Source organism: Streptomyces sp. NPDC002773 (assembly GCF_040295605.1).
GTDB lineage: Bacteria > Actinomycetota > Actinomycetes > Streptomycetales > Streptomycetaceae > Streptomyces.
Genome location: NZ_JBEOVO010000018.1, coordinates 1 through 56,709 on the forward strand (window position 1 = coordinate 1; position 56,709 = coordinate 56,709).

Here is a 56,709-nt window from a genome sequence, read left to right on the forward strand (position 1 = left end):
CGTCCGCGACCTGCGCCGCCTCCAGAAGGAGGCCCAGGAGGTCTCCGGCGTACGCGCCTCCACCCCCACCCCCGCTCGCTCCCCGCCCCCTCCCGTCCGTCCCCGTCCGACTCTCGCTTACGTCCGGCTCACGGTTACGTCCGACTCTCGCTTACGTCCGACTCTCGCTTACGGCCGACTCACGGTTACGTCGCGCCGCCGAAGACACGGCCCGAGGCGTCGATCTGGGCCAAGCGCCGCAACGCCGAGAAGATCGCGTCGCCGAGTACCGTGCCGATGACGACGCTCTCCACGAGTTCCTCGCGCGCCACGCGGTGCGCCACGTACTCCAGGTCGGCCACCGCCACCCGCTCCGCCGCGTCCGCGTACGTGTCCAGGACCTCGGTGAACGTGCCGTGGCCGACCTCTTCGAGGGCCACCAGGGCCACCGCGAGGGCTTCCGACGCCTGGCTGTCCGGGTAGACGCGCCAGCCCCGCGCGGCGATCAGCTCCGCGACCTGCTCGCGCGCCTCCTCGATCCCGGCGCCGGGCTCGCGCTCATAGCGCGGCACCATCCGATCCGCAGCCGCTCCAAGCACCTTGTGCACCGGCCGCTCCGGGTCGTCGACCGCGACGATCACCTCGCGGATGCCCGCGACCGACAGGCCGCCCACGTCGAGAAGCGCCCGGATCAGACGGAGGCGCTGGACGTGCGTCTCCCCGTACGAGGCCTGGTTCGGGCTCGTCAACTCTCCGGCCGGCAGCAGCCCTTCCCGTACATAGAACTTGATCGTCGGCACGGACACCCCGGTCCTGCGACTCAACTCTCCGATGCGCACCGCGTGTTCACCTTCCTGGCCTTGCTCCGGCCTTGCCGACCGGCACCCCCATCATAGATAGTGGCGCTATCAGATAGCGGCAAGTGCCACTATCCATACTTTCCCACGGGGGGATCCGTATGTCCTTACTGCCCGCGACCCCACTCACCCGGCTCCACCGGCCCCTGGTCTGGTTCGCCGTGTCCATGGGCGCCCTCGCCCTGGTCTCCGCCGTCGGCATGGCCGTCGACGACCGCATCCTGGTCGGGGTGCCGATCTGGACGAAGCCCTTCAAGTTCTCCGTCTCGTTCGTCGCGTACGCGCTGTCGCTCGCCTGGATGCTCTCGCTGCTGCCCCGCCGCCGGGTCGGCTGGTGGGCGGGAACGGTGGTCGCCGTCGCCAGCGCCGGCGAGATGGTGCTCATCACCCTCCAGGTGATCCGCGGCACGCAGAGCCACTTCAACCAGGCGACACCCTTCGACGCCGCCGTCTTCCAGGTCATGGGCGGCACCGTGGTCGTGCTCTGGCTCGGCGCCCTGGCCATCGCCGTCCTCCTGCTGCGCGCCCGGATCCTGGACCGGGCCATGGCCTGGGCCGTCCGGCTGTCCTCGCTGATCGCCCTGGCGGGCGCCGCCGTGGGCTTCCTGATGGTGCGTCCGACTCCGGAGCAGCTGGCGGTCGACAACTCGCCGATCGTGGGCGCGCACTCCGTGGGGGTACCGGACGGCGGTCCCTCGATGCCGCTGACCGGCTGGGCCGACACCGGCGGCGACCTGCGTGTGGCGCACTTCTTCGGGATGCACGCGCTCCAGCTGCTTCCGCTGCTGCTGCTCGTCCTCGCCGCGCTCGCACCGCGCTTCGCGCGCCTCGCGGACGAGCGGGTCCGGCTCCGGTTCACCCTGACGGCCTCGGCCGCCTACGCGGCGACGTTCGTCCTGCTGACCTGGCAGGCACTGCGGGGCCAGGCACTGTTCGCCCCGGACGGCGCGACGCTGGCCGGTGCGGGGGCGATCGTCCTGCTCGGCGGCGCGGCCACCGCCCTGTCCCTCAGGGGGCCCTCCCCCTCCCCCTCCCCTCCCTCCCCCTCCGCCCCCTCCGCCCCCGCCCGGCCCGAAGAGGTCGCGTCATGACGGGTTTCCTCTTCGAGCTGACGTTCTTCCTGGCGGCGCCGGTCTGGCTGCTGATGATCTGCGCACCGGCCTGGCGCCACACCGAGCGCCTCGCGGCCTCGCCCCTGACCGTCCTGCCGATCCTGGCCGTCTGGGCGGTCCTGGCAGCCCCCGTCCTGCCCGAACTGTGGACGGCGGTCAGCAGCCCCGACCTCGACACCTTCCGAGAGCTTGCGGCGCTCGCGAACGGGGCCGGGGCGGTCTGGGCGCAGATCATCGCCTGGGACCTGCTGCTCGGCCAGTGGATGTACCGAGAGGGCCGGCGCCTCTCCGTCCCACCCCTCCTGATGGCCCCGCTCCTCCTCCTGACGATCCTCCTCTCCCCCATCGGCCTGCCCCTGTTCCTGGCGGTCCGGGCGGGGTGGGCCCGACGGGCGAACGGGCCGGTAAGGAAACCGGCGCCGGCCGCGTAGACGGCGGGAGGGCCCGCCCGCCGCACGCGAGCGCGGTCTTCTTGTCCGCCGATGCGTCCCCCGATGTGTCCGCCGATCCGGTGGTGGTGCGTATCGGCACGGGGGACGAGGGAGGCACCTTCCCGGCACGGCGGGGTTGCCGGCCGGGCTGCGTCACACGGAGGTCTGGGCGTCGTTGGGGTTCCGCGCGTGGACCGTCGCCAGGACGTCGCGGTCCGGTTGGAGGGTGAGGCTCGGGACCGGGTGGATGTCGTCGGTGGTGAGGTCCAGGTGGTAGCGGCGGGCGAGGACCGCGAGGACGAGGACGGCTTCGACGAGGGCGAAGCGGGTGCCGAGGCAGACGCGCGGGCCGCCGCCGAAGGGGAACCAGGCGTATTCGGGTATCTCCTCGGCGGGTTCGCCGTCTTCGGTGGTGAGCCAGCGCTCGGGGCGGAAGGCTTCCGCGTCGCCGTACCAGCGGGGGTCGCGATGGGTGGCCCACTGGCTGGACCAGACGCGGGTGCCGGCGGGGACGTCCCTGCCGCCCAGGGTCGCGCCTTCCTTGGCCAGGCCGGTGATGAGCCAGATCGTCGGGTAGAGGCGCAGGGTTTCCTTGATGACGGCCTGGGTGTAGGTGAGGGACGCGTAGTCGTCGTAGCCGGGTTCGTGGTCGGGGAGGACCCGGTCGAGTTCCTCGGCGAGGGCGTCGCGGACCCGGGGGTTCCGGGAGAGCAGGTACCAGGCCCAGACGAGGGTGGAGCTGGTGGTCTCGTGGCCGCCGATGTAGAGGGTGACGGTCTCGTCGCGGATCTCCTGGTCGGAGAGGGGTGCGCCGGTCTCGTCCCTGGCGGCGAGGAGTCGGCTGAGGAGGTCGGGGCGCTCGGTCTCGCCGTCCCGGTGGCGGGAGACGACGCGGGAGACCTCCGCGTCGATGACGGCGGTGGCGCGCTTGATGCGGGCGCGTCCTGGCGTGGGGACCCAGTCGGGCAGTACGGCACCGATGCCGCTGAACTCGGCGCCTATCTCCTTCTGGGCGATGTCCATGGCCTGGCCGATGGCTTCGGCGTCGGCGGCGGTGTCGACGCCGAAGATGGTGCGGACGGCGACGAGTTGGGTGAGGGCGGCCATGTCCTTCTTGATGTCGACCTGCTGTCCGTCGGCCCACCGGTCGGCGAGGGCGACGGCGCATTCGGTCATGGTCGCCGCGTAGGAGCGGACCTGCTTGGGGCGCACGGAGGGCTGTACCAGGGAGCGTTTGCGTCGCCAGTCGGCTCCCTTGGAGACGATGACGCCGTTGCCGAGGAGGGTGCGGAAGGCGATGCCGAGGTCGGGCTGGTCGAAGCTTCGCTCGACTTCGGTGAGGAGTTCACCGACGGTGTCGGGGTGGGCGATGAAGAGGCAGGGCTTGCGCCCGAAGCGCCAGCGGACGAAGTCGCCGCGGTCCCTGAGCTGTTCGAAGAAGCCGAGGGGGTCCTTGCCGAACGCGGGCAGGTTCCCGAGGAGGGGTACTCCTCGGGGGCCTTCCGCGATGTCCGGTGACGGCGGTGGCGTGTCGCCGCGTGTCCCGGCGTGCGGATGACCGGCTTGCGTGGTCATGTGTGTCCCTCCCCAACTGGCCTGCCCTGCTTGTGAGTCCATGCAAGCGGAAGGCTCCTGGCCGCGCCACCCCTGTGGACAACGACCTGTGGACAACTGCACCGCAGGAACGCCGAGTGCCCGTGGCGCAGTCGCCACGGGCACTCGCCCCGGAGGGAGGGGAGGGCTGGGGGGCCGTGCCGTCAGCCCACCGAGCTGTAGGCGACGACGCCGCGCAGCAGCGCGTCGACGGCCTTGCGGGCGTTCTTGGCGACGGTGCTGTTCTCCTTGGGCGCCGCTGCCGCGATCTGTCCGAGGACGTCGATGACCTGCTTGCACCAGCGGACGAAGTCTCCGGCGGGCATCTCGGCCTCGCGCAGTACCTCGTCGAGGCTCTTGTCGGAGGCCCACTGGTAGGCGGCCCAGGCGAATCCGAGGTCGGGTTCGCGCTGGCCGACCCCCTCCGCCTGGTTGATCTTGAACTCCTCTTCGAGGGCGTCGAGGCGGCCCCAGATCCTGACCATCTCGCCGAGGGCGGCCTTGGCGTTGCCGCTGGGCAGCTTGGGTGCGACGGCGTCGTCGGACTGGCGCGCCTCGAACACCAACGCGGAGGCGCAGGCGGCCAGTTCGGCCGGGGTGAGGCCCTCCCAGACGCGGTCGCGGAGGCATTCGCTGGCGAGCAGGTCGAGTTCGCCGTAGAGCCGGGCGAGCCGCTTTCCGTTGTCGGTGACCTCGTTGGCCCGGAGGTAGTCGAGTTCGGTGAGGAGCGCGACGATCCGGTCGAAGGTGCGGGCGATGGTGTTGGTGCGGCCTTCGATGCGCCGCTCCAGCTGCTGGGTGTCGCGCTGGAGGCGGTGGTAGCGCTCGGCCCAGCGGGCGTGGTCCTCGCGCTCGTCGCAGCCGTGGCAGGGATGGGCGCGGATCTCGGTGCGCAGCCGGGCGAGTTCGCGGTCGTCGGCGGCGGCGGAGCGCTGTTTGTGGTGGCGCTCCGGGTTGATGTGTCCGGCCTTGCTGCGCAGCGCGGAGGCGAGGTCGCGGCGGGACTGGGGGGAGCGCGGGTTGAAGGACTTGGGGATCCTCATGCGCTCCAGTGCCTCGACCGGCACGGGGAAGTCGATGGAGGCGAGTCTCTTGACCTGTCGTTCCGCGGTGAGGACGAGGGGGCGTGGTCCGTCGTGGTGCTCGAAGCCGCGGTGGCCGTTGGTGCGGCCCGCCGGGATGCCGGGGTCGAGGACGAGGGCGAGTCCGGCGAACTTGCCCGTGGGGACGTGGATGACGTCGCCGGGCTTGAGCTTCTCCAGGGATCCTGCGGCCTGGGCGCGGCGCTGGGCGGCGCCCTGCTTGGCCAGTTCGGTCTCGCGGTCCTTGAGGTCGCGGCGGAGCCGCGCGTACTCCTCGAAGTCCCCGAGGTGGCAGGTCATGCCCTGGCGGTAGCCGTCGAGTCCTTCCTCGTTCCGCTGGACCTGTCGGGAGATGCCGACGACGGAGCGGTCTGCCTGGAACTGGGCGAAGGAGGTTTCGAGGAGTTCGCGGGAGCGGTGCCGGCCGAACTGGTCGACGAGGTTGACCGCCATGTTGTACGAGGGTCTGAAGCTGGAGCGCAGGGGGTAGGTGCGGGTGCCGGCGAGTCCGGCGAGGTGCTCGGGGTCGAGGCCGCGCTGCCAGAGGACGACGGCGTGGCCTTCGACGTCGATGCCTCGGCGGCCGGCGCGGCCGGTGAGCTGGGTGTACTCGCCGGGGGTGATGTCGGCGTGCTGTTCGCCGTTCCACTTGACGAGCTTTTCGAGGATGACGGTCCGCGCGGGCATGTTGATGCCGAGGGCGAGGGTCTCGGTGGCGAAGACGGCCTTCACGAGGCCGCGGACGAAGAGCTCCTCGACGACCTCCTTGAAGGTCGGGAGCATGCCGGCGTGGTGGGCGGCGATGCCGCGCTCGAGGGCTTCGAGCCACTCGTAGTAGCCGAGGACGTGGAGGTCCTCGCTGGGGATGGCGGCGGTGCGTTCCTCTACGATCTCGCGGACGCGGCGGCGTCCGTCGTCGTCGTTGAGGCGGAGTCCGGCGTAGAGGCACTGCTGGACGGCGGCCTCGCAGGCGGCGCGGCTGAAGATGAAGGTGATGGCGGGCAGGAGCCCTTCGGCGTCGAGGCGCTCGATGACCTCGGGGCGGCCGGGGGTCCAGATGCGGGAGCGCTGGCGGCGCTCGCGCTCGCGGTCGGCCTCGCGGACCATTTTGCCGCGTCGCCGGTCGCGCGGGTTGTACGTGCGCGTGTTCTCGGTGCGGGCGAGGCGGAGGAGGTCGGGGTTGACCTCGCGCCGGGAGGCGCCGCGGCCGCCGTGGTCGGTCTCCTCCTCGAAGAGGTCGTACATCCGGCGTCCGGCGAGGACGTGCTGCCAGAGGGGGACGGGGCGGCTCTCGGAGACGATGACCTCGGTGTCGCCGCGGACGGTGTCGAGCCAGTCGCCGAACTCCTCGGCGTTCGACACGGTCGCGGAGAGGGAGACGAGGGTGACGGATTCGGGGAGGTGGATGATCACTTCCTCCCAGACGGCGCCGCGGAAGCGGTCGGAGAGGTAGTGGACCTCGTCCATGACCACGTATCCGAGGCCGGAGAGGGCCTGGGATCCCGCGTACAGCATGTTGCGGAGGACCTCGGTGGTCATGACCACGATCGGCGCGCCGCCGTTGACGCTGTTGTCGCCGGTGAGGAGGCCGACCTTGTCGGCACCGTACCGTCTGACGAGGTCGGCGTACTTCTGGTTCGACAGTGCCTTGATGGGTGTCGTGTAGAAGCACTTGCGGCCCTGGGCGAGGGCGAGGTGGACGGCGAACTCGCCGACGATGGTCTTGCCGGAGCCCGTGGGCGCGGCGACGAGCACGCCCTTCCCCGCTTCGAGGGCCTTGCAGGCCTCGATCTGGAAGGGGTCCAGACCGAACTCGTACATCTCGCGGAAGGGGGCCAGTGCGGTGGCCTGCTCGGCGTTGCGGGCGAGGGCAGCCGCGTACGCCTGGGCGGGTGTGAGGTCTTCTGTCATCTTGTCTTCGAGCCTACCCGGCCCCTGTGACAGTGACGCGATCTTTATCGGAGGGATGTGGCGGGGCCCTGGCGGGGGGCGAGGACGCGTAGTGCGCCGGGGGCGCATTCGACGGTGAGGGGCAGCGGGCCGAGGGGCTCGCCGTCGGCGTAGCCGGTGGTGTCGGGGGCGTCCAGGGTGAGGGAGCGGACGCGGTAGGTGGTGACCTTGGGGTGGTCGAGGTGTGTGCCCTTGTAGACGCGGGGGAGGACCTTGATCAGGGTGCGGCGGTCGCAGTCGCCGACGACGGTGACGTCGAGGAGTCCGTCGTCGGTGCGGGCGTCGGCGCAGATGCGCATGCCGCCGCCGTAGGAGCTGCCGTTGCCGACGGCGACGAGGGTGGCGTCGGTCTCGACGACGTGTCCGTCGTCGAGGGTGAGGCGGTACGGGACGGGCCGGAAGCCGGCGAGTTCGGCGAGGATCGCGAGGTCGTACTTGAAGCGTCCGGCGGGGATGCGCATGCGGTTGCCCCGGTCGTTGACGCGGGAGTCGAACCCGGAGGCGAGGACGGTGCCGTACCAGCGGGTGCGGGTGCCGCTGGTGACGCGGCCGAGGTCGATGGCGCGGGGGCCCGTCTCCTTGATGATCTCGGCGGTGACGCGCGCCGCGGCGGCCGGGTCGCGGACGGGCAGGCCGAGGGTGCGGGCGAAGTCGTTGCCGGTGCCCGCGGCGATGACCCCGAGGGGGGTGCGGGTGCCGGCGAGGGCCTGGAGCGCGAGGGAGATCATGCCGTCGCCGCCGACGGCGACGAGGGCGCCGGTGCCTTCGGCGACGGCGTCGCGGGCGCGTCGCAGGGCGTCGGCGGCGTCGTGTCCGAGGACGGTACGGACGGCGAAGCCCGCGTCCCTGAGGGCGCGGGCGGCGGGCTGGGCCGCGTGGGCGCCGCGGCCGCGGCCCGCGGTGGGGTTGACGAAGAGGGTGATGTCGCTGGTCATGGGCGGTCCCCCTGGACGGAGTCTGGGGGGACCTTACAAGATCAGGTGATGTCGTCGTAACCGTTGACGCGGTGCGCGCTGGTTCCGCCGTGTTCTCCGGTGGCCTGCTCGGGCAGGGCGCGGGAGGCGGCGACCGGTTCGACGGCGGCGACGGGCGCGGGCCTGAGGTCGAGCGCGGACGCCTCGTCGTCGTCGAGTTCGGCGTCGGGGTTGTTGCGCCTGCGTCGCCGGTCGTTGAGGAGGGAGAAGCCGACGGCGCCGAAGTAGAGGACGGTGATGGGGCCGGCGAGGGCGATCATGCCGACGGGGTCGGTGGTCGGGGTGATGACGGCGCCGAAGACGAAGACGCCCATGATCACGCCGCGCCACCAGCCGGCCATGCGGCGGCCGGTGAGGACACCGGTGAGGTTGAGCATCACGAGGACGAGCGGCAGCTCGAAGGCGAGGCCGAAGACGAGCACCATGCGCAGGGTGAAGTCGAGGACGTCACCGAGCGAGAGGATGTTCGCGGAGCCGCTGGGCGTGAGGCTGATGAGGACCTTCACGCTGATGGGGAGGATGAGGTAGGCGAGGTAGGCGCCTGCGGAGAAGAGGGGCACGGCCGCGCCGACGAAGGCGTACGTGTACTTCTTCTCGCTCTTGTGCAGTCCGGGCGCGACGAAGGCCCAGAGCTGGTAGAGCCAGACGGGGCTCGCGACGACGAGGCCCGCGGTCAGCGACAGCTGGATCGTCGTGCTGAACGGGGCCATGAGCGTGTTGAAGGAGACGATCGCGCAGTTGCCGCCGTCACTGGTGACGCCTTGTGCGCAGGTGGGCACCGATTGCGTCAGGAACTGCATGAGCTCCTCGCTGTACACGAGGGCCACGATCGTCACCGCTGCGACGGCGAGGAGACCTTTCGCCAGTCGGTTGCGGAGTTCACGCAGGTGCTCCACGAGGGGCATCCGGCCCTCGGGATCCTTCTCCTGCTTGCGGGCAGACTTGGGCAACCCACGTCCTCATCTCGTGCGGCAGGCCGCCGCCCGGTGCGGCGGCCGCGGCGGACCGGGTCAGCGCTTGGTGGTGTCCGACGGCTCGGTCACGGGGCGTGCGCTGGTCACGTCTCCGGGAGCGGCCTGGATGGTACGCGGGGCGGGCTGGTCCTGGGCGGTGGTCGCCGTGCCGGTGTGCGGCGGGTCGGCGGGGGCGCTCTGCTGGTCGTCCGACTTCATCGCCTTGGCCTCGCTCTTGAGGATGCGGGCGGACTTGCCGAGCGAGCGAGCCATGTCCGGGAGCTTCTTGGCACCGAACAGCAGGATGATGACGACGAGGATCAGAATGATCTCGGTGGGGCCGAGCCTACCCATAGCTGTGTACCTTCTTCACCGAGGCGACATGGAGTGCGTGCCCGGCGGGTCGGACAGGTGTCCGGCCACCGCGCTGCCTGCGATCGTAACCCGCAGGAGTAAACACAGGGCAATGCCCGTGCATACTCCCGATTGCGTCCCGCGCGCCCTGCCGAGGGCCGCTTCATGCAGCGTACGGCACGGACTCAGCGCAGGGCCTCGCCGGTTCTGGCCAGGCCGACGGCGGCGGTTTCGAGCTCTTCGGCGGCCTGGTTGATCCGCTGTGTGGTACGGGCCACTTGACGACCGAGGCGCTGGACCTCGAGGAAGACCTTGACGGCGAGGACGCCGAGGACGGCGAGGCCGAGGAAGCCGAGGGCGATGGCGAGCATGGGCCAGAACATGTGCTGAGCCTAGACCTTGGGCGGGCGGCGTTCGAAGGTGCGGCGGGTCGGCGGGTGGGGCGGGGCCGGCGGGTGGGGCGGGGCCGGCGGGTGGGGCGGGGCCGGCGGGTGGGGCGGGGCCGGGGCGCTCAGACCGTGGTGTGGAGGCGCAGGGTCCGGACGCCGCCGCCGGTGAGGAGTTCGACGATGCGCTCACCTGCGGGCTTGCGGACCGAGCTGCCGCACTCGGGGCAGGTGAAGGAGTAGAAGGTGGTGCGGCGGCTGGCACCGATGGCGAGGCGCAGGGCGCTCGCGGAGAGTTCGAAGCGGGAGCGGCAGTCGGGGCAGGCGGCCTTGAAGAGGACCGGGGCCATCGTCGCCGTAAAACCGTGCGTCACGGACATTTCCCTCATCTCTCGTCTCCCGCGCTGACTGACCGCATGCGACCTCGGCCGCCTCCGCGCCGCACCGCACCGCGCCATACCGCATACGCATCAGCGGCCACGTCCGTTACAGCGTCCCCCGGGCGGGGAACGTCACTCGCCGTCGTACGCGGCGAGTGCGGCGGCGGCCGCCGTCCTCGCGTTGTCGGCGAGCTCCTGCGGCGCGACGATCCGGCCGTCGCTGCCGAGCCGCAGCGCGAGCCGGCGCAGCGAGGCCGGGTCCGGCGTACGGAGGGTGACCCGCAGTCCGCCGTCGGGCAGCTCGTCGGCCCGGTCGTGCGGGTAGTACTCGGCGACCCAGCGCCCGCCGGGGCCGACCTCGACGACCACCTCGGGGTCGTCGGCGGACGGCTGGACGAGTCCCTCGGAGAGGTCGCGCAGCTCCAGCTCCGGCGGCGCCGCGTGCTCGTCGAGGATGCGGATCTCGACGACCCGGTCGAGCCGGAAGGTGCGGCGCGCCTCGGAGAGCCGGCACCACGCCTCCATGTACGTGTGGCCGACGGCGAACAGGCGGATCGGGTCGACCTCGCGTTCGGTGAGCTCGTCGCGCGCCGGCGAGTAGTAGCGCACCCACAGGCGTCGGCGCTCCGAGATCGCGCGGTCGACCTCGGCGAAGACGCCGCCCTCGGACTCGAAGGTCACGGAGAGCCGGGAGCTGGCCCCGGCGGCCTCGCCGGCCGCTGCCTCCAGCTTGGCGGTGGCGCGGAGGAGCGCCTCCCGGTCGCTCTCGCGGAGCCCGGGCAGGGTGGCGACGGCGCGGGCGGCGACCAGGAGGGCGGTCGCCTCGTCGGCGGCGAGCCGCAGCGGGGCCGCGACGTCGTCCGGGTTGTGCCACCAGATCCGGTCGCCGTCGGTGTCGATGTCGAGGAGGTCGCCGCCGCGGAAGCTGGTGCCGCACATGGGCAGCACGTCCAGGTCGGAGATCAGCTCGTCCTCGGTGATCCCGAAGGCGCGCGCGACGTCGGCGACGTGGGCGCCGGGGCGCTCCCGGAGGTAGGTGACGAGCGAGAGCATCCGCCTCGTCTGGTCGATCGCGTTGGCAGCCATGCGGTTCGTCTTCCCCTCAGCCCTTGGCCACGGCGCGGAGCCGGTCGACCACATCGGCGCGCAGATCGGCCGGTTCCAGTACGACGACGTCGGGTCCGAACTCGACGAGCCAGGCGTCGAGCCCGTGCCCGTACGGGATCTCGAGTTCGTCCCAGCCGTCGGTGCCCTCGTGTACGGACTGGGCGCGGGCCCGCAGCGGGTAGCCGCAGCCGGTGCGCAGCCGGATCCGGGCCGAGCGGGTGGCGGTCTCGCCCGCCCAGCTCTCCACGGTCTCGCGGACGGTGACGACATCGGGTACGGGCGCGGTGAAGGCGCCGGCCCGGGAGCGGACCTTGCCGGTGATCCGGGAGAGGCGGAAGACGCGCTCGGCGCCCCGGTCGCGGTCCCAGCCGGCCAGGTACCAGTGGCCGCGCCAGCATTCGAGGGTCCAGGGTTCGACCTGGCGGGTCTCGGGGCGGGCGGCGTTGGCCTTGCGGTAGTCGAAGACGACGAGCCGGCGGTCGCGGCAGGCCAGCATCAGCGGTTCGAAGGCGGCCTCGTGGACGGGGATGCGGGGTTCGAGGGCGCTGGGCTGGATGTCGTACGAGTCCTCCGCCTCCGGCATGCCCGCGGCGCGGAGTTTCTGGAGGGCGCCGCTGGCGGCGCCGGCGAGGCGGGCCTGCTGCCAGACCTTCGCGGCGAGGCCGAGCGCGGCGGCCTCCTCGGCGTCGAGGGTGATGGGCGGCAGCCGGTTGGAGTCGCGGCGGGCGAGGTAGCCGGTCTCGCCCTCCAGGTTCTCGACGGTCTCGATGACGAGGCCGAGCTCGCGCAGGTCGTCCTTGTCGCGTTCGAACATGCGGTTGAAGGCGTCGTCGGCACCGGCTTCGAGGTAGGCCTCGATGGAGCCGCGGAGTTCCCGCTTGCTCAGCGGGCGGCGTGTCCCGAGGAGGCACAGCGCGAGATTCATCAGCCGCTCGGACTTGGCAATCGCCATCGACGCCCCGCACCTCTTTTACCGGATCCACTTGTCGGACGTCCGACCGTACCGCCCCGGGGTGTCGGGGCCAAAGCCGAGGGCTCGCCGCGGACGGTCGCGGACTGCCGCGGACGAAGCCGAGGGCCCCCGCCACGGATGGCGGGGGCCCTCGGAGGACCGTCACCGGCCGGACACGACCGGCCGGGCACGACCGGTCAGACGGCGACCAGGTCGCAGACGAAGATCAGCGTCTCGCCCGGGGCGATCTTGGCGCCGGCGCCGCGGTCGCCGTAGGCGAGGTGGGCGGGGATGATCAGCTCGCGACGGCCGCCGACCTTCATGCCCTGGACGCCCTGGTCCCAGCCGGAGATGACCTGGCCGACGCCGAGCCGGAACTGGAGCGGCTCGCCGCGGTTCCAGGAGGAGTCGAACTCCTCGCCGGTGGAGAAGGCGACGCCCACGTAGTGGACGCGGACGTTGGCGCCGGCCTTGGCCTCGGCGCCGTCGCCCTCCCAGATGTCCCTGATCTTCAGGTCCGTCGGCGGCTCGCCACCCGGGAAGTCGACCTCGGGCTTCTCGATGCTCACTGAACTGCTCCTCATACTGATGAACTGCGTGATCGGGACAGTCTTACATCTTCGTCAGGATGTCCACGGCGAACACCAGCGTGGAGTTCTTCGGGATTCCCTGCTTCTCCTCGTTGCCGAACGCCTCCGACGGCGGGGCGACGATCAGGACGCGGCTGCCGACCTTCTTGCCGACGAGACCGTCCTTGAGGCCCTTCAGCGTGAGGTTCGCCAGCGGGAAGTTCGTGGGCTTGCCGGTGGTGTACGTCGAGTCGAAGACCTTGCCGTCCTTCCAGAGGGCGGCGACGTAGTTGACGACGACCGTGTCGGTCGGCTTCACGGCCTCGCCCGTGGACTCGATCACGTAGTTCGAGACGAGCTTGGTCGGCGGGTCGGACTTCGGCACCGTCAGCGTGGGCGCCTTGCCGTCGGTGTTCGTGCCGACCTTCGGCAGGTCCTTGTTCTCCTGGGCGACCGGGGTGCCGGTGGCGGACTTCGGGATCGTGACGGACTTCAGGATGTCCACGACGAACACGAGGGTGGCGTTGGGCTTGATGTCGCCCTGGCCCTGCGCGCCGTAACCGAGCTCCGGCGGGATGCCGATCTCGATGCGGCTGCCGACCTTCTGCCCTTCGAGGCCCTGGTCCCAGCCCTTGATGACGCTGCCGGCGCCGAGGGTCAGGTCGAACGGCTGGCCGCGGTCGAAGCTGTTGTCGAAGGGGGTGGCGGAGTCCCAGGCCTGACCCAGGTAGTTCACCTGGATCGCGTCGCCCTTCTTCGTCACCGCGCCTTTGCCCTCGCTGATGACGTTGACCTTGAGTTCCTTGGGCGGGGCGCCCTCGCCCTTGGCGAGGGTCGGCTTCTCGCCGAACTTGGCCCCCGCGGTGATGGCGGGCAGCCCGTTCGTCATCGAAGCGGAATCGGAGCCCTTGTCGTCGCTGCCGCACGCCGCTGTCGAGAGCAGCAGCAGCGGGACGACGAGAAGGCCGGCAAGTCGGCGCACGTGTTCCTCAGATCTCAGACGGCACAAGTAGTTGTGCCGACACTCTAGGGGACCCTCCTGTCACGTCGAGGGCCCCGCACGCCAAACGTGCGGGGCCCTGCCGGTCGGTACGATCTGCCTACATTCCGGCGATCAGCTTTTCCACCCGGTCGTCGACGGAGCGGAACGGGTCCTTGCACAACACCGTGCGCTGCGCCTGGTCGTTCAGCTTGAGATGGACCCAGTCGACGGTGAAGTCCCGGCGCTGCTCCTGGGCGCGGCGGATGAAGTCGCCGCGCAGTCGCGCCCGAGTGGTCTGCGGGGGCACCGACTTGCCCTCGAAGATCTTCAGGTCGTTGCAGATCCGCGCCGCCTGCCCGTTCTTCTGGAGCAGGTAGTAGAGCCCGCGGCGACGGTGGATGTCGTGGTACGCGAGGTCTATCTGCGCGACCCGCGGGTTCGACATGGTCATGTTGTGCTTGGCCCGGTAGCGCTCGATGAGCCGGTGCTTCATGACCCAGTCGATCTCGGTCTCGATGCGGTCGAGCCGCTCGCTCTCGATCGCGTCGAGCGTACGTCCCCACAGCTCCAGGACCTGGGCGACGGTGCCGGACCGGATCCCGCGCCGGTCGACGAAGTCGACGGCCTTCTCGTAGTACTCGCGCTGGACCTCCAGGGCGGAGGCCTCGCGGCCGCTGGCGAGCCGGACCTTGCGCTGGCCGGTGATGTCGTGGCTGACCTCGCGGATGGCCCGGATGGGGTTCTCCAGGGTCAGGTCACGCATCACCGTGCCGGCCTCGATCATGCGGAGCACCAGGTCGGTGGCGCCGACCTTGAGCAGCATGGTCGTCTCGGACATGTTCGAGTCGCCGACGATGACGTGCAGCCGGCGGTAGCGCTCGGCGTCGGCGTGCGGCTCGTCCCTGGTGTTGATGATGGGCCGCGAGCGGGTGGTCGCGGAGCTGACGCCCTCCCAGATGTGCTCGGCGCGCTGGGAGACGCAGAACACCGCGCCCCGCGGGGTCTGGAGGACCTTCCCCGCGCCGCAGATGAGCTGCCGGGTGACGAGGAACGGAATGAGGATGTCCGCGAGCCGGGAGAACTCTCCGTGGCGGGCGACGAGATAGTTCTCGTGGCAGCCGTAGGAGTTTCCGGCCGAGTCGGTGTTGTTCTTGAAGAGGTAGACGTCGCCCGCGATTCCCTCCTCGTGCAGGCGGCGTTCGGCGTCGACGAGCAGGCCCTCGAGAATGCGCTCACCGGCCTTGTCGTGGGTGACCAGTTCGGTCACGTTGTCGCATTCCGGTGTGGCGTATTCCGGATGCGAACCCACGTCCAGGTACAGGCGGGCGCCGTTCCGCAGGAAGACATTGCTGCTGCGGCCCCATGACACGACACGGCGGAAGAGGTAGCGCGCCACTTCGTCAGGAGACAGTCGGCGCTGTCCCCTGAACGTGCACGTGACGCCGTACTCGTTCTCCAGCCCGAAAATGCGGCGGTCCATGTCTGAACATTACGCCTGACGGCCTGTGCTGAAACCGGGTTGGACGTTCCCGTTTCGATCATTTTCCGATCAGTGCGTGTTCTTTTCGCTGTGTACGGGGGTGGGGGCGCCCGCGCCGACGGCGTGTCGCGCGTCGCCGGCGGGGGCGCCGGGGGCCACGGGGGCGCCGAGGACGCGGCCGGTGGCCAGGAGGACGAGGAAGGCGATCAGGCCGCCCGCCCCGGCGACGGCGAATCCGGTGACGGTCCCCGCGAGTTCGACGGCGGGGCCCGCCACGGCGGAGCCGAGGGCCGAACCGACGCCGAAGGTGGTGACGAGCCAGGAGAAGGCCTCGGTCACGGTGCCGCGCGGCGCGTGCCGGTCCACGACGACGAAGGCGCAGGCGAGCGCGGGCGCCAGGAACACGCCGGAGAGGACCGCGAGACCGGTCATGGCGACGGGGCCCGGTGTGAGGGCGAGCGGCAGGTAGCAGACGGCGAGGAGCAGGACGAGCACGCGCAGGCGCCGCTCGGGGCTCCCGGTCCATGGGCGGGCGCCGTAGGCGACGCCGCCGAGGAGCGCGCCGAGGCCGAGGGCGGCCATCAGCCAGCCGTAGACGGACGGGGTGCCCCGGTCGTCGGCGTAGGCGACGGCGGCGACGGTGATGGAGCCGAGGGCGAGGCCGACGAAGAAGAAGGAGCCGAGGAGGGCGAGCAGCCCCGGTGAGCGCAGGGCGCCCAGCCAGTGGGCCTCCCGGGGCGCGGAGCGCCAGGCGCGGGAGGGCGCGGAGAGGACGACGGCGAGGGCGCCGAGGACGCCGAGGAGGTTGATGACGAGGAGGGCGGCGGCGGGCGACCAGAGGGAGACGAGGAGGGTCAGCAGGAGCGGGCCCGCCGTGAACATGACCTCCTGCGCGACCGCGTCGAGCGCGTACGCCCGGTGGACCCGGTCCTCGCGGCCCAGGACGCTCGGCCAGAGGGCCCGCAGCCCGCCCTCCAGGGGCGGTGTGAAGAGGCCGGCAAGGACGACGGCCGCGTACGCGAGCGGGAGGTGGCCGATGCCGGTGAGGGCGAGGACGGCCATGCCGAGGGCGGAGAGGACCGCGGCGGGCAGTTGGATCCGGGGCTGGCCCTTGAGGTCGACGGCGCGGCCGAGGAGGGGCTGTCCGACGGCGGTGGCGACGCCGTAGGCGGCGATGAGGCCGCCGGCGAGGGTGTAGCTGCCGCCCTGGTCGCGGACGAAGAGGGTGAGGGCGATGGGGCCGGTGCCGTGGGGCAGGCGTCCGATCAGGGTGCCGGCGAGCAGCCGGGCGGCGTGCGGTGCCCGGAGGATGTCGAGATAGCCGCCGCGTGCTGGGGCCTCGGTGGCCATGTGGTCTCCCCTCGCCTCGGACCAGGCCGAGGTTTTACGTATAACTTCCGTCGTCATACGTACCATGTCGACTGTATGCGGGTCCAGCCCCGCGCGCTCTTGAAACGTTCCTGGAACCATTCCTCGAACCGTCCCTTGACCGTCCCTGAACGTCCTGAACCGACCGTTCGACGCGGAGGCCCCAGTGCAGACCCCGGAGCCGCTCGGCGGCGCCCGCCCCACCAGCCGGGACGTCGCCCGGGCCGCGGGCGTCTCCCAGGCCACCGTCTCCCTCGTGCTCGGCGACAAGTGGCGCGGCCGGGTGTCGGAGCGCACGGCGGAGGCCGTCCGCGAGGCCGCCAGGAGCCTCGGCTACCGGCCCAACCTCGCCGCCCGCAACCTCCGTCTCGGCCGTACCCGGACCGCCCTCCTCGTGGTCCCGGCGCTCACCAACGAGTTCTTCGCCCACGTCTACACGGGCGCCGCGGCGGCGGCGGCCCGGCACGGCTTCGGTGTCGTCCTCTACCCCTCCCCCGACGGCCTGGGCCCCGCCCGTGACCCCTTCGCCTCGGCGTCGGCCGCCCTCGACGGCGTCATCGCCTCCTCGATGGCCACCGACGCCCTGGCGGCCTTCCGGGGCACCGACCTGCCGCTCGTCATGCTCGACAGCGACCCGGCGGACGCCGGCGCCGCCGCCCATGTGAACCTCGACGTCGCCGACGGCATGCGCCGGGTGACCGACCATCTCCTCGGCCTCGGCCACCGTGCCTTTCTGCACCTCGCGTCCGCGGCCCCGTCCTGGACGTTCGACGTGCGGGCCGCCGCGCTCGCCGACGCCCTGCGCGGGACGGAGGTGCGCACCGTACGGTCGGCGCTGAACGTCGCGGACGCGTGGGAGGCCGCGGGGGCGGCCCTCGCCGCGCCCGGACCCCGGCCCACGGCGGTGATCTGCGACGACGACATCCTCGCGGCCGGCGTCTGCAAGGCCGCGCGGCGGCTCGGGCTGCGGGTCCCCGAGGACCTGTCGGTCACCGGCTTCGACGACATGGCGCTCGCGACCGTGGTCGAGCCCGAGCTGACGACGGTCCGGCTGCCCGCCGAGGATTTCGGCCGGCGGGGCATGGAGGCGCTGCTCGCCGTCCTGGCGGGCGAACGGCCCGAGCCGGTCTCCCTGCCCGTCGCCCTCGTCCCCCGCGGCTCCACGGGCCCCGCACCGGCCCCCTGAGGCGGGCCCGGAGGGCGGGAGGGCGCGGGTACGCCGAAGGGGGCCCGGTCCCCATGGACCGAGCCCCCTTTCCGAGCGTGCGGGACTACTCCTCGGGAGCCTCGTCCGAGGGCTCGTCCGTCTTCGCCACCGCCGCGTTGTCCGCCTGGAGGAGGCGCGACAGCTGACGGCCGACGATCCGCTTGAACTTGCGCTGCTGCGGACGCGTACGGTCCAGGACCGCCACCTCGAGTCGCTCCGCGGGGATCTCCCGCTCGCTGCCGTTGGTGTCCCGCGACAGGGCCTGCACGGCCAGCTTCAGGGCCTCGGCCAGGGACATGCCGTCCCGGTGCCGCTGGTCCAGGAAGGAGCCGATCTGCTCCGCGTTCCCGCCGACCGCGACCGAGCCGTGCTCGTCCACGATCGAGCCGTCGTGCGGCAGCCGGTAGATCTGGTCGCCCGACGGTTCCTCCCCGACCTCGGCGACGACCAGCTCGACCTCGTACGGCTTCTCCCCCGCGCTGGAGAAGATCGTGCCCAGCGTCTGGGCGTAGACGTTGGCCAGGCCGCGCGCGGTGACGTCGTCCCGGTCGTAGGTGTAGCCCCGCAGGTCGGCGTAGCGCACACCGCCGATGCGGAGGTTCTCGTACTCGTTGTACTTGCCGGCGGCGGCGAAGCCGATCCGGTCGTAGATCTCGCTGAACTTGTGCAGCGCGCGGGACGGGTTCTCGCCGACGAAGACGATGCCGTCGGTGTACTGGAGGACGACCAGGCTGCGGCCTCGGGCGATGCCCTTGCGGGCGTACTCCGCCCGGTCGGCCATGGCCTGCTGGGGTGAGACGTAGAACGGAGTGGACACCGGCGGTCCGTCCCTTTCTTCTGGGCTTCTGCAGAGCGACGAGTGGTCAGAGCAGGGCGGCGCGCGGCCCGTCGGGCTGCTCCAGGCGCCGTGCGGTGACCGATCGGGCCAGCTCGGAGGACTCGGTCTCGGTGAGCCTGCGGTAGCCCTCGTCCGTGATGACCGTGACGATCGGGTAGATCCGGCGCGCCAGATCCGGGCCGCCGGTCGCCGAGTCGTCGTCCGCCGCGTCGTAGAGCGCCTGGACGACCAGGGTGGTGGCCTCCTGCTCGGTGAGGTCGGCGCGGTACAGCTTCTTCATCGAGCCGCGCGCGAAGATCGAGCCGGAGCCGGTGGCGGCGAACCCGTGCTCCTCGGAGCGGCCGCCGGTCACGTCGTACGAGAAGATCCGGCCCTTCTCCTTGGCCTCGTCCCAGCCCGCGAAGAGCGGCACCACGGCGAGTCCCTGCATGGCCATGCCGAGGTTGCCGCGGATCATGGTGGAGAGGCGGTTCGCCTTGCCCTCGAGGGAGAGCGTGACGCCCTCCACCTTCTCGAAGTGCTCCAGCTCCAGCTGGAACAGCTTGACCATCTCGACGGCGAGACCCGCGGTGCCGGCGATGCCGACGGCGGAGTACTCGTCGGCCGGGAAGACCTTCTCGATGTCCCGCTGCGCGATCATGTTGCCCATGGTGGCCCGCCGGTCACCGGCGAGTACGACGCCGTCGGCGAACGTGGCCGCCACGATGGTCGTCCCGTGCGGTGCCTCGACGACGCCCTCCGGCAGCCTCCGGTTGCCGGGGAGCTGCTCCGGCGAGTGGCTGGCCAGGAAGTCGAAGAACGAGGACGACCCCGGCGTGAGGAAGGCCGCCGGCAGACGCCCGGTGCTACGAGGGTTGGCTTCCACGCGATTCCTTCCGGGTGGGAGAGTCGGCCCGCCGTGGGACACGCGAGCCGATCTTGGTTGCTGTGCACGGACCTTACCCGTGCCACCGCTTGTCATCCGTCCCCGGACCCACGGCTTTCTCCGGGGCTCCGGGGACGGAGGACGACAGGTGCGTGGAGCGGCTACTCGCCGCCCTTCTGCACGAAGGACCGCACGAAGTCTTCGGCGTTCTCCTCGAGGACGTCGTCGATCTCGTCCAGGACGGAGTCCACGTCCTCGCTCAGCTTCTCCTGGCGCTCCTGGAGGTCGGAGCTCGCCTCCGTGGTGGTCTCCTCGACCTCCTCCGTGGAACGCGTCGCCTTCTGCTGTCCGCCGCCGGTGTCCTTGGTCGCCATAAACCTCACCCCGCTCGAATCGGCCCGCTCGGTTGAGTCCGTACAAGATCAGACCCTATACGTGGGGTCCGACATCGGCCCCGTGGTTTCCACAACGCCCGGGCACTGTTTCCATGATTCCCAGCGCCGGGGCATTTCAGGCCCGTGGAGGGCCTCCGATCAGCCGCCGGAAAGTACTCGGACCAGTTCCTCGGCCGTCCGGCAGCGGTCGAGGAGCGACTTCACATGGGCTTTGGTGCCGCGCAGCGGCTCCAGGGTCGGGACGCGCTGGAGCGAGTCCCGGCCGGGAAGGTCGAAGATCACCGAGTCCCAGGAGGCCGCGGCGACGTCGTCGGCATACTGCTCCAGGCACCGGCCCCGGAAATAGGCCCGGGTGTCCTCGGGAGGCGCCGTCTCGGCGCGTTCCACCCCGGACTCGTCCAGGAGCCGCTTGATGCGCCCGCGGGCCACCAGGCGGTTGTAGAGGCCCTTGTCGGGGCGTACGTCCGCGTACTGGAGGTCCACCAGGTGCAGGCGGGCGGCGTCCCAGTCCAGGCCGTCCCGGCGCCGGTAGCCCTCCATGAGCTCCCGCTTGGCGATCCAGTCGAGCTCGCCGGCCAGGCTCATCGGGTCGTTCTCGAGCCGGTTGAGGGTGTCCTCCCAGCGGATCAGGACGTCCTTGGTCTGCTCGTCGGCGTCCGCGCCGTACCGCTCCTCCACGTACTTCCTGGCCAGCTCGAAGTACTCCATCTGGAGCTGGACCGCGGTGAGTGTCCGGCCGCTGCGGAGCGTGACCAGGTACTGGAGCGTCGGGTCGTGCGAGACGTGGTGGAGGGTCCGTACGGGCTGGTCGACGGCGAGGTCGACGGTGATGAACCCGTCCTCGATCATCGACAGGACCAGTGCGGTGGTGCCCAGCTTGAGGTAGGTCGAGATCTCGGAGAGGTTCGCGTCGCCGATGATCACATGCAGCCGGCGGTAGCGCTCGGCGTCGGCGTGCGGCTCGTCCCTGGTGTTGATGATGGGGCGCTTGAGGGTGGTCTCCAGGCCCACCTCGACCTCGAAGTAGTCGGCGCGCTGGCTGATCTGGAAGCCGTGCTCACGGCCGTCCTGACCGATGCCGACCCGGCCCGCGCCGGTCACGACCTGGCGGGAGACGAAGAAGGGGGTGAGGTGGCGCACGATGTCCGAGAAGGGGGTCTCCCGCTTCATCAGGTAGTTCTCGTGCGTGCCGTAGGAGGCGCCCTTGTTGTCGGTGTTGTTCTTGTAGAGGTGGATCGGCTGGGCTCCGGGGAGCTGGGCGGCGCGCTCGGCGGCCTCCGCCATGATCCGCTCGCCGGCCTTGTCCCAGAGGACGGCGTCGAGCGGGTTGGTGACCTCGGGCGAGCTGTACTCCGGGTGGGCGTGGTCCACGTAGAGCCGTGCTCCGTTGGTGAGGATCACGTTGGCCAGGCCGATGTCCTCGTCGGTGAGCTGGCTGGAGTCGGCCACCTCGCGGGCGAGGTCGAAGCCGCGGGCGTCCCGCAGCGGGTTCTCCTCCTCGAAGTCCCAGCGGGCGCGGCGCGCCCGGTGCATCGCCGCCGCGTAGGCGTTGACGATCTGGGACGAGGTGAGCATGGCATTGGCGTTCGGGTGTCCCGGGACGGAGATCCCGTACTCCGTCTCGATGCCCATTACTCGCCGTACGGTCATGCGGCCCTCCTTGCCCGGCGGCGCTCACTGTGCGCGACTCGGCGGTACCGATGAGCCTAGAGCGGCTCCGCGCTGGTGGGGAGATCGTTTGCGTATTTCCCTGTGATGCCGGGGGAAATGCTGGATGGAATGCGTCGGCTGCGGATGCCCGGTTTCCGGACATCCGCAGCCGGTGGGCGTTTTACAGGTACTGACCGGTATTGGCCACCGTGTCGATGGAGCGTCCGGTGTCCGCGCCCTGCTTTCCGGTGACGAGGGTGCGGATGAACACGATCCGCTCGCCCTTCTTTCCGGAGATCCGGGCCCAGTCGTCGGGGTTGGTGGTGTTGGGCAGGTCCTCGTTCTCCTTGAACTCGTCCACGCAGGCCTGGAGGAGGTGGGAGACGCGGATGCCCTTCTGGTTGTGGTCGAGGAAGGCCTTGATGGCCATCTTCTTGGCCCGGTCGACGATGTTCTGGATCATCGCGCCGGAGTTGAAGTCCTTGAAGTAGAGGACTTCCTTGTCGCCGTTGGCGTACGTGACTTCGAGGAAGCGGTTCTCCTCGGTTTCGGCGTACATCTGCTCGACGACGGACTGGATCATTCCGTGGGCGGCGGCGGCCTTGGAGCCGCTGTGCTCGGAAAGGTCGTCGGCGTGCAGCGGCAGGGTGGCCGTGAGGTACTTCGCGAAGATGTCCCTCGCGGCCTCCGCGTCCGGACGCTCGATCTTGATCTTGACGTCGAGCCGGCCGGGCCGCAGGATCGCGGGGTCGATCATGTCCTCGCGGTTGGAGGCGCCGATGACGATGACGTTCTCCAAACCCTCCACACCGTCGATCTCGGCGAGCAGCTGGGGGACGATGGTGTTCTCCACGTCCGAGCTGACACCGGAGCCGCGGGTGCGGAAGAGGGATTCCATCTCGTCGAAGAAGACGATGACGGGGGTGCCCTCGCTCGCCTTCTCCCGGGCACGCTGGAAGACGAGGCGGATGTGCCGCTCGGTCTCACCGACGTACTTGTTGAGGAGCTCGGGGCCCTTGATGTTGAGGAAGTAGGACTTCCCCGCGGGCTGACCGGTCACCTCGGCGACCTTCTTGGCCAGGGAGTTGGCCACGGCCTTCGCGATCAGCGTCTTGCCGCAGCCGGGCGGCCCGTAGAGCAGGATGCCCTTGGGCGGCCGCAGTTCGTGCTCCTTGAAGAGGTCCGGGTAGAGGTAGGGGAGCTCGACCGCGTCGCGGATCATCTCGATCTGGCCACCCAGACCGCCGATCTTCTCGTAGTCGACGTCCGGGACCTCTTCCAGAACGAGCTCTTCGACCTCGCTCTTGGGGACCACCTCGTAGACGTAGCCCGACCTGGAGTCGAGCAGCAGGGCGTCACCGGCGCGGATGGTGACGTCCAGCAGAGGCTCGGCGAGCCTCACCACCCGTTCCTCGTCGGTGTGCCCGACCACCAGGGCGCGCTCGCCGTCCTCGAGGATCTCCTTGAGGGTGACGATGTCCCCGGCGCGCTCGTACTCCATGGCCTCGACCACGTTGAGCGCTTCGTTGAGCATGACTTCCTGGCCGCGCTTGAGCTCGTCGAGCTCGATGCTCGGGCTGACGTTCACCCGGAGCTTGCGGCCCCCGGTGAAGATGTCGCATGTGCCGTCCTCGTTGGCCTGCAGGAAGACACCGAAGCCGGCCGGCGGCTGTGCGAGCCGGTCGACCTCCTCCTTGAGGGCCACGATCTGGTCGCGGGCCTCACGGAGCGTGTTCGCGAGTCGTTCGTTCTGCGCGGACACGCCGGCCAGGTTGGTCTGCAGCTCGACGATCCGCTCTTCGAGAATCCTCGTGTGTCGCGGAGAGTCGGCGAGCTTGCGGCGCAGGACGGCGATTTCCTGCTCGAGATAGGCAACCTGACCGGCGGGGTCTTCAGACCCTCGCCCCGGCCGGATGCCGCGGTTGATGTCGTCGTCGTGGGCTGCCACGGTCCTCACCTCCTCCAAGGGGAGCTGGACGCTTCCTGACCCTACCTGCGTGGGTGGTGATTGAAACCCCTAGATCAAAAAGACTCCGAGGTGTGTCCGATCTTCACCCTTGCGCTTCCCCTCTCGCCAGGAGGAATACCCACCCTTCACGGCTTGAAAGCGGGCGGTTGTATCGTCGTCATGGGCCAACACCCGTCGGAGGGGGCCCGACTTACCCGCGAGAAGCGATTCGAGTAGCAGGGACGGCAGGAGATATGACCGTGCAGCACGAGGCCCTTTCCACGGGCGCCGACGAGGCGCTGGAGGTCTGGATCGACCAGGACCTGTGCACCGGGGACGGGATCTGCGTGCAGTACGCTCCCGAGGTCTTCGAGCTGGACATCGACGGGCTCGCATATGTGAAGAGCGCCGACGACGAGCTCCTTCAGGACGCGGGTGCCACGACGCCGGTTCCGCTGACGCTGCTCCAGGACGTGGTGGACTCCGCGAAGGAGTGCCCGGGCGACTGCATCCATGTGCGCCGGGCCGCGGACAAGGTCGAGGTGTACGGCCCCGACGCGGAGTGACGGGTCAGGCGCTCCGCGCGCCGGCCCGGGCGTCGCGTACGAAGGCGCCGCCCTCCCAACGCCAGCCGACCTGCTCCTTCTCGTCGGGGCAGCACCTGGGGACGTCCGGGGACGAGTAGCCGAGCAGGGTGGCGAGGACCACTCCGCCGCGTACGTCGAGCTCGGTGACGCTCTTGTGCAGCTCGGGTGCGACGAGGGTGGCCACCACGCGCGCGCGGGGGCCGGTGTCCTTGCCGCGGGTGAGGACGTAGACGCCGCTCGGCGGGGTGCCGGAGCCGGCTTCGCAGTGCACGACCGCAACGGTCTCGGGGTTTCCGTCGCCGTCGAGGTCCCCCGACGCCTGGTGCGCGATCTTGTGGGGGCCTCCCCTGCAGTCCAGGGGGTAGTCGGCTCCGGCGGCCTCGGGGGCGGGTGCGGGGCCCGGGGCGGCGGCGGGGGTCGTGGTGGCTCCGGCGGGGTCGGGCTGGAGCAGGCCGGCGAGGGCGACGACCGCGGCGGTCGCGGTGGCGATGGCGAGCCAGTGGGCCGGCCGGGCCCGGGTGTGGGCGAGGTCCGCGAGGTCCGGGGCGGCGGAGGGCTGCACGCGAGACGTCTCCTGGGGTGGCGCGGTGGTTTCCGGGCATCGTGCCATACGTCACAGGGGGACGGAACAGGTGGGTCGGCGGCGCGGGGGTACGGGCGTCCGCCGGACGGGGATGCGGGTGTCCGCCGAACATGGGGGCGCCGCCGTCGACTTCCCTCCCGTGGGCGGGGAACTCGACGGCGGCGCTCCGTGGTTGTCGGGGCGTCAGCCCTTGTTCGGGCCTTCGTAGTCCTCGCCGTAGGCGCCCTTGGCGGGGCGGCGGCGGCGCATCGGGGGCTCGACGCCGTCCGCGAGGCGGCGGGCGGTGACGAGGAAGCCGGTGTGGCCGATCATGCGGTGATCGGGGCGGACGGCGAGGCCCTCGACGTGCCAGTTGCGGATCATGGATTCCCAGGGCTGCGGCTCGGCGTAGCAGCCGAACTCGCGGATGGACTCCACGGTGCGGGCGAGCTGGGTGGTGGTGGCCACGTAGCAGCAGAGGATGCCGCCGGGGACGAGGGCCTTGGAGACGGCCTCCAGGCACTCCCAGGGGGCGAGCATGTCCAGGATGACGCGGTCGACGTCGGTGTCGGACAGGTTGTCCTGGAGGTCGCCCACGGTGAGCTGCCACGCGGGGTGGGGGCCGCCGAAGTAGCGTTCGACGTTGCCCTTCGCGATCTCGGCGAAGTCTTCGCGGCGCTCGTAGGAGTGCAGCATGCCGCTGTCGCCGATGGCGCGCAGGAGGAAGCTGCTGAGCGATCCCGAGCCCACCCCGGCTTCCACGACGCGTGCGCCGGGGAAGATGTCGGCGAAGGCCAGGATCTGCCCCGCGTCCTTGGGGTAGACCACGGCGGCGCCGCGGGGCATGGACAGGACGTAGTCGGGGAGCAGGGGGCGCAGCGCGAGGTAGGCGACGTTTCCGGTGGTGCGGACAACGCTGCCCTCGGGGGCGCCGATCAGTTCGTCGTGCGGGAAGGAACCCTTGTGGGTGTGGAAGTTCTTTCCCTCTTCGAGCGTGAACGTGTAGTGACGGCCCTTGGGGTCGGTCAGCTGAACCTGGTCCCCGACCTTGAAGGGCCCGCGTCGGCGGGCGGCACCGGTCGGTTCGGACATACGACCAGAGTACCGGGGTTACGAACCGGGTCGTGCCATGGCCTTGACGAAGGCGCGTTCCACGTCGGTGGTGGCGAGGACGCCGTAGATCTCGCCGGTGGCCTCGACGACGAGGTACTCGGTGGCGGGGCTGGCGCGGAGGTGGTCGAGGAGGGGCTGGCCGGTGAGTTCGGCGGGGACGCGCATGCCGTCGGTGAGGTCCTGGGCGAGGGTGCTGACGGCGACCCAGGGGCGGCGGTGCTGGGGGACGGCGGCGATGGCGGCCTCGCGGACGATGCCGGTGGGGTCGCCGTGGCCGTCGACGACGACGAGGGCGCGGGCGCCGGCGTCGTTGGCGCGGCGGAGGGCCTCGGAGAGGGGGGTGGCGGGTTCGGCGGGGATGGCGCGGCGGGTGAGGCTGCGGGCGGTGAGTTCGGGGAGGTGCTCGCGCAGGCGGGCCACGCGGAGGCTGTTGCCGGCGCCGGTCCAGATGATGGCGGCGAGGATGGCGGCGAGCAGGGCGTCGGTGACGGTGTCGAGGCCGCTGATGTCGTCGGTGGAGTTGCCGAGGGCGCCGGTGCGGGTGAGCAGGGGGAGGCCGATGAGGACGAGGACGGCGAGGGCGCGGCCGACCCAGGCGGCGGCGACGGTGCCGCTCATGGGCTTGCCGGTGATCTTCCAGATGACGGCGCGGAGCATGCGGCCGCCGTCCAGGGGGAGGCCGGGGAGCAGGTTGAAGGCGGCGACGATCAGGTTGGAGATCATCAGGCCGGCGAGGAGGACGCCGGGGACGGTGCCGGGCTCGACGGCGTACAGGGAGAGATAGAACACGCCGGCGAGGACGAGGGAGAGGAGGGGGCCGACGAACGCGAGGACGAATTCGCGGCCGGGGGTCTCGGTCTCCTTCTCGATCTCGGAGACGCCGCCGAAGAACTGGAGCTGGATGCGGCGCACCGGGAGTTTGAAGCGGAGCGCGGCGATGGTGTGGGCCAGTTCGTGGACGAGCACGGAGGCGTAGAAGGCGATGGCGAAGAAGAGGGAGACGAGGTAGCGGGCGGCGCCGAGTTCGGGCAGGACGCGTTCGATCTGGTCGCCGAAGACCCAGGTGATGAGGGCGGCGACGAGGAACCAGCTGGGGGCGACGTAGACGGGCACGCCGAAGGGCCGGCCCATGAGGATCCCGCCGCCGGGTTCCTCGGTGCGCTGCGGCTTGGGCTCGTCCTGGTTCACGGGTTCCTTTCGTCGCGGGGGTGTGACCCACGTCGGTGTGTCACGGTTCGATCATGCAGTGCGACGGGGCCTCGGGTCGATGGTATGCCGCTCGTTGTCGGTGGCGGGTCGTAGGGTCTTTGTCATGAGTACGAGCGAGCAGGTGCCGGCGGAGCCCCGGGCGCCCATGTCGTTGTCGCCGTCGCGGGCGAGCGATTTCATGCAGTGTCCGCTGCTGTACCGGTTCCGGGTGATCGACCGGCTGCCGGAGCGGCCGAGCGCGGCGGCGACGCGGGGCACGCTGGTGCATGCGGTGCTCGAGCGGCTCTTCGACGATCCGGCGGTGGAGCGTACGGCTCCGCGGGCGCGGGCGATGGTGCCGGGGCAGTGGGACCGGCTGCTCGAGTCGAAGCCGGAGCTGGGTGAGCTGTTCGCGGGGGATCCGGACGGCGAGCGGCTCGCGGAGTGGCTGGGTGAGGCGGAGCGGCTGGTCGAGCGGTGGTTCACGCTGGAGGATCCGACGCGTCTGGAGCCGGCCGAGCGTGAGCTGTTCGTGGAGACGGAGCTGGATTCGGGGCTGCGGCTGCGCGGGGTGATCGACCGGATCGACGTGGCGCCCTCGGGTGAGGTGCGGATCGTCGACTACAAGACGGGGAAGGCGCCGCGGCCGCAGTACCGGGACGGCGCGCTGTTCCAGATGACGTTCTACGCGCTGGTGGTGTGGCGGCTGCGGCAGGTGATCCCGCGGCGGCTGCAGCTGGTCTACCTGGGCAGCGGGGAGGTGCTGACGTACGACCCGGTGGAGGCGGATCTGCTGCGGGTGGAGCGGAAGCTGCTCGCGCTGTGGGAGGCGATCCGGCTGGCGACGGAGTCGGGTGACTGGCGGCCGCGGCCGACGAAGCTGTGCGGTTGGTGTGATCATCAGGCGGTGTGTCCCGAGTTCGGGGGGACTCCCCCGGTCTATCCGCTGAAGATCGTTTCCGCACGCCCGCCGGAGTCGGGCGAATCGGATCAGGGCAGAATGGGCCTGGCCCCGCCGGCGCCGTAGCGTCGGCGTACCTCGTGAGCTCAGGTCCCGTGAAGGAGCCCTTGTGACGATCCGCGTCCTCTTGGTCGACGATCAGCCGCTGTTGCGCACCGGCTTCCGGATGATTCTGGAGGCGGAGCAGGACATCGCGGTGGTGGGTGAGGCCGGGGACGGTCTCCAGGCGCAGGACCAGGTGCGGGCGTTGCAGCCGGACGTGGTGCTGATGGACATCCGGATGCCGCGGATGGACGGGGTGGAGGCGACCCGGCAGATCACGGGTCCGGGGCGGGACGGCCCGGCGAAGGTGCTGGTGCTGACGACCTTCGATCTGGACGAGTACGTGGTGGAGGCGCTGCGGGCGGGTGCGAGCGGTTTCCTCCTGAAGGACGCTCCGGCGACCGAGCTGGTGCAGGCGATCCGGGTGGTGGCGGCCGGTGAGGCGATGCTGGCCCCGTCGATCACGCGTCGGCTGCTCGACAAGTACTCGGCGCATCTGCCGACGGGCGAGGAGCAGATGCCGGACACGCTGAACACCTTGACGGACCGTGAGGTGGAGGTGTTGAAGCTGGTGGCGCGTGGTCTGTCGAACGCGGAGATCGCTGCGGACCTGTTCGTCAGCGAGACGACGGTGAAGACGCATGTGGGTCATGTGCTGACGAAGCTGGGGCTGCGGGACCGGGTGCAGGCCGCGGTGTACGCGTACGAGAGCGGTCTGGTGCGGCCGGGCGCGGGCGGGCAGTAGCGGCAACGGCGGAGGGGCCCGGTGCGCGTGCGCGCGCCGGGCCCCTCCGCCGTGTGCGGGTCAGCCCTTGCGGATCTCCCAGAAGCGGAAGACGGTCGAGGAGTCGAGGGTCCATTCGAGGCCGGTGACGTCGTCGCGGGCGACGGCGTACTGCTTGCCCTGCCAGAGCGGGAGCAGCGGGAGTTCGTCGGCGACGAGGTCCTGGAGCTTGCCGTACTCGTCGGCGGTGGCGGCGCGGTCCGGGACGGCGGCCGTCTTCGGGAGGAGGCTGCCGGTGATGGTGGTGTTCTCGTAGTGGTTGCCGAGGACGTTGCCCTTGCCGAAGAAGGGGGCGGTGAAGTTGTCGGCATCGGGGTAGTCGGGCACCCAGCCCTTGACGTAGACGCCGTACTTGCCGTCGGCGATGTCCTTCTCGTACTGGTCGTAGGCGACGGACTTGACGTCGGCGTCGAAGAGGCCGCTCGCGTTGAGCTGGCCGGCGATGGCCTTGAGTTCCTGGTCGGTGGCCGGGCCGTAGCGGCTGGGCGTGGACCAGAGGGTGAGCTTCACCTTGTCGGTGATGCCGGCCGCGCGCAGGGCCTTCTTGGCCTTGGCCTTGTCGGGGCTGCCGTAGGTGTCGTAGAAGGCGGTGTTGTGTCCGGCGATGCCGGCCGGGACGATCGAGTAGAGCGGCGTGGCCGTCGACTTGTAGACGCCTTCGACGAGGGCCTCGCGGTCGACGAGGTGGGCGATGGCCTGGCGGACGCCGAGCTTGCCGAGGACCGGGTCCTTCATGTTGAAGACGAGGTGCTGGACCTCGGCGCTGCTGCCGGGGATGACCTCGATGCCCTTGTCGTCGGTGGTCTCGGAGGTTTCGAGGGTGGCGATGTCCTCGGCGGAGAGGCCTCGGTAGGCGACGTCTATCTCTCCGGCGGTGAGGGCCTTGGAGAGGGCGGAGCGGTCGCCGCGGTAGAGCTTGAGGGTGACGGCGTCGTTCTTGAGCCGTGCGGTGCCCTTGTAGCCGGGGTTGGCGGAGAAGGTGGCCTCGGAGTCGCTGAGGGAGTCCAGCTTGTACGGGCCGGAGCCGGTGGCCTTGCCGTCGGTGCGGAGGGCGTCGGCCGGGTACTCACGGTGGTCGATGATGGAGCCCGCGCCGGAGGCGATCTTGCTGGGGAAGGTGGCGTCCGGGACCTTGAGGCGGAAGACGACGGTCCGCTCGTCGGGGGTCTCGATGGTCTTGATGGTGGAGAGCAGCGGCGCGGGGCCGGAGGGGTCGGCGATCTTGAGGGCCCGCTCGAAGGAGTACTTGACGTCCTTGGAGGTGAGCTTGTTGCCGTTGGAGAAGGTGAGGCCGTCGCGCAGGGTGCAGGTGTAGACGGTGCTGCCCGTGCCGAAGCCGCACTTGTCGGCGGCCTCGGGCTCGGGCTGGGAGCCGCCCTTGGGGAAGGCGAGCAGGGACTGGAAGACGTTGTTGAACAGCAGCCAGGAGCCGGGGTCGTAGCCGGCCGCCGGGTCGGGGCTGAGGATCTCGTCGGACATGCCGACGCGTACGGCGTTGCCGGAGTCTCCGGCGCCACCCTGTTCGGTGCCGCAGCCGCTGAGGAGGGCGGCGGACAGTCCGGCGGCGAGGGGGGCCGTCAGCCACTTGTTGTGCGTCTTCACAGAACGTGCCTCGTGATCTCTTGTCAGGCCGGCCGCGCGCGGGTGCGCGGCCGGTGTAACCGATCCTGTCGACGGGGTTATGCGGTGCCGCGGCCCAGTTCCCAGAGCAGGAGGTCGGAGGACGTGTTGAGGGCGTTCTCGACTCCGTTGAGGTCGTCGCGGGCGGCGACGTACTGCTTGCCCTGCCACAGGGGCAGGACGGGTACGTCCTCGGCGACGATCTTCTGGATCTGGTTGAAGACGGGGCCTGCGGCGGTGCGGTCGGCCTGGCGGCGCGAGCGCGGGATGAGCTGGTCGCGGACGACCTTGTTCACGTACGGGGTGTTGAGGAAGTTGTCGCTGTCCAGGAAGGGCGCGATGTAGTTGTCCGGGTCCGGGTAGTCCGGGAACCAGCCGAGGCCGTAGACGGCGTAGTCGCCGCGCTTCTGGGCGGTGCGGAACTTCGACCATTCGGTGCCCTGGACGGTGGCGTCGAAGAGTTCGGTGGCGACGAGCTGCTTCTTGAGCGCCTCGAACTCCTTGGCGGTCTCGGCGCCGTAGTGGTCGGTGGTGTAGTTCAGCGTCACCTTGACCGGGGTCTTGACGCCCGCGTCCTTGAGGAGCTTGGCGGCGCGGGCGCGGTCGGGCTCGCCGTACGCGTCGAAGAAGGGGGTGGTGTGGCCGGTGATGCTGGAGGGGATCAGCGAGTACAGGGGTTCGGCGGTGGGGCCGTAGACCGCGTTGACGAGGGCACCGCGGTCGACGACGGCGGCCATGGCCTGGCGTACGGCCTTCTCCTGGACGGCGGGGGCCTTGGTGTTGAAGCCGAGGTAGCGGATCTCGAGGCCGGGGACCTCGATGATCTCGATGCCTTCCTTGGGCGTCTCGGTGAGGTTCTTGACCTGCTGCTGCGACAGGGAGCGGGCCATCATGTCGATGTCGTCGCCGTCCAGGGCCCGGCCCATGGTGTCCGCGTCGGCGTACGGGCGCAGTTCGACCTGGTCGTTGCGGAGGGTGATGTCGCCCTTGTAGGCGGGGTTCTTGGTGAAGACGAAGCGGGTGGCCTTCTCGCCGTCGCGTTCGACCTTCATCGTGTACGGGCCGGAGCCGTCGACGTCGAATCCGTCGCGGAGCTTGTCGGCGGCGTACTTGTCCTTGCTGAGGATGCCGGCGACGGGGGTGGAGAGCTTGTACGGGAAGGTGGCGTCGGGGGTCTTCAGGTGGAAGACGACCTCGTCGGTGCCCTTGGTCTCGACGGTGTCGACGTTCGAGAGGAGGGCGGCCGTGCCGTTGTCCGACTTGATCTTCAGGACGCGGTCGACGGAGTACTTGACGTCCTCGGCGGTGATCGGGGTGCCGTCCGCGAAGGTGAGGCCGGAGCGGAGCTTGCAGCGGTAGCTCTCGCTGGCCCGGTCGGAAAATCCGCAGCTCTGGGCGGCCTCGGGGACGGGCTCGCCGCCGCCGCGGGGCACGTGCATCAGGGTCTGGACGGTCTGCCGCAGGATGTTCCAGGCGCCGGTGTCGTAGGCGAAGGCCGGGTCGAGCGGGGCGGGGGCGTCCGCGGTGGCGATGAACTGGTCCGTGGTGCCGACGACGATCGTGTTCCCGTCCTGCGCTCCGCCGCAGGCGGCGAGCAGGGGGGCGAGCAGTCCGGCCACGGCCGGCAGCACCAGGGTCTTGCGGTTCATCAGGGACGATCTCCTCATCCGGCACTGGGATACAGCGGTCAGTGGGAACTCCGCCGCCGGCCGCCCGGTCGGGGCGGGAGCGATCGGGCCGGGTGTTGCGATCGGTCCTGTGTTCTCGGCGACTTGGGTGTGCGCCGGTGCACGCGGATATGCGGCGAAGTACTCGCGAAAGATTAGTGGGCAGCGCAGCTATTGCCGGACCACGGGCGCGCGTGGGGGTAATCGCACAGTGATCATGAATGCGGGGCGCTCGATAGTCATGCGTCGGAGGATGCGGACGGCGGCGAGCGAATCGGGACACATGCGGACGCCGAAACTCTCCCTTTTCGGGCACGGAGCACGAGGAAGGCCACCCACCGTCAGGCACTCTGGGTGACCAAGGTCACGCGGAGGCCCTATCGGTGAATGGCCTGATCGTTTTTGCCGGGCGTCTGCGCATTCCACCGGCCAAGGCCGGGGGAAGGCCACGGGAAGGTCAGGGAAAGCTCAGGGAAAGCTCAGATCCCGGTGATCAGAGTACGGAGAAAGGGCACGTCGACCTCTTCGAGGGAACGCACGACGACCCGGCCGGGCGAGGGCGCGATCGGGGCGACGGAGGGCACCGCGACGACCCGGCAGCCCGCCGCCTCCGCGGCCGCCACCCCGGTCGCCGTGTCCTCGACGACGGCGCAGAGCGCGGGGTCGGCCCCGACGCCGCGGGCGGCCGTCAGATACGGCTCGGGGTGCGGCTTGGTCCTGACGACCTCGTCCCCCGCGACGGTGAGGGCGAAGCGGTCACGGCCGAGCGAGTCGAGGACCCGCTCGATGATCCGCCGGTGCGAGGCGGAGACGAGGGCGGTCGGGATGGAGTGCCGGGCCAGCTCGGCGAGGAGCCGGTCGGCGCCCGGCATGAGCGGCACGCCCCGGTCGATGCGCTGCTCGAACTTCTCGTTGAGCAGGACGGTCAGCTCGGCGAGGGTGATGTCGGCGCCGGTCGACTCGATGAGGTAGCCCGCGCTGCGGGTCATCGGTCCGCCGACGACGACGTCCCGCCAGGCCTCGTCGAGCCGGTGCCCGAGGTCGGCGAAGACCTCCACCTCCGCGTCCCACCAGAAGCCCTCCGTGTCGACGAGGGTCCCGTCCATGTCGAGGAAGACGGCCTGCAGGGCGGAGCTTCCGTTCGTACGGATCAGGGACGCGGGGACCGTACTGGTCATCCGGACACCTCCATGGAGGGACGAGAAGGCCGGCCCCCCTCCCCGGGTACGGGGAGGGCGACCGGCCTGCACTGGACCGACAAGTGTACGTCCCGATCAGCGCGGACAGACGGATTTACCTCTGGACGGTCACCTGGCGTTGAAGTACTTCGCCTCGGGGTGGTGGATCACGATGGCGTCCGTGGACTGCTCCGGGTGCAGCTGGAACTCCTCCGACAGGTGCACACCGATCCGCTCCGGCCGCAGCAGATCCGCGATCTTCGCGCGGTCCTCCAGGTCGGGGCAGGCGCCGTAGCCCAGGGAGAAGCGGGCGCCGCGGTACTTGAGGTCGAACATGTCCTGGACGTTCGCCGGGTCCTCGCCCGCGAAGCCCAGCTCGGCGCGGACACGGGCGTGCCAGTACTCGGCGAGGGCCTCGGCGAGCTGGACGGAGAGGCCGTGCAGCTCCAGGTAGTCGCGGTAGGAGTCGGAGGCGAACAGCTCGGCCGTGGCCTCGCCGATCCTCGAACCGACGGTCACGACCTGGAGGCCGACGACATCGGTCTCGCCGGACTCCTCCGGGCGGAAGAAGTCCGCGAGGCAGAGGCGGCGGCCCCGGCGCTGGCGCGGGAAGGTGAAGCGGGTCCGCTCGTTGCCGGCCTCGTCCAGGATGATCAGGTCGTCGCCCTTGGACACGCAGGGGAAGTAGCCGTGGACGACGGCCGCCTCCAGGAGGTTCTCGGTGTGGAGGCGCTCCAGCCAGCCGCGCAGCCGGGGCCGGCCCTCGGTCTCGACGAGTTCCTCGTACGAGGGTCCGTCGCCGGCCCTGTTCTGCTTGAGGCCCCACTGGCCCTTGAAGAGGGCGCCCTCGTCGAGCCAGGAGGCGTAGTCCTTGAGCGGGATGCCCTTGACGACCCGGGTGCCCCAGAACGGCGGGGTCGGCACCGGGTTGTCGGTGGCGACGTCGGAGCGGCCTCCGGGCTCGGGCTCGGACACCTGGAGCGCGGGGGCGTCGGACTTCGGGACCCGGCGCTGCTTGAGCTCGGGGAGTACGGCTCCGGGGACGCCGCGCTTGACGGCGACGAGGGCGTCCATGAGGCGCAGGCCCTCGAAGGCGTCGCGGGCGTAGCGAACCTCGCCCTGGTAGATCTCGTGGAGGTCCTGTTCGACGTACGCCCTGGTGAGGGCCGCGCCGCCGAGGATCACGGGGTACTTGGCTGCCAGCTCGCGCTGGTTCAGCTCCTCCAGGTTCTCCTTCATGATCACGGTGGACTTCACGAGGAGACCGGACATGCCGATGACGTCGGCCTTGTGCTCCTCGGCCGCCTCCAGGATCGCGGAGACCGGCTGCTTGATGCCGATGTTGACGACGTTGTAGCCGTTGTTGGAGAGGATGATGTCGACGAGGTTCTTGCCGATGTCGTGGACGTCGCCGCGGACCGTGGCGAGGACGATCGTGCCCTTGCCGTCCGCGTCCGTCTTCTCCATGTGCGGTTCCAGGTGGGCCACGGCCGTCTTCATGACCTCGGCGGACTGGAGTACGAATGGCAGCTGCATCTGGCCCGAGCCGAACAGCTCGCCCACCGTCTTCATGCCGTCGAGCAGGATCTCGTTGACGATCTCCAGGGCGGGACGGACCGTCAGGGCCTCGTCGAGGTCCGCCTCGAGACCGTTCTTCTCGCCGTCGACGATCCGGCGCTTGAGGCGCTCGTCCAGCGGCAGGGCGAGGAGCTCCTCGGTCTTGCCGGCCTTCATCGACTTGGTGTTGACGCCCTCGAAGAGGGCCATCAGCTTCTGCAGCGGGTCGTAGCCCTCGGCGCGGCGGTCGTAGATCAGGTCGAGGGCGGTGGTGACCTGCTCGTCGTCGAAGCGGGCGATCGGCAGGATCTTGCTCGCGTGGACGATCGCCGAGTCGAGGCCGGCCTTCACGCACTCGTCGAGGAAGACGGAGTTGAGGAGGATGCGGGCGGCCGGGTTCAGACCGAAGGAGATGTTGGAGAGGCCGAGCGTGGTCTGGACGTCCGGGTGGCGGCGCTTCAGCTCGCGGATCGACTCGATCGTGGCGATGCCGTCCTTGCGGGACTCCTCCTGGCCGGTGCAGATGGTGAAGGTCAGGGTGTCGATGAGGATGTCGGACTCGTGGATGCCCCAGTTGCCGGTGAGGTCGTCGATGAGCCGCTCGGCGATGGCCACCTTGTGCTCGGGCGTACGGGCCTGGCCCTCCTCGTCGATGGTGAGGGCGATGAGCGCGGCGCCGTGCTCCTGGGCGAGGCGGGTGACCTTGGCGAAGCGGGACTCGGGGCCGTCGCCGTCCTCGTAGTTCACCGAGTTGATGACGGCGCGGCCGCCGAGCTTCTCCAGGCCGGCCCGCAGCACGTCCACCTCGGTGGAGTCGAGCACGATGGGCAGGGTGGAGGCGGTGGCGAAGCGGCCGGCGAGCTCCGCCATGTCGGCGACGCCGTCGCGGCCGACGTAGTCGACGCAGAGGTCGAGCATGTGCGCGCCCTCGCGGATCTGGTCGCGGGCCATCTCGACGCAGTCGTCCCAGCGGGCCTCGAGCATCGCCTCGCGGAACTTCTTGGAGCCGTTGGCGTTGGTGCGCTCGCCGATCGCCATGTACGCGGTGTCCTGGCGGAACGGCACGGTCTGGTACAGCGAGGCGGCGCCGGGCTCGGGGCGGGGGTCGCGCGAGCCGGGGGTGAGCCCCCGGACGCGCTCGACGACCTGGCGCAGGTGCTCCGGGGTCGTGCCGCAGCAGCCGCCGATGAGGGAGAGGCCGTACTCCCGGACGAAGGTCTCCTGGGCGTCGGCGAGCTCGGCGGGGCTGAGCGGGTAGTGGGCGCCGTCGGAGGTGAGGACCGGCAGGCCGGCGTTGGGCATGCAGGAGATCGGGATGCGCGAGTGGCGGGCGAGGTAGCGGAGGTGCTCGCTCATCTCGGCGGGGCCGGTGGCGCAGTTCAGGCCGATCATGTCGATGCCGAGCGGCTCGAGTGCGGTGAGCGCGGCGCCGATCTCGGAGCCGAGGAGCATGGTGCCGGTGGTCTCGACGGTGACGGAGACGATGAGCGGCACGTCGGCGCCGAGGGCGTCGAGGGCGCGGCGGGCGCCGATGACGGAGGACTTGGTCTGGAGCAGGTCCTGGGTGGTCTCGACGAGCAGGGCGTCGGCGCCGCCGGCGAGGAGGCCCTCGGCGTTCTGCTGGTAGGCGTCGCGCAGCAGGGTGTAGGGGGCGTGGCCGAGGGTGGGGAGCTTGGTGCCGGGGCCGATGGAGCCGAGGACCCAGCGCTGGCGGCCGGTGGCGGCGGTGAACTCGTCGGCGACCTCGCGGGCGATGCGCGCGCCGGCCTCGGAGAGCTCGTGGACGCGCTCGGGGATGTCGTACTCGCCCAGGGCGGCGTGGTTGGCGCCGAAGGTGTTGGTCTCGACGCAGTCGACGCCGGCGGAGAAGTACTCCTGGTGGACCGAGCGGACGATGTCGGGCCGGGTGATGTTCAGGATCTCGTTGCAGCCTTCGAGGTTCTCGAAGTCCTCGAGGGTGGGGTCCTGTGCCTGGAGCATGGTGCCCATGGCGCCGTCGGCGACGACCACTCGGCTGGCGAGTGCCTCGCGGAGGGCCGCAACGCGGTTCCGGCTGTCTGCGGAAGGGGTCGGCAACGAGGCCATGGATGAGCTCCCTGGGATGCGACGGCTGTCGGCTTTGCACACTCGGTGGAGGGTGCACGGGGCCAGCGTAACCGCGCTCGGCCCGGGGTGGACAAGGCGTCCCACGGGCCGGACGGCATCCTGTGTGCGGGGACTCCCGCTCCGGGCCGTTCTTGTCCGACACTGTCTTGTGTGACACAAGGTCGGCATCGACCGATAGTGTTCAGCATTGTCGAACAACGTGAGAGGGAGAAGCCGGGCGATGGCGAAGAACATCCAGTCGCTTGAACGGGCGGCGGCCATGCTGCGACTGCTCGCGGGCGGCGAGCGCCGGCTCGGCCTGTCGGACATCGCGTCCTCGCTCGGGCTCGCCAAGGGCACCGCCCACGGCATCCTCCGCACCCTCCAGGCGGAGGGTTTCGTGGAGCAGGAGGCGGCCTCGGGCCGCTACCAGCTCGGCGCGGAGCTCCTGCGGCTCGGCAACAGCTATCTGGACGTGCACGAGCTGCGGGCCCGGGCGCTGGTCTGGACGGACGACCTGGCGCGGTCCAGCGGCGAGAGCGTGCACCTGGGGGTGCTGCACCAGCAGGGCGTGCTGATCGTCCACCACGTCTTCCGGCCGGACGACAGCCGCCAGGTCCTGGAGGTGGGGGCGATGCAGCCGCTGCACTCCACGGGCCTGGGCAAGGTCCTCTCGGCGTACGACCCGGTGGCGCACAGCGAGGTGCTCGAGATCGAGCGGGAGGCGTTCACCCCGCGTACGACCACGGAGCTGGCCGACTTCGAGTCGCTGCTCGACATGACGCGGGCCCGGGGCTGGGCCGCGGACGTGGAGGAGACCTGGGAGGGCGTGGCCTCGGTGGCGGCGCCGATCCACGACCGGCGGCGCATGCCGGTGGGCGCGGTGGCGGTGACGGGCGCGGTGGAGCGGCTGTGCCCGGACGGGGAGCTGCGTCCCGAACTCGTCGCGGCGGTACGGGACTGCGCCCGCGCGGTCTCCAGGGATCTGGGAGCCGGGCGCTTCTGACCCCGGGGCCGCCGTGTCCCGACATGAGTGAACCCGCTGGTAACGATCGCGTTATCGGCGGGTTTTTCGCTTCCCGAGGCCTTGACGTGCTGTTAACCCGGGGGCAAAACTTCCGTTCACCGGTCGGCATTGCCGAACACCTAACGGCAATAGGCGCTAGAGTGTGGCAGTGTCAAGGGCCGGAAACAGCCCTCACACGAGGGTGCGGACTTCCGGAGGGACCCGGGGTCCGCCGTTCCCCTGGACGAAGGACAAAGGAGTCGCGGGTGTCCAGCTCCGACATCTTCCTCGGCGAGACCATCGGTACCGCCGTTCTGATTCTGCTCGGCGGCGGTGTGTGCGCCGCCGTCACGCTCAAGGGCTCCAAGGCCCGCAACGCGGGCTGGCTCGCGATCACCTTCGGGTGGGGCTTCGCCGTCATGACGGCCGTCTACATGACGGCTTCCCTCTCGGGCGCCCATCTGAACCCCGCCGTCACGGTCGGAATCGCGATCAAGGACGGCGCGTGGGGCGACGTCCCCGTGTACGTCGCGGGCCAGCTGCTCGGCGCGATGATCGGTGCCGCACTGGTCTGGGTGGCCTACTACGGCCAGTTCCAGGCCCACCTCACCGACCCGGAGGCCGCGGCGAAGAAGCCGATCGAGGGCCCCGGCCCCGTGCTCGGCATCTTCTCCACCGGACCCGAGATCCGGAACACCTGGCAGAACCTGGCCACCGAGATCATCGGCACCGTCGTGCTCGTCCTGGCCGTGCTCACCCAGGGCCTCAACGACAGCGGCAAGGGCCTCGGCGTCATAGGCGCCCTGATCACCGCGTTCGTCGTGGTCTCCATCGGCCTCTCGCTCGGCGGCCCGACCGGCTACGCGATCAACCCGGCCCGCGACCTCGGCCCGCGCATCGTGCACGCCCTGCTGCCGCTGCCGAACAAGGGCGGCTCCGACTGGAGCTACGCCTGGATCCCGGTCGTGGGACCACTGATCGGTGGCGCCATCGCCGCGGGTATCTACTCCATCGCGTTCGCCTGAGCCGTAGCCGTCCTTCTTCCAGACTCACCCAGGAGCACACCGTGACCGACGCGCACACCTCCGGCCCCTTCATCGCGGCCATCGACCAGGGCACCACCTCCTCCCGCTGCATCGTCTTCGACAAGGACGGCCGGATCGTCTCGGTCGACCAGAAGGAACACGAGCAGATCTTCCCGAAGCCGGGCTGGGTCGAGCACGACGCCGCCGAGATCTGGACCAACGTCCAGGAGGTCGTCGCCGGCGCCCTCACGAAGGGCGGCATCGCCGCCACCGACGTCAAGGCCATCGGCATCACCAACCAGCGCGAGACCACGCTGCTCTGGGACAAGAACACCGGTGAGCCCGTCCACAACGCCCTCGTCTGGCAGGACACCCGCACCGACGCGCTCTGCAAGGAGCTCGGCCGCAACGTCGGCCAGGACCGCTTCCGCCGCGAGACCGGCCTGCCGCTCGCGAGCTACTTCGCCGGCCCGAAGATCCGCTGGATGCTCGACAACGTCGAGGGCCTCCGGGAGCGCGCCGAGGCCGGCGACATCCTCTTCGGCACCATGGACTCGTGGGTCATCTGGAACCTCACGGGCGGCGCCGACGGCGGCGTGCACGTCACCGACGTCACCAACGCCTCGCGCACCATGCTGATGAACCTCCACACCCTGGCCTGGGACGAGAAGATCGCAGAGTCGATGGGGGTCCCCCTCAACGTCCTCCCCGAGATCCGTTCCTCCGCCGAGGTCTACGGCCACGTCAAGGACGGCGTCCTCGCCGGTGTCCCGGTCGCCTCGGCGCTCGGTGACCAGCAGGCGGCCCTCTTCGGCCAGACCTGCTTCGCCGAGGGCGAGGCGAAGTCGACGTACGGCACCGGCACCTTCATGCTGATGAACACCGGCGACAAGATCATCAACTCCTACAGCGGCCTGCTGACCACGGTCGGCTACCAGATCGGCGACGCGAAGCCGGTCTACGCCCTGGAGGGCTCGATCGCCGTCACCGGTTCGCTGGTGCAGTGGATGCGCGACCAGATGGGCCTCATCAAGTCCGCCGCCGAGATCGAGACCCTCGCGTCCTCGGTAGAGGACAACGGCGGCGCCTACTTCGTACCGGCCTTCTCCGGCCTGTTCGCCCCCTACTGGCGCTCCGACGCCCGTGGCGTGATCGCCGGCCTCACCCGGTACGTCACGAAGGCGCACATCGCCCGCGCCGTCCTGGAGGCCACCGCCTGGCAGACCCGCGAGATCACCGACGCCATGACGAAGGACTCCGGCGTCGAGCTGACCGCGCTCAAGGTCGACGGCGGCATGACCTCCAACAACCTGCTGATGCAGACCCTCTCGGACTTCCTGGACGCGCCCGTCGTGCGTCCGATGGTCGCCGAGACCACCTGCCTCGGCGCCGCCTACGCCGCCGGCCTCGCCGTCGGCTTCTGGCCGGACACCGACGCGCTGCGCGCCAACTGGCGCCGCGCCGCGGAATGGACCCCTCGCATGGACGCCGGCAGGCGTGACAGCGAGTACAAGAGCTGGCTCAAGGCCGTGGAACGGTCCATGGGCTGGCTCGATGACGCATCCGAGGAGTAAGACATGACCACCCTGCAGAGCGTCCCCGCCCTTGGGACGCGCCCGGCGTCCGGCTCCCTCCCGAGCCGCGCCGAGACCCGGGACCGGCTTTCCAAGGCGACGTACGACCTCCTGGTGATCGGCGGCGGCATCCTGGGCATCTCCACCGCCTGGCACGCCGCGCAGTCGGGCCTGCGGGTGGCCCTGGTGGACGCCGGCGACTTCGCCGGCGCCACCTCCTCCGCCTCCTCGAAGCTGCTCCACGGCGGTCTGCGCTACCTGCAGACCGGCGCGGTGAAGCTGGTGGCGGAGAACCACTTCGAGCGGCGTGCGGTCTCCCGTCAGGTGGCACCGCACCTCGCCAACCCCCTCACCTTCTACCTGCCCGTGTACAAGGGCGGCCCGCACGGCGCGGCCAAGCTCGGCGCCGGCGTCTTCGCGTACAGCGCGCTCTCGGCGTTCGGTGACGGCGTCGGGCACCTGCTCTCCCCCGCCAAGGCCGCACAGGACGTGCCGGAGCTGCGGACGGACAACCTGAAGGCCGTGGCCGTCTACGGCGACGACCAGATGAACGACGCCCGCATGGCCCTGATGACGGTCCGCGCGGCGGTCGACGCCGGTGCCACCGTCCTCAACCACGCCGAGGTCACCGGCCTTCGCTTCACCCGCGGCCGGGTCACCGGCGCCGAGCTCAAGGACCGCACCAGCGGCGACGAGTTCGGCGTCACCGCCCGCCTCGTGCTCAACGCGACCGGCCCGTGGGTCGACCACCTGCGGAAGATGGAGGACCCGAACGCGGCCCCCTCCATCCGCCTGTCCAAGGGCGCGCACCTGGTCCTCAAGCGGACCTCGCCGTGGAAGGCCGCCCTGGCCACCCCCATCGACAAGTACCGCATCACCTTCGCCCTCCCCTGGGAGGACATGCTGCTGCTCGGCACCACCGACGAGGAGTACGAGGGCGACCCCGGCCAGGTCGAGGTCACCGAGAAGGACACCGCCCAGATCCTGGACGAGGCCGCCTTCTCCATCCGCGACCAGCAGCTGTCGCGCGACCTGATCACGTACGCGTTCGCCGGTCTGCGGGTGCTCCCGGGCGGTCCCGGGGACACGTCCAAGGCCAAGCGCGAGACGGTCGTCACCGAGGGCCGCGGCGGCATGCTGTCGGTGGCCGGCGGCAAGTGGACGACCTTCCGCCACATCGGCCGTACGGTGATGAGGAAGCTGGAGCAGCTTCCGGGGCACCCGCTCGGCGAGGACTACGAGTCGGTGTCGACGCTGCCGAAGCGGCTGCCGCTGCCCGGCATCGCCAACCCGAACGCGGTCGCGCACCGGCTGCTCGTCGACGGTCCGGCGCCCGGCCCCCGGATGGCCGCCGACACCGCCAAGCACCTGGCGACGCACTACGGCTCGCTCTCCTTCGACATCGCGCGCATGGCGAACGAGAACCCGGACCTGGCCCGCCGTATCCACCCGGACGCGCCGGAGATCTGGGCGCAGGTCGCCTACGCCCGTGACCACGAATGGGCCGAGACGGCGGACGACGTGCTGCGCCGCCGTACGACGCTGACCATCCGCGGTCTGGCGACGGACGAGGTCCGCGCCGGCGTCGACGCGATGCTGCGGAAGTAACTCCCGCGGGCACAGGGGCGGTTCCTCGGCGAGGAACCGCCCCTCTTGCTTGTCGTGTGCGGAGGTGCGTTCCTGGGTAGTCGATCAAGGCCGCACGGGTTTTCGGGGATGTCCGGGGGCTGCGGGCGGACCTCCGAGAAGCCTTAAGGTTGGTCCGTACGACAGGAACTTCGAAAAGGAGGCGCTGGGTGATCGAGCTCGAGGGGGTACCCGAGCTGATCGACCCGGTCATGGTGGCCGCGTTCGAGGGCTGGAACGACGCCGGCGACGCCGCCTCCACCGCGGTCGCCCACCTGGACCGGGAATGGAAGGGCGAGGTGTTCGCGGCACTCGACGCCGAGGACTACTACGACTTCCAGGTCAACCGGCCGACGGTCTTCCTGGAGAACGGCGTACGGAAGATCACCTGGCCGACGACCCGGCTCTCCGTGGTCAGGGTCGGCGGCGACAAGCCCCGCGACCTGGTGCTGGTGCGCGGGATCGAGCCGTCGATGCGCTGGCGCTCCTTCTGCAACGAGATCCTCGCCTTCGCCCACGAACTGGGCGTGGAGATGGTCGTGATCCTGGGCGCGCTGCTCGGCGACACCCCGCACACCCGCCCGGTCCCCGTCAGCGGGGTGACCTCCGACCCGGACCTGGCGCGCACGATGGACCTGGAGGAGACCCGGTACGAGGGCCCGACGGGCATCGTGGGCATCCTCCAGGAGGCGTGCACCCACGCGGGCGTGCCGGCGGTGAGCCTGTGGGCGGCGGTGCCGCACTACGTGTCGCAGCCGCCGAACCCCAAGGCGACGCTCGCGCTCCTCAACCGCCTCGAGGACCTGATCGGTCTGCGCATCCCGCTGGGCGAGCTGCCCGAGGACGCGCGGGCCTGGCAGGTGGGCGTGGACCAGCTGGCCGCCGAGGACAGCGAGGTCGCCGAGTACGTGCAGACGCTGGAGGAGGCCCGGGACACGGCGGAGCTGCCGGAGGCCTCGGGCGAGGCGATCGCCCGCGAGTTCGAGCGGTATCTGCGGCGCCGTGAACCGGGCAGCGGGCCGGGTCCTGGCGTGGCGACGGAGGGCGGCGACTCGCCGTTCCTGCGGGACGCCGGGAGCGGCCGTACGAGGCCCCCGAAGCCGGAGCAGCCGGGCCCGGAGGCGGTACCGGGCACCGACCAGCCGACTCCCGAGCCGGGCACGGGCAAGGCCCCGGAGGCGGATACGGAGTCCGAGCCGGGCGCGGAGCCCGAGCCGCCCGCCGAGGGCACGGGCGGCGACACCGAGGAGTAAGAGGAAAGAGAAACGGGAGGGGTGGCATGGCCGCCCCTCCCGTTTCTCGTGCGTGTTTCTCTTGCGTGCTAGAGGGCGACGCCCAGGAGGGCGTCGACGGCGCGGGAGACGAGACCGGGGGCGGAGTCGTCGGTGCCGCCACCGGCCGTCTGGAGCGCGGCCCAGCGGTCGACCGCGGCGAGCGCGGTGGGGGTGTCGAGATCGTCGGAGAGGGCCTCGCGGAGCTCCTCGACGAGCGCGTCGGCGGACGGTCCGTCGGGGCGGGACACGGCGGCGCGCCAGCGGCCGAGGCGCTCCACGGCGTCCTGGAGGACCTGGTCGGTCCACTCCCAGTCGTCGCGGTAGCGGTGGGAGAGGAGCGCGAGCCGGATGGCGGCGGGGTCGACGCCGTCCCGGCGGAGCTTGGAGACGAAGACCAGGTTGCCCCGGGACTTGGACATCTTCTCGCCGTCGAGGGCGACCATGCCGGCGTGGACGTACGCCTTGGCCATGGGGAACTCGCCGGTGAGGGTCTGGGCGTGGGAGGCGCCCATCTCGTGGTGCGGGAAGATCAGGTCGGAGCCGCCGCCCTGCACGTCGAAGCCCATGCCGAGGTGGTCGAGGGCGATGGCGACGCACTCGATGTGCCAGCCGGGCCGGCCGGCGCCGAGGCTCGCGCCGTCCCAGCTGGGCTCGCCCTCGCGGGCGGCCATCCAGAGCATGGGGTCGAGCGGGTTCTTCTTGCCGGGGCGCTCCGGGTCGCCGCCGCGTTCGGCGGAGAGGTGGCGCATCAGCTCGGTGCTGTAGTTCGAGACCTGCCCGAAGTGCGGGTCGGCGTCGACGGAGAAGTAGACGTCGCCCTCGAGCTCGTAGGCGGCGCCGGAGTCCCGGAGGCGCTCGACGAGCGGGACGATGCCGGGTATGGCTTCGACGGCGCCGATGTAGTGCTGCGGGGGCAGCATCCGCAGGGCGGTCATGTCCTCGCGGAAGAGGGCGGTCTCGCGCTCGGCGAGGCCGACCCAGTCGATGCCGTCGCGGATCGCGCGCTCCAGGAGCGGGTCGTCCACGTCCGTGACGTTCTGGACGTAGTGCACCTGCCGCTTGGTGTCGAGCCACACGCGCTGAACGAGGTCGAACGCGTTGTAGGTCGCCGCGTGACCCATATGGGTCGCGTCGTACGGCGTGATGCCGCAGACGTAGATACGGGCGACGGGGCCGGGGGCGAGGGTGACTCGTCCGCCGGTCGCGGTGTCGTGGATCCGGAGGTCGCGGCCCTTGCCGGGAAGGGCGGGGACCTCAGAAGCGGGCCAGGCATGCATGACCCGAGCGTAACCGGACAGGTGTTCCGGATACGAACCGGATCCGGGATCTTGACCGATTAGGCGCTCTTGCGGGTCGGAGGGGTACGTGCATACCCCCCAGGGGTGCGGAGCCTCCGGGGCCCTCGCCTCCGCCTTGGCCGAAACCTTTCGGCTCGCTCGGACCGGGGGCCGCTCGCTCAGACCGGGGGCCAGGGGATCGCGGGCCACTCCCCCGAGGGCACCGGGTGCCGTCCGCCGGCCCTCAGGGCCTCCACGCGGGCGCGTACCGCCGCGACCTCCGCGCCGGTGAGCAGTTGGGCCAGACGGGCGGCGAGGGGCGCTCCCGGCGCCAGGGAGCGGTCGAGTGCGTCGAGCACCCCGGCCGCCTCGGCGGGCAGCTCTTCGCCCGCCCAGCCCCACAGCAGGGTGCGCAGCTTGTCGTCGACGTGGAAGCTGACCCCGTGGTCGATGCCGTAGAGGCGTCCGTCGGGCGTCGGCAGCAGATGGCCGCCTTTGCGGTCGCCGTTGTTGATGACCGCGTCCAGGACCGCGAGCCGCCGCAGCTCGGGGGTGTCGGCGTGGACGAGGAGCGCGGTGCGTTCCTCGTCGAGCTGGGCGGGCCCCACGGCCTTCCAGCCCGCGCCCGCCTCCTCGTCCTCGGTGAGGGCGAGCAGACGCGCCTCCGGGTCGGCCTCGACCCACAGCTGGACCATGCCTTCGCCGTAGGGTCCGTCGCGGAGCACCGTCGGCGGGACGAGGCCCCAGCCGGTGGCCTCGGAGATCTCGTACGCGGCGACCTCGCGCTGGGCGAGGGTGCCGTCGGGGAAGTCCCACAGCGGCCGCTCCCCCGCGACGGGCTTGTAGACGCAGGCCGCCTCCCGTCCGCCGTGGGTGACGGAGCAGTACAGGACGGCGTTGGAGGCCTCGCGGACCTGGCCGCGGACGGTCAGCTCACCGTGGGCGAGCAGCTCGGCGTCCGGCGGCGTCGAGGGGCTGCTGGTCATGCTCCGCGACGGTATCCGTTCTGGCGCGGGCAGACGTGCCCCTCGGGGTCGAGCGGCAGGCTGCACAGCGGGCACGGCGGCCGGCCGGCGTTGACGACGTCCAGGGCCCGTTTGGCGAAGGCGCGTGCCTGGGCGCCGCTGAGGCGGACCCGGAGCATCGGCGGGCCGTTCTCCTCGTCCTGGAGGAGTCGCTCCTCGGCCTCGGCCAGGTCCTCCTCGGACTCCACGTCGAGCTCGACGAGCGCCTGCGCCTCGACGATCATGCGCTGTTCCTCGCCGTCCCAGGCGAGCGCCATGGTGCCGACGCGGAACTCCTCCTCGACGGGTACGTCGAGGGGGGCGGTGTCGGCGACCTCGGCGGGGGCGACAGCGGGGACGGGCGCGTTGCCCCCGGTGCGGCGCACGACCTCGTCGAGGAGTTCGTCCATGCGCTCGGCGAGGGCGGCGACCTGTGTCTTCTCCAGGGCGACGCTGGTGACACGGCCGCCGGCGGACGCCTGGAGGAAGAACGTACGGCGGCCAGGCAGCCCGACCGTACCGGCCACGAAACGCTCCGGTGGGTCGTAGAGGAACACCTGACGGGACACGTTTCCCGGCTCCCTTGCGTCTCGACAGTCGTACTACAACAGCGCGTCCACCCTACTGCGCGAAGCGATCACGGTGCGCCCGCACCGCCCCCGACCTCGGCCGTCCCGCTGCTGTCGGGGTGGTCGCGGGGCGCGAGACCGGCGAAGTCCCCGGTGTCGCCGAGGCGCAGGAGGAAGGGACGCAGGCGCGCGTAGCGGATGACGGTGACCGAGCAGGGGTCGACGTGGAGCCGCTGGAAGAGGTCGAGGTGCAGGCCGAGGGCGTCCGCCACGATCGATTTGACGATGTCGCCGTGCGAGCACATGACGTAGCAGGCGTCCTCGCCGTACTCGGCCTCGATCCGGGCGTTCCAGTCGTGGACGGCGTCGACGGCGCGGGCCTGCATGGCCCGCATGGACTCGCCGCCGGGGAAGGCCGCGGCGGAGGCGTGCGCCTGCACGACCTCCATGAGGGGTTCGTCGCCCAGTTCGGCCAGTTTGCGGCCCGACCAGTCGCCGTAGTCGCACTCGTTGATCCGGTCCTCGACGTGCAGCGGCAGGTCCGGACGGGCGGCGAGGAGGGGGCGTACGGTCTCCCGGCAGCGCTGGAGGGGGCTGGAGACGACGGCGGCGAGCGGGAGGTCCGCGAGGCGCCCGGGGAGCGCGGCGGCCTGCGCGGCCCCCCGCTCGTCGAGGGAGATCCCGGGCGTGCGTCCGGCGAGGACCCCGGAGGTGTTGGCGGTGGAGCGTCCGTGCCGGACGAGGATCAACGTGGCCATGCCGGCCAGCCTAGGCGGTGCTCCGGCGAATCCGGCGGCGAGAGGAACCGGGCGGATCCCCGTGTGCATGGCGGGGCCGTTCGGGGGGAGAATGCGGCCCGTGATCGTCGACTCTGCCATCTACCGCGACGGGCGCCGTACGGACGGGCCCGCCGACCTCTCCGACGCGCTCGACGAGGCGCGGGCCGCGGGGGACGCCTTCCTCTGGGTGGGGCTGCACGAGCCGACGGAGGCGGAGTTCGACCACGTCACCTCCGAGTTCGCGCTGCACCCGCTGGCCGTGGAGGACGCCCTGAAGGCGCACCAGCGGCCCAAGCTGGAGGTCTACGACGACTCGTTGTTCGCGGTGCTCAAGCCGATCGTGTACGAGCCGGAGAGCGACCGGGTGTCCTCGGGCGAGCTGATGCTGTTCGTGGGCGACTCGTTCGTGGTGACGGTCCGGCACGGCGAGGGCGCGCCGCTCGCCGAGGTGCGCCGCCGGCTGGAAGCGGACCCGGAGCTGCTGAAGCACGGGCCGACGTCGGTGCTGTACGCGGTGAGCGACGCGATCGTGGACCACTACCTCGATGTGGCGGGTGAGCTCCAGGTCGACCTGGAGGAGTTGGAGGCGGACGTCTTCGCGCCCTCCGGGGGCAATCCGGCGAACACGGCGGAGCGGATCTACACGGCGAAGCGGCAGGTGCTGGAGTTCCGGCGGGCCAGCGGTCCGCTCGCGGGTCCGCTGGCCCGGCTCACGGCCGGTTCGGTGCCGTTCGTGCACGAGCGCGCGCAGCCGTTCTTCCGGGACGTCAACGACCATCTGCTGCGCTCCAACGAGCAGGTGGAGGGGCTCGACCGGCTGCTGTCCGACGTGTTGTCGGCCCATCTCGCGCAGATGGGGGTGCGGCAGAACGACGACATGCGGAAGATCTCGGCGTGGGCGGCGATGGCGGCGGTCCCCACGATGGTGGCCGGGATCTACGGCATGAACTTCGACCACATGCCGGAGCTGCGCTGGGTGGGCTCGTACCCGGTGGTGATCGCCGTGATGTCGGGCATCGTGTTCATGCTGTACCGGATGTTCAAGCGGCGCGGCTGGATGTGAGGCGCCGTCTGCGCCGCCCCTCAGAAGGCGGGGGCGGGGGTCGCGGGGCCGCCGAGGGCGTCGAGCCGCTCGGGCGTCCGCAGGTCGACCATCCGGTGCCACCCGGCGGCGCGCTCGTACGCGTACATGCCGCGGATGCCGGCGGCGAGGGCGGCGGCCTTGGGCCGGGGCCAGCGCAGGATCCGCCCCATGTGGCGCATCACCGCGAGGCTGACGTCGCGGTAGACCTGGATCTCGACGAGGGCGGAGTCGCGCAGGGTCCGCTGGATGAGCCGGCCGTGGCCCGCGCGCGCGAGGCGCAGCAGTTCCTCGTGGCAGTAGGCGAGGTGGTTCGCCTCGTCGTTGTCGATCATGTGGATGGCCTTGCCGAGTTCGGGGTGGTTCCCGAAGTACGTGACGAGCATGTCCATCTGGTCGGCGGCCCGTTGCTCGGTGACCCGGCTGTGGGCGAGGTAGACGACGATGTCCTGCTCGGTCAGCGGCTCGTCGCGGCGGAGCTTGTCGTGCGCGAGGCCGATGCCGCGCTGTTCGAGCAGCATCGTGTAGTCGGTGTCGGTCGGGACGGGGACGGGCGCGAGGCCGCGCTTCCTCATCAACGCGTGGAAGATCCGGCCGTGCTTGTCCTCGTCGGCGCCGTGCCGGGTGATCTTGGGCGTGAGGTCCCTCATGCCGGGCGCGACGAGGGCCGCGATCCGGGCGTTCTCCCAGCCTCCCTGGGTCTCACCGCTCGCCGCGATGGAGCAGAAGAGCCGGAACGACTCGTCGTTGTCGATGATTTCCTGGAACAGACCCTTGGCCGTGAGCATCGCCGCCACCTCCGTGCGTGTGTCCGCACTTCGTACGCCCCCGGGACCACGAGTCAAATGCGGTCGGCGCCGGCGGGCAACAGGAGGGCCGTACGACTCGGCCGAAAGAGTGAGCCCCGGGCCGTAACCGGGGGCTCGGTGCGGCCGTTGTGCTGGGTGACGGCCGTGGCGGGGAAGACCCCCGAGCCCCCACCACGGCCGCAGGCCTTTTCTCAACGGCGCTCTCGCACCGCTCGGCCCCGGGGGCCTCGCGGGCTTCGATCGCCTGCGCCGGACTCCGTCCGTCGGGTCCGGCGCCGCGCCCTCGTCGGTTACGCGAGGCCCGCACGCTCCATGGCCTCCACGCCCGCCCGCAGGGCCGCCACCCGCTCGTCCAGGGTGAAGCCGGCCGGGGCGAGGGTGAGGGTGGTGACCCCGGCCTCGGCGTAGGCCGTCATCCGTTCGGCGATCCGCTCGACGGAGCCGAGCAGCGCGGTCTGGTCGATGAGGCTGTGCGGTACGGCGGCCGCGGCGCCCGTCTTGTCGCCGGCCAGGTACTTGTCCTGGATCTCGGCGGCCTCCTTCTCGTAGCCCATGCGCCGCGCGAGCTGGTTGTAGAAGTTCTGCTTGCGGCTGCCCATGCCGCCGACGTAGAGCGCGGTGTACGGGCGGAACACGTCCGCGAGGGCCTCGACGTCGTCGCCGAGGGCGAGCGGCACGGTGGGACAGACGTCGAAGCCGTCCATCGTCAGACCGGCCTTCTCGCGGCCGGCGCGCAGCGGCCGGAGCGCGGTCTCCTCCAGGTGGGCGGCGGAGGGGAAGATCAGCAGGGCGCCGTCGGCGATCTCGCCGGTCTGCTCCAGGTTCTTGGGGCCGATGGCGGCGATGTACAGCGGGATGTGCTCGCGCTGCGGGTGGACGGTGAGCTTGAGGGGCTTGCCGGGGCCGTCGGGGAGCGGCAGGGTCCAGTGCTCGCCGTCGTGGGTGAGGCGTTCGCGGGACATGGCCTTGCGGACGATGTCGACGTACTCGCGGGTGCGGGCGAGCGGCTTGTCGAACTTGACGCCGTACCAGCCCTCGGAGACCTGGGGTCCGGAGACGCCGAGGCCGAGGCGGAAGCGGCCGCCGCTGAGCGAGTCGAGGGTGGCGGCGGTCATCGCCGTCATGGCCGGCTGCCGGGCGGGGATCTGCATGATCGCGGAGCCGACGTCGATGCGTTCGGTCTTCGCCGCGACCCAGGCGAGGACGGTGGGGGCGTCGGAGCCGTAGGCCTCGGCGGCCCAGCAGACGTCGTAGCCGAGGCGGTCCGCCTCCTGCGCGACGGCGAGGTTGTCGCCGTCCATACCGGCGCCCCAGTAGCCGAGGTTGATGCCGAGCCGCATGTCCACGCACCCCTTACCCATCGGTAACGTCTCTGTGGGCGGGACTCTAGCGCGCGGCCGGGGCATCCGTCAGGGCACGGTTGTCCACAGGCTCTCTCCGCGTGGTGCCGTGGCCAGTAATCTCGCGCCCATGGAGCAGAGGCATCTCGGACGTACGGGCCTGCGTGTGTCGCGCATCGGACTCGGCACCCTCACCTGGGGCCGGGACACCGACGAGCACGACGCCGCCGCGCAGTTGAAGACGTTCTGGGACGCGGGCGGCACGCTCGTGGACACCGCCGACGTGTACGGCGGGGGCGAGGCGGAGTATCTGCTCGGGCGGCTCATGGAGCGGCTCGTGTCCCGGCAGGACCTCGTCCTCTCGACCAAGGCGGGCAGCGTGCCGGACCCCGACCGGCGGACGGACGGCTCGCGCGGGCACCTGCTCGCCGCGCTCGACGCCTCCCTCGCCCGCCTCGGCACCGACTACGTCGACCTGTGGCAGCTGCACGCCTACGACCCGCACACGCCCCTTGAGGAATCCCTCCAGGCGCTGGACATCGCGGTACGCAGCGGGCGGGCCCGGTACGCGGGGGTGGCGAACTTCTGCGGCTGGCAGCTCGCCAAGGCCGGCACCTGGCAGCTCGCCGGGGACCGGACGCGGCTGGCGGGGGCGCAGCTGGAGTACTCGCTGCTCCAGCGGGGCGTGGAGCGCGAGGTGCTGCCGGCCGCGCAGGACCTCGGGATGGGCCTGCTGCCCTCCTCACCCCTTGGGCGCGGGGTCCTGACGGGCAAGTACCGCAGCGGCACCCCCGCGGACTCGCGGGGCGCCTCGGAGACGATGGCGCCGTTCGTGGAGCCGTACCTGGACGAGGCGGCGCGCCGGATCGTGGACGCGGTCGCGACGGCGGCCGAGGGCCTCGCCACGACCCCGCTGCACGTGGCGCTCGCCTGGGTCCGCGACCGGCCCGGCGTGACCGCCCCGATCGTCGGCGCCCGCACGGCGCGGCAGCTCACGGCCGCGTTGTCGGTGGAGACCCTTAGTCTTCCTGACGAGATCTGTCGGGCGCTGGACGATGTGTCGGCGCCCGTGCACCGCTATCCGGATCACGACTGGAGCACCTTGTGACCGAGCCTTCCGGGGAGACCGCGCCCGAGGCCGTGGCGCCCGCCGAGGACGTACGGGAGGAAGCCGCCGAGGCGGAGGAGCCGGGGACGGCTCAGGAGCCCGACGCGTCCGACGAACCCGGCCCGGCTGACGGCTACGAACCGGCCGACGCGCCTCAGGACACCGACGCCGCCGGCGCGGAGGGGACCGATACGCCGGGTGCGGAAGGGACCGATACGCCCGCCGCCAAGGCCCCCGAAGCCGCGGCCGAGTTGAGTGACGCCCAGGCCGAGATCGCCGCGCAGCGGGAGCTGCGGGCCAGGATCGAGGCGCGGAAGGCCGAGAAGGACGGGCCCCTGGCGAGTGGCGCCAAGCTGAGCGGCACGGCCGCCGACCTGCTCGCGGCCGTCCGGGCCGTGGAGGGCGGCGCGGCCTCGGGCGGCGCGTTCTACGAGGCCCCCGAGCCCGCGCCCCGGCGCCCCGCGCCCGAGGCGGCCCCGGCCGTGACCGTCCGGCCCCCCGCGCCGGAGCGGGCACCCGCGCCCGCGCCCGGCACCACGGCCGCCGTGCGGGAGGTGCTCGCCAAGGGCGGCGCCCCCGAGACGCTGGCCGGGCAGGTCGCCACCACGCTCGGCGAGGGCGCGGCCGCGGCCCTCCTCGACGACCCGTGGCAGCTGCTCGCGGTGCCCGGGGTGCGCCCGGAGCAGGCCGACGGCTTCGCGCGGGCGCTGATCGGCCCCGCGTGCGGTCCCGACGACCCGCGCCGGACCGTCGCCCTGACGGCGTGGCTCCTGGAGCGGGCCGCGCTCCAGGGCCACACGGCGCAGGAGATCCAGGCCGTGCGCGCCGGACTCGCGGGACACTCGGTGCCCGATCCGCAGGCCGCGGTCGAGGAGGCGGTCGCCGCGGGCGCGGTCCTCGTCTTCCAGGAGGAGGAGACGGCGGAGGAGGAGCCCGAGGGCGACGAGGAGCCGGCGGAGGCCGTCGCCGAGGAACCCGCCTCGCCCGTGCTGCTCGGTCTCGACCGGTATGCGATGGCCGAGGAGAGCCTCGCGGACGCGCTCGCCCGGCTGGCCAGGACCGTGACGCCCACGCAGTGGGAGGGCTCCGAGCTGGAGCGCGCCGCCGGTGCGCACGGCCTCGTCCTGCACACGGGCGGCGAGGCGTCCCGCGCCGAGCCGGTGGCGCTCGCCTCGGCGGCCCGTGAGCGCGGCCTGCGCACCCTGGTCGCCGTCTACACGGACGACGGCCGGCGCGCGCTCGGCGCCGCGGGGGCGGACGCGGTGACGGTCGCCGCCCTGCTCTCCGGGACGGCCGGTCCCGGCCGCGACGAGGAGGGCGCCCTCGCCCTGGACCTCCTCGTGGTGCTCGACGCGCCGCAGCTGGACGTGGAGACCGCTGCGATGCTCGTGGAGTCACTGCCCGACGGCTGCCGTCTCGTGCTGAGCGGCGACCCGGGGGTGCTCGGCGCGCCGGGGGCGGGCCAGGTCTTCACCGATGTGCTCGCGGCCCGGGTGTGCCCGCGGATCGCCTCGCGGCTGCCCGACCCGGGGCCGCTCGGCGAGCTGGTCTCGGGCATCGGCGCCGGGGAGCTGAACCAGGTGGAGGCACCCGGCAAGGAGATCGTGATCGTCCCGGTGCGGGACGCGGGCGAGGCCGTGCACCGTACGGTCCAGCTGGTCGCCGACTCGGTGCCGCGGGCGATCGGGGTGCCGTCCGAGCAGACGCAGGTCGTGACGGTCGGCCACGGCGGCTCGGCCGGGACGCGCGCGCTGAACGCGGCCCTCAAGCAGCGGCTCAACCCGGGCCCCGGCCGCTTCGGCGGCTACGACATCGGCGACCGGGTGGCGTACGCGCAGGCGCCGGGGCGGACGGTGACGGGCACGGTGCTTTCGGCCGACGCCGAGGGGCTGCGGCTGCGCTGCGGGGACGCGGAGCTCCTCGTACCGAAGGACCGGGTGGAGTCGGCCCTGCGGCACGGCTGGGCGCTGACCGCGCACCAGGCGGCCGGGACGCGCTGGCCCGCGGTGGTCGCGGTGCTGCCGGGGGACGCCGCCGGGGGCCTGAGCAGGGCCTGGGTGTACACGGCCTTCGGCCGGGCGGAGCGCCATCTGTCGGTCGTGCACGGAGTGGACCAGGCGCTGCCGCGTGCGGTGGCCGAGGGGGTGGCTCCGGAGCGTACGACCCGGCTGCGGCCGCTCCTGGAGGCCCTGCTGGCCACGCCCGAGGAGTAGGAGCAGCAGGGCGGTACGGCGGAGGGCCGGGGCACCGATCGCGGTGCCCCGGCCCTCTGCCGTCTCTGCCGTCTCTGCCGTCTCTGCCGTCTCTGCTGTCTCCGCGTCTCTCAGGAGCCGGGGCCGCCGGCCTCTCCTCCGGCGTCCTCGATGTCCTCGATGTCGTCGTCCTCTTCCTCGTCGAAGACGGCGCTGACGTCGAAGCGGCAGATGATCCGCTCCGGATCGGCGTGCTCGAAGGGGGCGTTGAGCCACTCCCCCGGTTCCGGGAGTTCCTCGGCCGCCGTGACCCAGAGCGTGGAGTCGCCCTCCTCCAGGCCGAACTCCTTGTGCCGGGAGGCGATCTCATCCGGTTCGTACTCGCCGAAGAGCACACCGAGCGCGGCAAGCGGCGAGACCCCGGCCCGCGCGGCCGGCCCGGGGGCGTCCGGGTCGCCGTCGATCTCCGCGATACGGCGGGCCTGGGCGAGCAGTCGCTGCGGTTCCGCCACGGCGTAGTCGCGGCGGATCAGGATGCTGAGGGCGTGTGGTTCGTCAGGTCCGGCGTACGGCGGCAGGGCGCCGTCCGCTCCGGGGATCTCGAAGGGAGTGACCTCGTCGTAGCGGTCGTAGAGGATCTCGTCGTACGCCTCGGCCGCCGTGGCGAGGGCGTTGAAGGCTTCGTAGACGGCCGTGTCGTCGTCCCCCGTGCGGCGTTCGACCGCCGCGAGGTGGAGGTCCAGTGCGGCTTTGACCGCCTCGGCGGCGGCACGTACCTCGGCAGCGGTGGGCTGCGCAGCATCAGACATGGGACAGACGCTATCCGTACCGGGCCCGTGCCCGCACAATAGATGCGATGCCGGAATACGAATTTGTCGACGTGTACGTGCCGCGCGGTGTCTCCCGCAAGGAGGCGACGCGGCTGCTGACCGACCATGCCGAGTACGGACACTGGGAGTTGGACCGTCTGACCCTGCACCGCGACGGGAGCCGCAGGGTGCGGCTGAAGCGGCGGATCATCCGCCAGGTCCGGGCGACCTGGTAGTAGGGAAACAGGACGAACGAGAAGGGGCCCCGCGGTGTGCGGGGCCCCTGTGCGTGGTGCGTGACGCGGCGGGCTCAGGCGGCGCTGCGGGCGCGGCGGTAGATCAGCGAGCCGGCGAGCAGCAGACCAGCACCGACGGGGACGACCACGCCGAGCGGACCGGAACCGGTCTCGGCGAGCTCCTCGACGGCCTGGGGCGGCGTGACGCCGTGCTCACTGGGGGTGTTCGAACCGCCGTCGTCTCCGGGGAGACCGGGATTACCGGGGGTGCCGGGGTTACCGGGGTTACCGGGGTTGCCCGGGTTACCCGGATTCCCAGGGTTACCCGGGTCCCCGGGATTACCCGGATTGCCCGGGTTCCCGGGGTTACCCGGCTCCCCCGGGTGCGTCGGCTCGATGCCGTTGCCGCAGTCGTTGCCCATCGTCGGGTTCAGCAGTCCGACGACCGAGACGCTGTTGCCGCACACGTTCACCGGGACGTGGACGGGCGCCTGGACGTTGTTCCCGGAGCCCACGCCCGGGGAGTTGCCGGTGTGCCCGTCGGCGGAGGAACCGCCGCCCGGCTTGCCGGGCTTGCCCGGCTTCGAGGTGTTGGCGCACGTGTTGCCGAACGCCGGGTTCAGCAGCCCGACGACGCTGACGGAGTTCCCGCAGACGTTCACCGGTACGTGGACCGGGGCCTGGACGGAGTTTCCGGACGCGATGCCCGGCGAATTCGCGGCCGTACCGTTCGCACCGGAATCGGCGTGCGCATAACCGCCGCCAAAGCCGGCGAATACGCCTCCGGCGGCCGCAACGGTGATAAGGCCCTTGCGCGTGACCTGTCGCATAGCTTGTTCCCTGCCTGCTCGGCTTCGAAAGAGTGCCACCGGGCGAAACGTCCGGGGCGGAAATGGCCACCGGCCCCGGAGTGCATGGCGCGCACTCCGGGGCCGGACCGGCTCACACCCTCATGGGGCGAGGCACAACGTCAGGCGTTGATGCAGGTGTTGCCGAAGGCGGGGTTCAGCAGGCCGACCAGGTTGACCGTGTTGCCGCACACGTTCACCGGGACGTGAACCGGCACCTGGACGACGTTGCCCGAGATGATGCCGGGGGAAGCGATGGCGGCACCCTGGGCACCCGAGTCCGCGACGGCCATGCCCGCACCCGCGAGAACGAGACCGCCCGTGGCAGCCGCAGCAGCAGCGACCTTCTTGAACATGGTTCCTCCTAGTTGGAAATGCGGCCCCAGCCGCGGACCGCACACCTGTAACGAGGGGGACAGGAGGGGGCTACGAGCCCCCAAGTTCATTCACTCTTTCCGGTTACATACAAACGCGTGCTCGAATTCAGCAGGCATCGATGAAGCGGTCCAGGACGCGGGCGCCGAACTTCAGACCGTCCACCGGCACCCGCTCGTCGACACCGTGGAACATGCCGGCGAAGTCGAGCTCCGGCGGCAGCTGGAGCGGCGCGAAGCCGAAGCAGCGGATGCCGAGGTCGTCGAAGGACTTGGCGTCGGTGCCGCCGGAGAGCATGTACGGAACGGCGCGGGCGATCGGGTCCTCGGCGCGCAGCGCCAGCTGCATGGCGTCCACCAGGGCGCCGTCGAAGTCGGTCTCCAGGGCCTTGTCGCCGTGCACGTCCTCACGCTTCACCTTCGGCCCGAGGATCCGGTCGAGGTCGGCGAGGAACTCCTGCTCGTACCCGGGCAGGAAGCGTCCGTCGACGTGCGCGGTGGCCTGGCCGGGGATCACGTTCACCTTGTACCCGGCGCCGAGCATGGTCGGTGCGGCCGAGTTGCGCAGGGTGGCGCCCACCATCTTGGCGATGCCGCCGAGCTTGGCGAGGGTGCCGTCCATGTCCTCGGGGTCGAGGGGGGTGCCGAGGGCGTCCGAGAGCTCGTCGAGGAAGGAGCGCACCGTCTTGGTGACCCTCACCGGCCACTGGTGGCGGCCGAGGCGGCCCACGGCCTCGCAGAGCTCGGTGATGGCGTTGTCGTCGTTGGTCATCGAGCCGTGGCCTGCCGTGCCCTCGACGGTGAGCCGCATCCAGTGCATGCCCTTCTGGGCCGTCTCGACCAGGTAGAGGCGCAGGTTCTCGTTGACGGTGAAGGAGAAGCCTCCGACCTCGCCGATGGCCTCCGTCACCCCGTCGAAGAGGTCCCGGTGCTTGTCGACCAGGTGCCGGGCGCCGTACGTGCCGCCGGCCTCCTCGTCGGCGAGGAAGGCGAGGACGATGTCGCGCGGGGGCTTGCGGCCG

51 protein-coding genes (1 of these 51 only partly in view) are annotated in these 56,709 nt (G+C 71.1%); 15 read left to right on the forward strand and 36 right to left on the reverse strand.

Annotation, left to right across the window (positions count from 1 at the left end; all coding sequences use genetic code 11):
* Positions 1-185: 185 nt before the first annotated feature.
* The gene (locus ABT034_RS21650; RefSeq protein ID WP_351217552.1) at positions 186-818 is read right to left on the reverse strand and encodes a MerR family transcriptional regulator; all 633 of its coding nucleotides are present in this window, start codon (positions 816-818) and stop codon (positions 186-188) included.
* A 119-nt stretch (positions 819-937) separates the two neighbouring features.
* Here ABT034_RS21650 and ABT034_RS21655 point away from each other — a divergent pair, with 119 nt between their 5' ends.
* Together ABT034_RS21655 and ABT034_RS21660 are read left to right on the forward strand one after the other, a co-directional pair.
* Complete coding sequence (locus ABT034_RS21655; RefSeq protein ID WP_351217554.1) at positions 938-1,927, forward strand: hypothetical protein; 990 nt, start codon at positions 938-940, stop codon at positions 1,925-1,927.
* Positions 1,924-2,379, forward strand: a complete 456-nt coding sequence (locus ABT034_RS21660; protein ID WP_351217556.1) for an ABA4-like family protein — start codon at positions 1,924-1,926, stop codon at positions 2,377-2,379. The genes ABT034_RS21655 and ABT034_RS21660 overlap by 4 nt, the downstream gene beginning before the upstream one ends.
* A gap of 153 nt (positions 2,380-2,532) precedes the next feature.
* Here the strand turns inward: ABT034_RS21660 and ABT034_RS21665 are convergent, their stop codons facing one another.
* From ABT034_RS21665 to ABT034_RS21725, 13 genes are all read right to left on the reverse strand, one after another.
* The gene (locus ABT034_RS21665; RefSeq protein WP_351217558.1) at positions 2,533-3,954 is read right to left on the reverse strand and encodes a cytochrome P450; all 1,422 of its coding nucleotides are present in this window, start codon (positions 3,952-3,954) and stop codon (positions 2,533-2,535) included.
* Positions 3,955-4,136: 182 nt separating this feature from the next.
* A complete protein-coding gene (locus ABT034_RS21670; protein WP_351217560.1) occupies positions 4,137-6,965 on the reverse strand; it encodes a DEAD/DEAH box helicase in 2,829 nt (942 codons plus the stop codon).
* A 44-nt stretch (positions 6,966-7,009) separates the two neighbouring features.
* Positions 7,010-7,939: a diacylglycerol kinase gene (locus ABT034_RS21675; RefSeq protein WP_351217562.1), complete on the reverse strand. Its 930-nt coding sequence runs from the start codon at positions 7,937-7,939 to the stop codon at positions 7,010-7,012.
* Between the two features lie 41 nt (positions 7,940-7,980).
* A complete protein-coding gene (tatC, locus tag ABT034_RS21680; protein WP_351217801.1) occupies positions 7,981-8,883 on the reverse strand; it encodes a twin-arginine translocase subunit TatC in 903 nt (300 codons plus the stop codon).
* Between the two features lie 105 nt (positions 8,884-8,988).
* Positions 8,989-9,285 (reverse strand): Sec-independent protein translocase subunit TatA, encoded by a 297-nt coding sequence (gene tatA / locus ABT034_RS21685; protein ID WP_351217564.1) that lies wholly within the window; start codon positions 9,283-9,285, stop codon positions 8,989-8,991.
* 185 nt (positions 9,286-9,470) lie between these two features.
* Positions 9,471-9,668 (reverse strand): hypothetical protein, encoded by a 198-nt coding sequence (locus ABT034_RS21690; RefSeq protein WP_351217565.1) that lies wholly within the window; start codon positions 9,666-9,668, stop codon positions 9,471-9,473.
* 128 nt (positions 9,669-9,796) lie between these two features.
* Positions 9,797-10,060, reverse strand: coding sequence for a CpXC domain-containing protein (locus tag ABT034_RS21695; RefSeq protein WP_351217567.1), 264 nt, complete (start codon positions 10,058-10,060; stop codon positions 9,797-9,799).
* 123 nt (positions 10,061-10,183) lie between these two features.
* The gene (locus ABT034_RS21700) at positions 10,184-11,137 is read right to left on the reverse strand and encodes a helix-turn-helix transcriptional regulator (protein WP_351217569.1); all 954 of its coding nucleotides are present in this window, start codon (positions 11,135-11,137) and stop codon (positions 10,184-10,186) included.
* A gap of 16 nt (positions 11,138-11,153) precedes the next feature.
* Complete coding sequence (locus ABT034_RS21705; protein WP_351217571.1) at positions 11,154-12,110, reverse strand: helix-turn-helix transcriptional regulator; 957 nt, start codon at positions 12,108-12,110, stop codon at positions 11,154-11,156.
* A 197-nt stretch (positions 12,111-12,307) separates the two neighbouring features.
* Entirely contained in the window at positions 12,308-12,679 is a 372-nt protein-coding gene (locus ABT034_RS21710; protein ID WP_351217573.1) for an FKBP-type peptidyl-prolyl cis-trans isomerase, read from the reverse strand.
* 43 nt (positions 12,680-12,722) lie between these two features.
* The gene (locus ABT034_RS21715; RefSeq protein ID WP_351217575.1) at positions 12,723-13,661 is read right to left on the reverse strand and encodes an FKBP-type peptidyl-prolyl cis-trans isomerase; all 939 of its coding nucleotides are present in this window, start codon (positions 13,659-13,661) and stop codon (positions 12,723-12,725) included.
* Between the two features lie 118 nt (positions 13,662-13,779).
* Positions 13,780-15,141 (reverse strand): Pup--protein ligase, encoded by a 1,362-nt coding sequence (pafA, locus tag ABT034_RS21720; RefSeq protein WP_033204999.1) that lies wholly within the window; start codon positions 15,139-15,141, stop codon positions 13,780-13,782.
* Positions 15,142-15,210: 69 nt separating this feature from the next.
* Positions 15,211-16,491 carry an MFS transporter gene (locus ABT034_RS21725; RefSeq protein ID WP_351217577.1) on the reverse strand — a complete coding sequence of 427 codons (1,281 nt, stop codon included), beginning with the start codon at positions 16,489-16,491 and terminating at the stop codon, positions 15,211-15,213.
* A gap of 184 nt (positions 16,492-16,675) precedes the next feature.
* On the opposite strand from ABT034_RS21725, the gene ABT034_RS21730 reads away from it, so the two are divergent.
* Complete coding sequence (locus ABT034_RS21730; protein WP_351217579.1) at positions 16,676-17,695, forward strand: LacI family DNA-binding transcriptional regulator; 1,020 nt, start codon at positions 16,676-16,678, stop codon at positions 17,693-17,695.
* An 85-nt stretch (positions 17,696-17,780) separates the two neighbouring features.
* Here ABT034_RS21730 and prcA read toward each other — a convergent pair whose 3' ends face one another.
* The 5 genes from prcA to arc form a co-directional block, all read right to left on the reverse strand.
* A complete protein-coding gene (gene prcA, locus ABT034_RS21735; RefSeq protein ID WP_250765582.1) occupies positions 17,781-18,533 on the reverse strand; it encodes a proteasome subunit alpha in 753 nt (250 codons plus the stop codon).
* 46 nt (positions 18,534-18,579) lie between these two features.
* Positions 18,580-19,419 (reverse strand): proteasome subunit beta, encoded by an 840-nt coding sequence (prcB, locus tag ABT034_RS21740; protein ID WP_351217582.1) that lies wholly within the window; start codon positions 19,417-19,419, stop codon positions 18,580-18,582.
* A 161-nt stretch (positions 19,420-19,580) separates the two neighbouring features.
* The gene (locus ABT034_RS21745; protein ID WP_030213091.1) at positions 19,581-19,793 is read right to left on the reverse strand and encodes a ubiquitin-like protein Pup; all 213 of its coding nucleotides are present in this window, start codon (positions 19,791-19,793) and stop codon (positions 19,581-19,583) included.
* A gap of 159 nt (positions 19,794-19,952) precedes the next feature.
* Entirely contained in the window at positions 19,953-21,464 is a 1,512-nt protein-coding gene (dop, locus tag ABT034_RS21750) for a depupylase/deamidase Dop (protein WP_351217585.1), read from the reverse strand.
* A 181-nt stretch (positions 21,465-21,645) separates the two neighbouring features.
* Positions 21,646-23,412: a proteasome ATPase gene (gene arc / locus ABT034_RS21755; protein WP_351217587.1), complete on the reverse strand. Its 1,767-nt coding sequence runs from the start codon at positions 23,410-23,412 to the stop codon at positions 21,646-21,648.
* Between the two features lie 254 nt (positions 23,413-23,666).
* Between arc and ABT034_RS21760 the strand changes: the two genes are divergently transcribed.
* Positions 23,667-23,978, forward strand: coding sequence for a ferredoxin (locus ABT034_RS21760; protein WP_351217589.1), 312 nt, complete (start codon positions 23,667-23,669; stop codon positions 23,976-23,978).
* 4 nt (positions 23,979-23,982) lie between these two features.
* Here ABT034_RS21760 and ABT034_RS21765 read toward each other — a convergent pair whose 3' ends face one another.
* The 3 genes from ABT034_RS21765 to ABT034_RS21775 all read right to left on the reverse strand — a co-directional run bounded on the left by ABT034_RS21765 (position 23,983) and on the right by ABT034_RS21775 (position 26,805).
* Entirely contained in the window at positions 23,983-24,561 is a 579-nt protein-coding gene (locus ABT034_RS21765) for a hypothetical protein (protein WP_351217591.1), read from the reverse strand.
* Positions 24,562-24,765: 204 nt separating this feature from the next.
* The gene (locus ABT034_RS21770) at positions 24,766-25,653 is read right to left on the reverse strand and encodes a tRNA (adenine-N1)-methyltransferase (RefSeq protein WP_015032448.1); all 888 of its coding nucleotides are present in this window, start codon (positions 25,651-25,653) and stop codon (positions 24,766-24,768) included.
* An 18-nt stretch (positions 25,654-25,671) separates the two neighbouring features.
* Positions 25,672-26,805: a site-2 protease family protein gene (locus tag ABT034_RS21775; protein ID WP_351217803.1), complete on the reverse strand. Its 1,134-nt coding sequence runs from the start codon at positions 26,803-26,805 to the stop codon at positions 25,672-25,674.
* Positions 26,806-26,986: 181 nt separating this feature from the next.
* Between ABT034_RS21775 and ABT034_RS21780 the strand changes: the two genes are divergently transcribed.
* Both ABT034_RS21780 and ABT034_RS21785 read left to right on the forward strand, forming a co-directional pair.
* Positions 26,987-27,889: a RecB family exonuclease gene (locus tag ABT034_RS21780; protein ID WP_351217593.1), complete on the forward strand. Its 903-nt coding sequence runs from the start codon at positions 26,987-26,989 to the stop codon at positions 27,887-27,889.
* A 43-nt stretch (positions 27,890-27,932) separates the two neighbouring features.
* Positions 27,933-28,610, forward strand: a complete 678-nt coding sequence (locus ABT034_RS21785; RefSeq protein ID WP_351217595.1) for a response regulator — start codon at positions 27,933-27,935, stop codon at positions 28,608-28,610.
* Positions 28,611-28,670: 60 nt separating this feature from the next.
* Here the strand turns inward: ABT034_RS21785 and ABT034_RS21790 are convergent, their stop codons facing one another.
* From ABT034_RS21790 to metH, 4 genes are all read right to left on the reverse strand, one after another.
* Entirely contained in the window at positions 28,671-30,251 is a 1,581-nt protein-coding gene (locus tag ABT034_RS21790; protein ID WP_351217597.1) for an ABC transporter substrate-binding protein, read from the reverse strand.
* 77 nt (positions 30,252-30,328) lie between these two features.
* Positions 30,329-31,918 carry an ABC transporter substrate-binding protein gene (locus ABT034_RS21795; RefSeq protein WP_351217601.1) on the reverse strand — a complete coding sequence of 530 codons (1,590 nt, stop codon included), beginning with the start codon at positions 31,916-31,918 and terminating at the stop codon, positions 30,329-30,331.
* A 497-nt stretch (positions 31,919-32,415) separates the two neighbouring features.
* Positions 32,416-33,114, reverse strand: coding sequence for an HAD family hydrolase (locus ABT034_RS21800; protein ID WP_351217603.1), 699 nt, complete (start codon positions 33,112-33,114; stop codon positions 32,416-32,418).
* 129 nt (positions 33,115-33,243) lie between these two features.
* Positions 33,244-36,756: a methionine synthase gene (gene metH, locus ABT034_RS21805; RefSeq protein ID WP_351217605.1), complete on the reverse strand. Its 3,513-nt coding sequence runs from the start codon at positions 36,754-36,756 to the stop codon at positions 33,244-33,246.
* A gap of 241 nt (positions 36,757-36,997) precedes the next feature.
* Between metH and ABT034_RS21810 the strand changes: the two genes are divergently transcribed.
* The 5 genes from ABT034_RS21810 to ABT034_RS21830 all read left to right on the forward strand — a co-directional run bounded on the left by ABT034_RS21810 (position 36,998) and on the right by ABT034_RS21830 (position 43,240).
* Positions 36,998-37,762, forward strand: coding sequence for an IclR family transcriptional regulator (locus tag ABT034_RS21810; RefSeq protein ID WP_351217607.1), 765 nt, complete (start codon positions 36,998-37,000; stop codon positions 37,760-37,762).
* A 266-nt stretch (positions 37,763-38,028) separates the two neighbouring features.
* The gene (locus tag ABT034_RS21815) at positions 38,029-38,787 is read left to right on the forward strand and encodes an MIP/aquaporin family protein (protein WP_351217609.1); all 759 of its coding nucleotides are present in this window, start codon (positions 38,029-38,031) and stop codon (positions 38,785-38,787) included.
* A 41-nt stretch (positions 38,788-38,828) separates the two neighbouring features.
* Positions 38,829-40,361 (forward strand): glycerol kinase GlpK, encoded by a 1,533-nt coding sequence (gene glpK, locus ABT034_RS21820; RefSeq protein ID WP_351217611.1) that lies wholly within the window; start codon positions 38,829-38,831, stop codon positions 40,359-40,361.
* 3 nt (positions 40,362-40,364) lie between these two features.
* On the forward strand, positions 40,365-41,969 hold the full coding sequence (locus ABT034_RS21825; RefSeq protein WP_351217613.1) for a glycerol-3-phosphate dehydrogenase/oxidase: 1,605 nt from the start codon (positions 40,365-40,367) through the stop codon (positions 41,967-41,969).
* A gap of 188 nt (positions 41,970-42,157) precedes the next feature.
* The gene (locus ABT034_RS21830; RefSeq protein ID WP_351217615.1) at positions 42,158-43,240 is read left to right on the forward strand and encodes a PAC2 family protein; all 1,083 of its coding nucleotides are present in this window, start codon (positions 42,158-42,160) and stop codon (positions 43,238-43,240) included.
* Positions 43,241-43,308: 68 nt separating this feature from the next.
* Here the strand turns inward: ABT034_RS21830 and mshC are convergent, their stop codons facing one another.
* The 4 genes from mshC to ABT034_RS21850 all read right to left on the reverse strand — a co-directional run bounded on the left by mshC (position 43,309) and on the right by ABT034_RS21850 (position 46,869).
* A complete protein-coding gene (gene mshC / locus ABT034_RS21835) occupies positions 43,309-44,538 on the reverse strand; it encodes a cysteine--1-D-myo-inosityl 2-amino-2-deoxy-alpha-D-glucopyranoside ligase (RefSeq protein ID WP_351217617.1) in 1,230 nt (409 codons plus the stop codon).
* 179 nt (positions 44,539-44,717) lie between these two features.
* Positions 44,718-45,524: an SCO1664 family protein gene (locus tag ABT034_RS21840; protein WP_351217619.1), complete on the reverse strand. Its 807-nt coding sequence runs from the start codon at positions 45,522-45,524 to the stop codon at positions 44,718-44,720.
* Entirely contained in the window at positions 45,521-46,111 is a 591-nt protein-coding gene (locus ABT034_RS21845; RefSeq protein WP_351217621.1) for a DUF3090 domain-containing protein, read from the reverse strand. The genes ABT034_RS21840 and ABT034_RS21845 overlap by 4 nt, the downstream gene beginning before the upstream one ends.
* A 68-nt stretch (positions 46,112-46,179) precedes the next feature.
* On the reverse strand, positions 46,180-46,869 hold the full coding sequence (locus tag ABT034_RS21850; protein ID WP_351217623.1) for a histidine phosphatase family protein: 690 nt from the start codon (positions 46,867-46,869) through the stop codon (positions 46,180-46,182).
* 91 nt (positions 46,870-46,960) lie between these two features.
* Here ABT034_RS21850 and ABT034_RS21855 point away from each other — a divergent pair, with 91 nt between their 5' ends.
* Entirely contained in the window at positions 46,961-47,953 is a 993-nt protein-coding gene (locus ABT034_RS21855; protein WP_351217625.1) for a magnesium and cobalt transport protein CorA, read from the forward strand.
* A 20-nt stretch (positions 47,954-47,973) separates the two neighbouring features.
* Here ABT034_RS21855 and ABT034_RS21860 read toward each other — a convergent pair whose 3' ends face one another.
* Both ABT034_RS21860 and ABT034_RS21865 read right to left on the reverse strand, forming a co-directional pair.
* Positions 47,974-48,759 (reverse strand): ferritin-like domain-containing protein, encoded by a 786-nt coding sequence (locus ABT034_RS21860; protein WP_351217627.1) that lies wholly within the window; start codon positions 48,757-48,759, stop codon positions 47,974-47,976.
* Positions 48,760-49,070: 311 nt separating this feature from the next.
* The gene (locus ABT034_RS21865) at positions 49,071-50,120 is read right to left on the reverse strand and encodes an LLM class F420-dependent oxidoreductase (protein ID WP_351217629.1); all 1,050 of its coding nucleotides are present in this window, start codon (positions 50,118-50,120) and stop codon (positions 49,071-49,073) included.
* A 130-nt stretch (positions 50,121-50,250) separates the two neighbouring features.
* Here ABT034_RS21865 and ABT034_RS21870 point away from each other — a divergent pair, with 130 nt between their 5' ends.
* Together ABT034_RS21870 and ABT034_RS21875 are read left to right on the forward strand one after the other, a co-directional pair.
* Entirely contained in the window at positions 50,251-51,228 is a 978-nt protein-coding gene (locus ABT034_RS21870) for an aldo/keto reductase (RefSeq protein ID WP_351217631.1), read from the forward strand.
* Positions 51,225-53,441 carry a helix-hairpin-helix domain-containing protein gene (locus ABT034_RS21875; RefSeq protein ID WP_351217633.1) on the forward strand — a complete coding sequence of 739 codons (2,217 nt, stop codon included), beginning with the start codon at positions 51,225-51,227 and terminating at the stop codon, positions 53,439-53,441. Before ABT034_RS21870 ends, ABT034_RS21875 begins: the two co-directional genes overlap by 4 nt.
* A gap of 110 nt (positions 53,442-53,551) precedes the next feature.
* Here the strand turns inward: ABT034_RS21875 and ABT034_RS21880 are convergent, their stop codons facing one another.
* Complete coding sequence (locus ABT034_RS21880) at positions 53,552-54,229, reverse strand: hypothetical protein (protein ID WP_351217635.1); 678 nt, start codon at positions 54,227-54,229, stop codon at positions 53,552-53,554.
* Between the two features lie 47 nt (positions 54,230-54,276).
* Between ABT034_RS21880 and ABT034_RS21885 the strand changes: the two genes are divergently transcribed.
* The gene (locus ABT034_RS21885; RefSeq protein ID WP_073915128.1) at positions 54,277-54,465 is read left to right on the forward strand and encodes a DUF5703 family protein; all 189 of its coding nucleotides are present in this window, start codon (positions 54,277-54,279) and stop codon (positions 54,463-54,465) included.
* Between the two features lie 74 nt (positions 54,466-54,539).
* Here the strand turns inward: ABT034_RS21885 and ABT034_RS21890 are convergent, their stop codons facing one another.
* The 3 genes from ABT034_RS21890 to ABT034_RS21900 all read right to left on the reverse strand — a co-directional run.
* Positions 54,540-55,295 (reverse strand): chaplin, encoded by a 756-nt coding sequence (locus ABT034_RS21890; RefSeq protein ID WP_351217638.1) that lies wholly within the window; start codon positions 55,293-55,295, stop codon positions 54,540-54,542.
* 140 nt (positions 55,296-55,435) lie between these two features.
* Complete coding sequence (chpH, locus tag ABT034_RS21895) at positions 55,436-55,669, reverse strand: chaplin ChpH (RefSeq protein ID WP_351217640.1); 234 nt, start codon at positions 55,667-55,669, stop codon at positions 55,436-55,438.
* 127 nt (positions 55,670-55,796) lie between these two features.
* Positions 55,797-56,709, reverse strand: the 3' portion of a protein-coding gene (locus tag ABT034_RS21900) for a M20/M25/M40 family metallo-hydrolase (protein WP_351217642.1). Its footprint extends 413 nt past the window's final position; 913 of the gene's 1,326 nt are visible here — the last part of the coding sequence; its start codon lies beyond the right edge, outside the window; the stop codon is at positions 55,797-55,799.

Coding starts and splice junctions, on each gene's coding strand:
- chpH (WP_351217640.1), bottom strand. CDS start 55,669: ATGTTCAAGAAGGTCGCTGCTGCTGCGGCTGCCACGGGCGGTCTCGTT.
- ABT034_RS21660 (WP_351217556.1), top strand. CDS start 1,924: ATGACGGGTTTCCTCTTCGAGCTGACGTTCTTCCTGGCGGCGCCGGTC.
- ABT034_RS21870 (WP_351217631.1), top strand. CDS start 50,251: ATGGAGCAGAGGCATCTCGGACGTACGGGCCTGCGTGTGTCGCGCATC.
- ABT034_RS21825 (WP_351217613.1), top strand. CDS start 40,365: ATGACCACCCTGCAGAGCGTCCCCGCCCTTGGGACGCGCCCGGCGTCC.
- ABT034_RS21670 (WP_351217560.1), bottom strand. CDS start 6,965: ATGACAGAAGACCTCACACCCGCCCAGGCGTACGCGGCTGCCCTCGCC.
- mshC (WP_351217617.1), bottom strand. CDS start 44,538: ATGCATGCCTGGCCCGCTTCTGAGGTCCCCGCCCTTCCCGGCAAGGGC.
- ABT034_RS21850 (WP_351217623.1), bottom strand. CDS start 46,869: ATGGCCACGTTGATCCTCGTCCGGCACGGACGCTCCACCGCCAACACC.
- ABT034_RS21725 (WP_351217577.1), bottom strand. CDS start 16,491: ATGGCCACCGAGGCCCCAGCACGCGGCGGCTATCTCGACATCCTCCGG.
- ABT034_RS21855 (WP_351217625.1), top strand. CDS start 46,961: ATGCGGCCCGTGATCGTCGACTCTGCCATCTACCGCGACGGGCGCCGT.
- ABT034_RS21880 (WP_351217635.1), bottom strand. CDS start 54,229: ATGTCTGATGCTGCGCAGCCCACCGCTGCCGAGGTACGTGCCGCCGCC.
- tatA (WP_351217564.1), bottom strand. CDS start 9,285: ATGGGTAGGCTCGGCCCCACCGAGATCATTCTGATCCTCGTCGTCATC.
- ABT034_RS21655 (WP_351217554.1), top strand. CDS start 938: ATGTCCTTACTGCCCGCGACCCCACTCACCCGGCTCCACCGGCCCCTG.
- ABT034_RS21810 (WP_351217607.1), top strand. CDS start 36,998: ATGGCGAAGAACATCCAGTCGCTTGAACGGGCGGCGGCCATGCTGCGA.
- ABT034_RS21775 (WP_351217803.1), bottom strand. CDS start 26,805: ATGGGCCGGCCCTTCGGCGTGCCCGTCTACGTCGCCCCCAGCTGGTTC.
- ABT034_RS21840 (WP_351217619.1), bottom strand. CDS start 45,524: ATGACCAGCAGCCCCTCGACGCCGCCGGACGCCGAGCTGCTCGCCCAC.
- ABT034_RS21695 (WP_351217567.1), bottom strand. CDS start 10,060: ATGAGGGAAATGTCCGTGACGCACGGTTTTACGGCGACGATGGCCCCG.
- ABT034_RS21700 (WP_351217569.1), bottom strand. CDS start 11,137: ATGGCTGCCAACGCGATCGACCAGACGAGGCGGATGCTCTCGCTCGTC.
- ABT034_RS21675 (WP_351217562.1), bottom strand. CDS start 7,939: ATGACCAGCGACATCACCCTCTTCGTCAACCCCACCGCGGGCCGCGGC.
- ABT034_RS21770 (WP_015032448.1), bottom strand. CDS start 25,653: ATGTCCGAACCGACCGGTGCCGCCCGCCGACGCGGGCCCTTCAAGGTC.
- ABT034_RS21885 (WP_073915128.1), top strand. CDS start 54,277: ATGCCGGAATACGAATTTGTCGACGTGTACGTGCCGCGCGGTGTCTCC.
- ABT034_RS21890 (WP_351217638.1), bottom strand. CDS start 55,295: ATGCGACAGGTCACGCGCAAGGGCCTTATCACCGTTGCGGCCGCCGGA.
- ABT034_RS21705 (WP_351217571.1), bottom strand. CDS start 12,110: ATGGCGATTGCCAAGTCCGAGCGGCTGATGAATCTCGCGCTGTGCCTC.
- ABT034_RS21745 (WP_030213091.1), bottom strand. CDS start 19,793: ATGGCGACCAAGGACACCGGCGGCGGACAGCAGAAGGCGACGCGTTCC.
- dop (WP_351217585.1), bottom strand. CDS start 21,464: ATGACCGTACGGCGAGTAATGGGCATCGAGACGGAGTACGGGATCTCC.
- ABT034_RS21860 (WP_351217627.1), bottom strand. CDS start 48,759: ATGCTCACGGCCAAGGGTCTGTTCCAGGAAATCATCGACAACGACGAG.
- tatC (WP_351217801.1), bottom strand. CDS start 8,883: ATGCCCCTCGTGGAGCACCTGCGTGAACTCCGCAACCGACTGGCGAAA.
- ABT034_RS21665 (WP_351217558.1), bottom strand. CDS start 3,954: ATGACCACGCAAGCCGGTCATCCGCACGCCGGGACACGCGGCGACACG.
- ABT034_RS21690 (WP_351217565.1), bottom strand. CDS start 9,668: ATGTTCTGGCCCATGCTCGCCATCGCCCTCGGCTTCCTCGGCCTCGCC.
- metH (WP_351217605.1), bottom strand. CDS start 36,756: ATGGCCTCGTTGCCGACCCCTTCCGCAGACAGCCGGAACCGCGTTGCG.
- ABT034_RS21780 (WP_351217593.1), top strand. CDS start 26,987: ATGAGTACGAGCGAGCAGGTGCCGGCGGAGCCCCGGGCGCCCATGTCG.
- ABT034_RS21800 (WP_351217603.1), bottom strand. CDS start 33,114: ATGACCAGTACGGTCCCCGCGTCCCTGATCCGTACGAACGGAAGCTCC.
- pafA (WP_033204999.1), bottom strand. CDS start 15,141: ATGGACCGCCGCATTTTCGGGCTGGAGAACGAGTACGGCGTCACGTGC.
- ABT034_RS21795 (WP_351217601.1), bottom strand. CDS start 31,918: ATGAACCGCAAGACCCTGGTGCTGCCGGCCGTGGCCGGACTGCTCGCC.
- ABT034_RS21865 (WP_351217629.1), bottom strand. CDS start 50,120: ATGCGGCTCGGCATCAACCTCGGCTACTGGGGCGCCGGTATGGACGGC.
- ABT034_RS21760 (WP_351217589.1), top strand. CDS start 23,667: ATGACCGTGCAGCACGAGGCCCTTTCCACGGGCGCCGACGAGGCGCTG.